The sequence below is a fragment of the Rhodanobacter ginsengiterrae genome (genome assembly GCF_050026815.1).
GTDB lineage: Bacteria > Pseudomonadota > Gammaproteobacteria > Xanthomonadales > Rhodanobacteraceae > Rhodanobacter > Rhodanobacter ginsengiterrae.
In genome coordinates this window covers 57,672-115,342 of record NZ_JALBWO010000049.1, presented here as the reverse complement: position 1 = coordinate 115,342, position 57,671 = coordinate 57,672, and the positions used below count along the sequence as shown (strand labels likewise).

Here is a 57,671-nt window from a genome sequence, read left to right as displayed (position 1 = left end):
GCACATCGACCTGGGAAAACAGCCGGCGCATCTTCAGCGTGGCCGCGTCCAGCACGCGATCGGCCGCGGCATAGTCCGCGGCGCTCTTGCCACCGGCATAGTCCAGCATGTGCCGAAAACGGTCCGACACCGGATATTCGGCATTCGCCAGATCCGCGGCGAAGGTGCCAAGCATTTCCGCCTCCATCAGCAGCAGCCCGGCGCGCCGGGTACGCGCGAAATTCCAGTCGTCGAAGTCGACCGTGCGCCGATCACCCAGCGCATGCGGCAATTTGGCCAAGGCCGACTCGAACACCTCGATCACCTCCGGCTCCACACCCACCGCCGCCAGGTCGGGCAACAGGCCCGTGCGCAGATTGCCCGGCTCCCAGTCCGGCAAGGCGAATGCGACGCGGCGCCGACGCGAACGCGCGTCATCGGCGTCGTAACCGGCAAGCACCTGCAACAGCACGGTGAGATCGTCGGCGCTGCGTGCGAGCAGGCCGACGGCATCGAGCCGACGCGCCGCCGGCACCAGGCCGCGGGCGGAGATTTCGCCATGCGTCGGCTTCAACGCATAGACACCGCAGTAGCTGGCCGGAATGCGGATCGAACCCAGGCTGTCCGAACCCACCGCGGCCACCGCCAGGCCGGCGGCGACGGCAGCCGCCGCCCCGCCGGAGGAACCGCCGGCGGTATAACCGTGTCGGTGCGGATTGTGGGTGGCGCCGAAGTGCGGGTTGTCGGTGGTCGCACCGAGCGCGCCCTCGTCCATGTTGGTCTTGCCCACCAGCAGCGCGCCGGAAGCGCGCAGACGCGCCACCACGTGCGCATCCTCCTGCACCGGCTTGCCGCGACCGGGCAACCCCACACGCGTGGGCCAGCCGGCGATGTCGAAATTGTCCTTCACCGCCAGCGGAATGCCATCCAGCCTTCCGATCACGCCATCACGGCGGCGCCGGTCGGCCAGTTCCGCCTGGTCCTGCAGCAAACCGGCGCGCTGATCGACATACGCATGCAGTTCCGGATCCAGCCGTTCGATCGCCTGCTGGTAGACGTCGGCCAGCGCCCGTGGCTGCACCCGCCCGATGGCCAGCCAGTGCAACAGCTGGCAAAGCGAGGCACGACGCAAGTCGAGATCGGCGATCGGCGGCATCGAATTCATGAAAACTCCCTGGCTCAATGCCCCGATTATCGCCGCCCCGGGTGAAGTGATTGCAAGCGGTGTCGCAGCACGCGTTGCCGCGCGGCAGCCGAACCCGGACAATGGTGCCTTGTCCATACCCCGACGCACGGCAGCTGCCTGCGCTTCCACCTCGCACCAGGGAGTCCGCCATGAGCGAACGCGAAACCATGGAATACGACGTCGTCGTCGTCGGCGCCGGTCCGGCCGGGCTGTCGTTCGCGATCCGCCTCAAGCAGTTGAAGCCTGAGGTGAGTGTGTGCGTGATCGAGAAGGCCTCGACCATCGGCGCGCAGATCCTGTCCGGCGCGGTGATCGAACCGCAGCCGCTGGATGCCCTGCTGCCGGGCTGGCGTGACAACCCGCCACCGATTTGCGTACCCGCGGCCGAGGACGAGTTCTGGCTCTTGAGCAAGGACGGCGGAACCAAACTGCCGGTCCCCCCGGGCATGCGCAACCACGGCAATTTCATCGTCTCGCTGGGGGCGATGTGCGCCTGGCTGGCGCCACAGGCCGAAGCACTGGGCGTGGATGTCTTCCCCGGCTTCGCCGCCGCCGAGAACATCTACAACGACGACGGCGCGGTCGCTGGCGTGCGCATCGGCGACATGGGCGTCGCCAAGGACGGCACGCACAAGCCCGGCTACACCGAAGGCATCGACATCAAGGCGAAGGTCACCGTGCTCGCCGAGGGCGCGCGCGGCAGCCTGACCAAGCAGCTGATCAAGCGCTTCAATCTCGACGCCGACAGCGATCCGCAGGGCTATTCCATCGGCATCAAGGAGCTGTGGCAGGTGCCTGCCGGCCGCGTGTCCCCCGGCAAGATCGTGCACAGCATCGGCTGGCCGGCCGACAGCCGCACCTACGGCGGCAGCTTTCTGTATCACCTGGACAAGGACCGCGTGGCGCTTGGCTACATCAGCGGACTGGATTACAGCGATCCCGAATACAAACCCTGGGAAGCGTTCCAGCAGTGGAAGAACCATCCCCACGTGAAACCGTTGCTGGAGGACGGCACCATTCTCTCGGCCGGCGCGCGCGCGATCGTCACCGGTGGCTGGCAATCCCTGCCGAAATGCGAAATGCCCGGCGCGCTGCTGATCGGCGACACCGCCGGCCTGCTCAACGTACCCAAGATCAAGGGCACCCATCAGGCGATCCGCAGCGGCATGCTGGCGGCCGAGCATCTGGCTGCAAACGAGCTGAGCGCAGCCGGCTTCGACGCGAAGCTGCGTGGTTCGGCGGCGATGGCCGAACTGAAGAAGGTGCGCAACATCAAACCCGGATTCAAGAAGGGCATGTGGCACGGCCTGCTCAACGCGGCATGGGAGACCGTCACCTTCGGCCTGTCGCCGTGGACGCTGAAGAACAAGGCCGACTGGTCCAGCCTGCACAAGCTCCGCGAAAGCGAAGAGCCGAAACGCGACTATGTACAACGCACGCTGGCACCACGCGATCGTCTGGCCGGCGTCTACTTCGCCGCCACCGAACACGACGAGGACCAGCCGATCCACCTGCACGTGGCCGACACAAATATCTGTGCGACCACCTGCGTCGAGGAATACGACAATCCCTGCACCCGCTTCTGTCCGGCCAACGTTTACGAGATGGTGGCAGATGCCGGCACCCCGCATGGCAAGCGCCTGCAGGTCAACGCGGCCAACTGCGTGCATTGCAAGACCTGCGACATCAAGGATCCGTACGAGATCATCACCTGGGTCACGCCGGAAGGCGGCTCGGGGCCGAATTACCAGAATCTCTGAACGACCGGGGGCAGTCCGCTGATCGGCAATCTGCACTGGCGTCTGAGACGCCTCGGCTACCTGTGGCAACGCACCCGCGGCAGCATCGCGCTGCGCGGCTGGCGCGGCACGCTGGCACGCATGCGGCAGGAATTCCAGTCGCGCCCCGCCCGCGATGACGCGCTCGACCTGCTGCCGCTGGATGCACCGTTTGCGCCATTCGCGCTGAGCGTCAGCGAGCAGCCGCAGGTCTCGCTGATCATTCCGATCCACGGCAAGCTGGCGTACACGCTGGCCTGCCTGCGCTCGCTGCAACGGCACGGCGCCCAGGCAGCGTTCGAAGTGATCGTGGTGGACGATGCCTCGCCCGATGACAGCGCCGCAAGGCTGGCCCAGGTCGGCGGCCTGCGCCTGCTGTGCAACCCCGGCAACCTCGGCTTCGTCGACAGCTGCAACGCCGGCGCGGCAGCGGCTCGCGGCGAGTTCCTGTTGTTCCTCAACAACGACACCCAGCTCACGGCGGGTTGGCTGGATGCGCTGCTGCGCTGCTTCGCCGACCACGCGGATTGCGGCATCGCGGGCAGCAGGTTGGTGTACCCCGATGGACGTCTGCAGGAAGCCGGCGCGCTGGTGTTTGCCGATGGCAGCTGCTGGAACACCGGCCGCTTCGAGCCACGCCAGGCTGCCGCATTCCGCTGGCGGCGCGAGGTCGATTATGTCTCCGGCGCGGCCTTGCTGATCCGCCAGGAAACGTTCCGGCGCATCGGCGGCTTCGACAGGCGTTATGCTCCGGCGTACTACGAAGATGTGGATCTCGCGTTCGCCGTGCGCCAGCTCGGCCTGCGCGCGTATTACGAACCGGCGAGCACGGTGATCCACTGCGAGGGCATCAGCGCCGGCACCGATCTCGAACGCGGCATGAAGCGCCACCAGCGGCCCAACCAGGCGAAGTTCGTCGACAAATGGACAGCGGAGCTGGCGGCCCAGCCGCCCGTGGGCACGCCGATCGGGCAGGCGATCCGCTGGCGCCGACGCGGCCGCGTGCTGGTCGTGGACGCGATGACGCCGGAGCCGGCGCGCGATTCCGGCTCGCTGCGGCTGTGCGCCATCCTCGGCCTGCTCGACGAGCAGGGCTGGAGCACCGCCTTCCTGCCCGATGACGGCCGCGCCAGCCCCGCAGAGATCGACGCACTGGGCGCACTCGGCTGCGAGGTGTTGTGCAAGCCCGAAGTGGCGGATCTGCCGCAGTGGCTGCGCCAGCAGGGCCACGAACTGCACGCGGTGATCCTGTGCCGGCATACCGTGGCCGGCCAGTACGCCGCTGCCGTGCGCCGCCACGCGCCGCAGGCGCGGCTGATCTTCGACACCGTCGACCTGCATTTCCTGCGCGAGGGTCGCGCCGCCGAACTGGGTGGCAGCGCCGCCCTGGCTCGCCAGTCGGAAGCCGCGCGTCGCAGCGAACTGGCGCTGATCGAACAAGCCGACGTGAGCCTGGTGGTCAGTCCGCACGAACAGGACCTGCTGGCGCAACTGCTGCCGCAGGCGCGGGTGGAACTGCTGTCGAATATCCACACGGTGCACGGCTGCCAGCGTCCGCACGGCCAGCGTCGCGACCTGGTCTTCATCGGTGGCCACGGCCACCCGCCGAACAGCGACGCGTTGCGCTGGATCGCCACGGAGATCCTGCCACGGCTGCGCGACGCCCTGCCCGACATTCGCGTGCACGTGCTTGGCGACATGTCCGATGCCGCGCGGCGCGAACTGGCCGTGCCCGGCATGGAGCTCCACGGCCGGGTCGCCGATCTGGCGCCGTGGCTGGACGCCTGTCTGGCGTCACTCGCCCCGCTGCGTTTCGGTGCCGGCGTCAAGGGCAAGATCAACATGGCGATGAGCCATGGCGTGCCGGTGATCGCCACGCCGATCGCGGTGGAAGGCATGCGCCTGACCGATGGTCGCGACGTACTGGTGGCCAGCGATGTCGCCGGCTTCGTCGACGCTGTACTGCTACTGCAGCGCAACGAAGCACTCTGGCAGCAGCTGTCGGCCGGTGGTCAGGACAACGTGCGGCAGCACTTCTCCCCGGCCGCCGCCGCGGCCACCCTGCATCGGGTACTGGATTGACCCTGCGCGCCGCAGCACCGATGCTGCGGCATCATCATTGACCCTCCGCCATGTTCGTTCGCCAACTCGCCAAGCGCTGTCTGTTCACCGTGCTGCGCACCGGTTTTCGCCTGACGCCGATGCCGGCGACCACGCGCGACCGGCTGCGCCAGCGCTTTCTTGACCGACACGCCGATCTGCTGCCGGCCAGTCCGCGTGGGCAGCAGGTAAGCGGCTGCCGCGTCGAACATCGCCTGCGGACCTGCGCGGGCGCACGTGCCATCGGTTTCGTGCCGCACCGTGGCGGCGACCTGCCGACGGCGCTGCCGGCGACCGTGGTGGCGTTCTACCTGCCGCAGTTCCATCCGATTCCCGAGAACGACGCCTGGTGGGGCGAGGGCTTCACCGAATGGCACAACGTGACCCGCGCACTGCCGCAATTCGAGGGACACGCACAGCCTTGCCTGCCCGGCGAACTGGGCTTCTACGACCTGCGCCAGCCCGACACGATGCGCCGGCAGATGACCCTCGCGCGGGAGTACGGCATCGGCGCGTTCTGCAGCTACTTCTATTGGTTCGCCGGCAAGACCCTGCTGGAACAGCCGCTGCAGCAATGGCTGGCAGACCCCACACTCGAGCTGCCGCTGTGCCTGTGCTGGGCCAACGAGAACTGGTCGCGCCGCTGGGACGGTCGCGCCGAGGACATCCTGATCGGCCAGCAGCACAGCGCCGCGGACGACCTCGCCTTCATCGCGCATGTCGCGCGCTATCTCGCCGATCCACGCTACCTGCGCATCGACGGCAAGCCGTTGCTGCTGGTCTATCGCCCCGGCCTGCTGCCGGATGCGAAGGCCACGGCCGAGCGCTGGCGCGCATGGTGCCGCAACAACGGCATCGGCGAGATCCAGCTGGGTTACGTGCAGAGCTTCGATCGCGCCGACCCGCGCACGATCGGCTTCGACGCCGCCATCGAATTCCCGCCGAACAACACCACGCTCGAACCGATCACGGCACGCCAGCAGCTGCTCAATCCGGCCTACCACGGCGACGTGCATGACTGGCGCGAGCTGGCACGGCAGGCCATCGCGCAGGCCGATCCCGCTTACCCGCGCTATCCCGGGGTCAACCCGGGCTGGGACAACGAGCCACGGCGCAGCGGCCGCGGCCGGGTGTTGGCCCATGCCTCGCCGCGCGGCTACCGCGACTGGTTGCGCCACGCCGTGACCGTCGCGCAGCGCCGCTTCCCGCAGCAGCCCCTGGTCTTCGTCAACGCCTGGAACGAATGGGCCGAGGGCGCGGTGCTGGAGCCGGACAGTCGGCTCGGCCATGCCTGGCTCGAAGCCACCCGCGCCGCGCTGCAGCCGGCACCGAGCCCGGACCCGCGACCGTGCGCGGTGATCCACATCTGGTATCCCGAATTGCTCGACGAACTGGTTGCCGCGCTGCGCCAGAGCGGCGTCGACTGGCGCGTGGTGATCACCACGGCCGATGAGCGTGAACATGCCGTACGCGCACAGGCACGGCAACTCGGCCTCGATGCGGAGATCGAGGTGTTCGAGAACCGTGGACGCGACATCCTGCCCTTCCTGCACGTTGCCAACCGCCTGCTCGATGAAGGCGTGACCACCGTGCTCAAGTTGCATGGCAAGCGCTCTTCCCATCGCCAGGATGGCGAGATCTGGCGCCGCGAGTTGCTCGACCGTCTGCTTGCCCCGGAGCGCGCCAGCCGCATCGTCGCGGCGTTCCGTGATGACGCGCGCCTGGGGCTGGTGCACGCCGAAGGGCATCTGCAGCCACTGGACTATTACTGGGGCGCCAACCAGGACAACCTCGACTACCTGACCCGCCGGCTCGGCATCGCCGCGCCACAGGTGCAAAGCGACAACTTCATCGCCGGAAGCATGTTCTGGCTGCGGCCAGCGGCCTTGCGTCCGCTGCTGGACGCGCATCTGGAGAGTGCCGGATTCGAAGCCGAAGCGGGTCAGCTGGACGGCACGCTGGCACACGCGGTCGAGCGGGTGTTCTGTCTGGCCGCCCGGCATGGCGGGTTTGTTGCGGCCAGCGCGACAAACCTGCTCGGAATGTCCGACCCGCCCGCCGGCACGTATCCCTTTGCGCGGCGCAGTAATTGACCGCTGCGGCTCCATGCCACTGGGCCCGGTTTCGTACATTTGTTTGATGACGGTTAGAATGCACGTTTCCGCGCCCTGACAAGGGCCAACGAGGCAAGGAAATCGCAGATGAAGATTCTGGTCGGCTACAAGCGCGTCGTTGACTACAACGTGCGTATCCAGGTCAAACCCGACGGCAGCGGCGTGGTCACCGATGGCGTGAAGCTGTCGGCCAACCCGTTCGACGACATCGCGCTGGAAGAGGCACTGCGCCTGCGCGAGAAAGGCGTCGCCGAAGAAGTGATCGTGGTCGGCATCGGCCCGGCCGACCTCACGGCGCACCTGCGCAATGGCCTGGCAATGGGTGCGAACCGCGCCATCCACGTGGTCACCGTCGATGCCGTGCAGCCGCTGACCGCTGCCCGCGTCTTCCTCAAGCTGATCGAAAGGGAGCAGCCGGGCCTGGTGATCCTGGGCAAGCAGGCGATCGACGACGACGCCAACCAGACCGGCCAGATGCTCGCCGCGCTGTGGGATCGCCCGCAGGCCACCTTTGCCAGCAAGGTGGAAATCGCCGACGGCAAGGCAACGGTGACCCGCGAAGTCGACGCCGGCCTGGAAGTGATCGAGGCGGAACTTCCGGTCGTGATCACCACCGACCTGCGCCTCAACGAGCCGCGCTTCATCAAGCTGCCCGACATCATGAAGGCGAAGTCCAAGCCGATCGACACGATCGAGTTCGGCTCGCTCGGCGTCGAGGCGCACGATCATCTCAAAACCACCCACTATGCCGCACCAGCCAAACGCAGCAAGGGCGTGATGGTGAAGGATGCCGCCGAGCTGGTTGCCGCCCTGAAGCAGAAAGGTCTGCTTTAACCCACATCCCCTGCAGGAGCCCACCCGGTGGGCGATGCCTTTCGCCAACCCCAGGAACATCGCCCACAAGCTGGGCTCCTGCAAAAAGCTTCGGAGACAACCATGAGCAAGATTCTCGTCATTGCCGAGCACCTCGGCGGCAAACTGAACTCTTCCACCGCCCGCGCCGTAAGCGCTGCCATCGCGGTAAAGGGCGAGACGATCGACGTGCTGGTGCTCGCCGACAACGTCGATGCGATCGCTGCGGAAGCGTCTAAGATCGATGGTGTGAGCCGTGTACTCACCGTCGCTCGCGCCGAGAATGCGCATCCGCTGGCCGCCGTGCTGGCCCCGCAGATTGCCCAGGCGGCCGGCGGCTACAGCCACGTGTTCGTGCCTTCCACCACCTTCGGCAAGGACGTGGCGCCGCGCGTTGCCGCCCTGCTCGGCGTGGCCCAGGTCAGCGACGTGATGAGCGTGGAGGCTGCGCACACCTTCAAGCGTCCGATCTATGCCGGCAATGCGATCATCACCGTCGAAGCCGACGCCGCCCACACCGTCGTGGCCACGATCCGCTCGGCCTCCTGGCCGACCGCCGCCACCGGCGTCAACAGCGCACCGGTCGAGGCATTGGGCATCGACGCCAGCCTGCCCACGCACACCCGCTTCATCGAACTGAAGCAGGGCAGCAGTGACCGACCCGACCTTCAGAGCGCCAGCAAGGTCGTCTCCGGCGGTCGCGGCGTCGGCTCGAAGGAAAACTTCGACATCATCTTCAAGTTCGCCGACAGGATCGGCGCGGCCGTGGGCGCCTCGCGCGCCGCCGTCGACGCCGGCTACGTGCCCAGCGACCTGCAGGTCGGCCAGACCGGCAAGATCATCGCCCCCGAGCTGTACATGGCGATCGGCATTTCCGGTGCGATCCAGCATCTCACCGGCATCAAGGACGCCGGCACCATCGTGGCGATCAACAAGGATGGCGAAGCGCCAATCTTCGAGATCGCCGATTTCGGTCTGGTGGGTGATCTGTTCAAGATCATTCCGGAGCTGCAAGCAGCGCTCGGTTGAAGTGCCGCGGCAGGCATCCCTTGCGCCTGCCGCATGGTCGATCGGACGGAAATCGGAATCAGGCCTCCGGTGCGGAGGCCTTGCGTCGGCAAACCACGATCCGCCGGCAACAGGGTCGGCGTCGGATCGGCCGTGAGCCGCGATGGGCTGGAGCCTAATGCCAGAATTTTTCCCACCACGAGCGTGGTTCCCTATCGACCTCCATCGAAGGGACGCTTACATAGAACCAGTCACAGCTGCTATTCCCGTCCTTCTCCACATCCAGACGAAGTCGGCTTACATCATCCAGATGGAAACTGAGCCGCTCGGCGGAGTCCGGCGTTACCGTCAACTTCCTTAGCGGCACGCCGTCGGCACTTACGGTGAATACAATTTTTCCGGCATCAGGAATGGCCTTGCAGGCGGCATCCATCGGCTGGATTCTCGCATCGAGCGTTATCGACACGACATCCGATGCGTCAAATTCCAGCCATGCCGAGGATTTTTCGGCGGAATGAATGAACAGGGCATCGCCATCGATGCGATGAATGGAGACCAGCCCATCCCGCCGACCGCGCTCATGGGCCATCACGTAATCGAGGTTCGCCCCGGGCGCCTCGCCGATCCTGGTTCTCCGTCCTTTGGCGAGGTTGCTCAACCCGCAACCGATCTCGCCGCACTGCATCTGGATCGCCCTCAGAATGAGCCTCTGGCCAGGGGTGTCCATTGATGTCGCAATGCTCAGCTGGCTAACTCCGGAAACGTCGAGCGTATCGACCTCCGTTGATGAGGACGCCACAAGCGTGTCAAGCAGCGTAATGCCGTCACCGCTGACCACGACATGAGCCGGATTGGCCTTCGCCGCGTCGGGCAGATCCTGCATGTAGAGCCGTGCGGTCAGTCTGGATACACGCTTTTCCAACGGCAGGACAACTACTGAGGTCTTCTGAGTTCCGTTCAGCAGCAGGATGCCAGCGGCATCCACGTGCACGGTTTCGGCATCCGGTGATTTCGCCATGTATTGCATCAGATACTTGGCGCTGTCGGAGACGTTCGCGATCCTCAGCTTCGAACTTTCTGTCTTTCCTGCGTCTGCGTATATGTTGCGCGCAGCGACATCCGCATAGTCCTCAAGCAGGGTCTGTTTCCGGTCGGAGGGCAGGGTCTGGTCTGTTGCAATCATCGAGGCCGCCTCGCGATTGTTCAGCGCATCGTCGCCTGCAAGAAGCGCGGCCTTGGCCACCCACCCACCGAGCAGATAGCTGGGTATCCGTCGCGGCAGCGCTGGAACCGGGAAGTTGGCCCAGACCTGCAGCGGCGGGAAATGGCTCTCTGGAGGCTTGCCATCCTTGAAACAAAGTTTGTCGTATATCGGCGTCAAGCCAGGCAGATGATCTCCGTAGATGACGGCAATAGTCGGCCGCTTGCGCTTTGACAGCGCATCCGTCAGCAGCTTCCAGCTGCGGTCGGCGTCGATGGATCTGGACAGATAATCTGCAAGCTGGGCGCGTGCCGGATCACGCAACTTCGCGGGAATCATGCTGAAAACATCAGGGCGATCGGGCTTGCTTCCTCCCCATGGCCCATGGTTTGCAATGGAGATGGCGAAAACGAAACCGGGGGTACGGGATGCATTCAATTCTGAAACAACCGACTGCATCAGGGCATCGTCGGTGACGAATCCGTGCGTGCCCTGATCGCCAGGCAGGTAGGCATCAATGTCCACGAACGTGTCGAAACCCAGCAGCGGCATGACCAGCCCCCTGCGCCAGAAGCCCCTCGACCCGGGGTGCATGACGATGGTGCGGTAGCCAAGCCGACTGAGCTGTCGCGGCCAGGCATTGATTGGATGGTTCACCAATTCATAGTAGGCAAACATCGATCCCTGAAAGAATTTGACTGGTGCTCCACTGAGCACCTCAAATTCGGTCTGAAGCGTGCGCCCCCCAAAAACGGGCACATCAAGTTCGCCAGAAGACGCACCTTCGCCATCGACATGATCGAGAAATGGCCGGGCCTGCATCCCGCAGAGTTGCGATGGCTCAAACAGGGACTCGCTCTGCACCACAACGATGTCCGGCAGCAAACGGGTGCTGGCATCGGCATGCACCCGCTGGAGCCGTGCAACTGTCTCGGGCGCCTGCCCGAAAGCGGCGACTGCTCGCGTATCCACCGGGGTTTTCACGTCGTCGGTGGAGCGCAAGCCAAGCAGAATATTGCCCATCACTCCTGCAATGCGAGCTCCGTAAGGCTGAACATATACCTCCCAGCCGATCGCCGGATTCACCTTGGTGCTCGTACCTGTCACCAACACCAACAACATCATCATCGCGAGGGTCAGCACCGGCAGACGCAGCCACCAAATGCGGCAACGCGCCCAGCCGACCCGATACAACAGCACCAGGACTGCCGGCAGGAAGACCAGCAGCAGAACGGCCTGCCAGAACTTGACGTGGACAAAGCCCAGTACGAGCTTCGGATCCAGTAGCAGCGACGACACGATCTTGAAGTCCGCGAACACCAGGTTCGTGTGCAGAAATCGCCACTTGACGTGGTCGACCAGAGCAAACAGCGCGAAAACCACAAGCGAGATAAAGGCCGAAAACAGTGGCCGGCCACTCAGCCCCCAGAGCACGGCGAACAGCAGGACAGGGACAACCGCATTGAGTGCCTGCGCAACCAGGGGAGAGCCGATGCCCAGATAGGGGTCGATCCAGGTGCAGCAGCCGGCTGTCACGACCAATGCCACCACGAAGCCGCATACGGGCCTCAGCCACTCATTCTTCAAGTCAAATCCCCTTGGCTTGATTGGCAACCGTCTGTAGCGGCTGCCCTTCCAGTTTTTCCCAAGGTATCACCGGCGCAGACCGGCATCCACGTTTGTGGGCCGGTCAAGCTCAGGCGTCAGTGAAAAATCTGCCTCAAATTGCGCAGCCAACGCGTCATTCGCCACGAGCTGGAGGCCTCAATGCCATTGATCAGGTATTCGAGATCCTTCACCGTCAGCAGCCATACTTTCGGGCTTGGCTCACGCCGATGCCCGCGGACAGTCTGCTTGAACCAGCGCAACGGGCCGGTAAGTCGCCATGAGGCCGAATTCACCAGCTCGTGATAACGCAATTGAAGCAGCTGGACATATTCACTGTCAGGGCCGAAGTCGTGTGCCAATCCTTCCGACGGCGGCTTATTCGCATCGCCCTCTCCGCCTCGCAAGCGTTTGAGTTCTTGGTACAGGTTGTTGATTCTTACTACCGAACCTGCAGGCATGAGCAGTGGAACCTTGTCCAGCTTGCGCAGTGTGTAGAAGTAGTTCGCACGCCATTCCAGATCACTGTGCGTGGTGAACGAGGTCTCCTGGGTCTTCCAGAGCCGATAGATGCAGCCGACGTTCGTCGACGTCGCAACGCCTGCCACAGGTGCAACCCGGATGATGAAGTCCCAGTCTTCCGCGGTGGTAAGTGCATTGTCGAAGCGGAACTTCAGATCGCTGAAGAGCGAACGTGGGAATGCGAGCGAATGAAGCGGGCTGCGGTTCTCGACGAGATGCGCCACCAGATCGAAATGTTCCGGATAAATGGCCTGCATGCCTCCCACCGCGCGGGAAGCCAGACCGCCATCGGGCATGTCCACCTTGTCCCAGTGTTGGGCCACCGCTACAAGCCTTAGCAGTTGCCCGCAGTTCTTCTTCGCAAGCTCGTGGAATGTTTCTACCCAGTGTCCAAAGACAAGATCGTCATCATCCAGCACGGCAACATATTGACCCAGGGCGTAGTCGAATCCCGTATTCAGGGGGGTGGCCCGGGTGCCTCCATCGACCCGCACCAGCCTCACCCTTTCGCGCATCGATGCATGCAGATCCGCAATGACGCGCTCCACCGCCAACTGTCTTTCGAGATCGAGGTCGTGACCGATCACGCAGACCTCGAAGTCCTGGCAAGTCTGCGCCGACAGGCAGAGGAGAACCTCCCGCAAGGTGTCTATGCGCGAGCCTTGCGTGCGAGTCACCACCGTCAGGAAGGGCTGCTTCTCCTCGCGTCTTTCCAGGTAGGGTACGGAATCGCGAGCGCCGGCCCGTGGCCCGGGGAGGTAGGCCCGGACGAATTGGTTGATCAGGCCGGCGCCATTCGCTCCCGAACGCAGATTCGTCAGCAACTGGTGCAACGGGGCAGCCTCGCTGAGCACCGCATGTGTCTGTGGAAAGTATTGATCGCTCTTCGTCATCAATACGTCTTTCTTGTGCACCTCATGCCAGCCTGCAGACATCATCATTTCTTCGAGTCGATGCTCGGAGAAATACTGGAGGTGGGTATAGTCGAGAAGCCCCGATTCGGTGTAGTCGAACATGCCCATGGCCAGCTTGAACCCGATATCCCGATGGGTCACGTTCGGCACCGAGACGATCAACGGCACGTTGTGTTGCTGTGCAAGCTTGCGAAGCATGAGCAAGGCCTTCAATGGCTCCGCCAGATGCTCAAGCGTGTCGATGATGCACAGGGCGCTGACCGATGCCTGCGCAGGAATTTCCTTCTCGATCAATGCCAATGCCTGGTCCGGATCATGCAGATCCAGAAACATGGTGTCGAAGCCACGCGCCTTGAGAGAAAGCAGTCCGGGTTCATTGATGTCCAGCCCGATATATCGCACGTCGTATCGATCGCGCAGCACTTCGGCCATGCGGCCATATCCGCAGCCAAAGTCCAGGAATGCCCCACCTTTCCTCAATCCGAAGCGAGAGGCCAGATCAACCACATGGCCATAGACGTTGTCGTCCACATACTCGTTGTCGTATTGCTCCGTCATAACACGAACCTGTGCGCGGAATACGCGCCATCCTTGAAAACGGCGACCTTGTGAGACGGATCGATCTGTTCGGGCAACCGACCTTCTTCGCGCCGGGCCTGGAACTCTGCTGCTGCGGCGAGGAGGGTTTCCTCACCCGATCCCAGGAAATATTTCAGCACATCCCTCACGATGTCATCGCGATGATATTTGTAGGCAAGCAGCAGAGCGGCCTCGGCGGAGTAATACTTTTCGGCACCGCCCGGGACCCATTTTCCCTGCCCGCCAAGACGCTTGTCGTGAAACGCCAGGGCGCTGGCCTGATAGATCACTTTCAGTCCGGCCAGACGTACCCGCCATGAAAAATCCACGTCGTCGCAATAGAGAAAGAACGTCTGGTAGTCGAATCCACCTATCTCGGCAAATACTTGTGCCGGGATCAACGTGCATGCCGTAGCCGCCCAGCATGTCTCGCCGGTACCGGCGACATACTCCTTGGGATGCTCGATGGGGATCTGCTTTGCCTCAACCATGCCGACCTTCGTGTTGGCAAACGGCTTGGCCAGTTCAAGCAGTGTATTCGGTGCCATCATGATGTCCGGATTCATGATCAGCACGTAGTCTTCCGCTAGATCCTCAAGCAGGCGATTGTGCCCGCGCGCCGATCCCAGATTCTCGTCGAAGTATCGATAGTCCACCTCGTGCAGTGCGCTTCCGCTGCGGGCATGCGCCTTCACGGTCTCGCTCAAGGCAGGCGTGGGCGAACAATCACCGTAGACCAGTGCGACTTCCTTGAACACGCCAGCGGCGATGGCGAAGTCTGCAGCACGCTCCAGGTGCTCTATCGCCTGGTCGATCCGGTTGGCTTCATTGCCATACAACACCGAGTGGACACGAAGCGTCCCAAGGAATGGCAGTTTTGCGGCAGGTGCCATCATGGTGTCTCCAGTTGCTGATCGATCCAGTCGCAAAGCTGGCGAATCCCGTCCGACAGCGCGACTTCGGGCTGCCAGCCGATCGCGGCGGCACGGCCAACCTCACACCCGGCGTGACGAACGTCGCCATTGCGGTACTTTCCGCACACATGCGGAGGTGGCGCGCCGTAGTGCGCGGCTATCAGATCCGCGATATCGCCAATGGTGGTCGGCTGTCCGTAGCCGATATCGTAGATTCGGCCATCGGCGAGTTCCTTGCGCATGGCCGCGATCAATGCACGAGCCACATCGGAGATGAATACGAAATCCCTCCGCATGAGTCCATCCTCGTAAAGAGGAATGCTCTTTCCCGCGCGTGCAAGGCGCGAGAAAAGCGAGACGATGCCGGTATATGGATTGTCCAGCGATTGACCGGGGCCATAGACGTTCTGCAGGCGCAGGATGGCCACCTCCGAGCCAAAGCTGAGCGCCCAAGACCGAATGATGTGCTCTTGCGCCAGCTTGGTTGCGCCGTAGATGCTGGTTGGAGCGGCTGGCGTGGCATCGGCCACGAAGGGCAACGCGTCGGCTCCGGCGAAATCCCACTGGCCCGCTTCCAGCATCGCCATCGAACGCTGTCCGGGAGACATCGTGGAGCCATCCTCACGGACCCATACCCCTTCCCCATAGACCGCACGACTGCTGCTCAGCACGAACCGCCGGGGCGCATGGCCCGCGGCAGCGAGGGCATCGAGCATGCGCGCCGTGCCTGTCACGTTGACGTGGGTGTGCCGGCTGGCTTCGCTCAGGGACTGGCCCGTCCCCGTTTCGGCTGCCAGATGAACAACCAGGCTTGGCCGCCATTCCGCCAGAAACGCTGTCCAGGTCTCGGGCTCACAGACATCCGCCACGATCAGCCGAACATCCTCATGGAGTTCGGCAGGACGGATACCCCTGGCATGTACCTGCGGATGCAGGGAATCGATCGCGACAATCGGCAAACTGTCGGAGGAAGCAATCAGGTGCGACAGCGCGCTACCGATGAAGCCGGCGCCGCCGGTGATCAAGATGCAGTCTTTCATAACTCGGATATTTCCTTGCGGGTCGGGCTGGCGACGGCCAACCTTTTGGCGGGCTTGAATGCCAACACTCTCTTTTCCAGTAGATGCCAGGAGGCGTAGCCCAGCATCAGTGCGATCACCGAAGCGATGAGAGCATTGTCCAGTGGTCCCATCGTCGGGCCGCACAAATGGAACAAAGCCTGCTGTACCGGGAAGCCATAGAGATAGATGCCGTAGGACGGGTCGCCAAACCGACCCGCCCTGCAAATCACGGGGGTCGGTTGTACGGCGAAAGACAGCACCGCATACGGCAGCACGATCATCAACCCGATCTGTTGCAATGTCGGATCCGGAGTCTGGAAAAGCGCCAGCACTCCCAGCAGCAGCAGCGAGACGGGCGCGCTGAGCCAGCGCTTCATGACCGTCAGCGAGTACAGGGCCCCGATGAAAAAATAGGGACCCACGTCTGCCACGGAGCGGGACCCGGTGCCCCAGAAAACGAGCTGATGATCCGAGGGCGCCCGCAGATAGACCAGCGAACAAACCGCCAGCGCGACGGTGACGAGAATCAACAGCCACCTGCTGCGGTCAACTATCGTCGTCAAGAAGACAACCGGCAGCACCAGATACATCAGGAACTCGGCCGGCAGGCTCCAGAGCGAACCATTGACCGCGTTGGGATACACGTTGTCAACGAATACACCGGGCAAGCTGTAGATCGGATACAGGAAGAAGTTGTAGACGAGATAACGCCAGGTACCGGAGTTCGCAAAATACTCTCCCGGAGGAAGCGTCGTGAACGCGGGTCCGAGCACGCCAATCGTCAGCACCAGCACCAGCGCGAGACCCGGAATCAGGCGCATGCAGCGTCGCAACAAGTAACGGTAGACGTGGGGATCGGACTCCCAGCTCCTGGCCACAAGAAAGCCACTGACGATGAAGAAAATCTTCACCGCCACGGACTGCACGGCATTGCCCACAATCACATCATCGGGATGAGCCGACAGCGGGTGTGCATGCCCGAAGATCACCACCAGGGCAGCAACGATGCGCACGGCATCGAAACTGTTCAATCGATGTGCTGTTGCCGTGTTCACAAGGGCTCTCCCCGGATCACGGTGGCCTCGATGCCGTGCATGGGGATGCCGATCAGTCCGGTGGACACGCTGCTTGATCGGCTGCTGATGATCAGGGCGTCATGTATCCATTGATGCATGTCATGGTCCTTCTGCGTGCCGTCGGCGACTGCGAGGCTGACCGCATAGTCACCCACCGGAAGAATCGGCATGCGAAATTCGAATGAGGCATCAATTCGGTCTCCACTGCCGGCAGCGAGTGGTTCGTGCATGTAGCGAAGGAACGTGTTGTCGCCAAACAGCGGTTGACCCTGCCTGTCCTTGACAACAAAACCGATGATCAGAGCACGCGCCGACCTGAGTGCGCGCAGTCGCAGTGCGATCTTCACGCGCTCCCCGCCTACCACCCATGCGAGCCTGCGCCCGGCTGTGTCGACAAACGCCGCGTGTTCGAACACGACGCCTGCCGTGCCGAAGTCATGACCCTGGCTGAACTTGAATATTTCGATGTCGTTGCGCAGATTGGAATCCTTCAGCAGCTCCACGCGCGGATCCATGCCATCGTCGTCATCGTGAACGTCGGCAAGATCCTCGGCCACGGAAATGTCATCGTGACACGAATCCACGCTGCCCTGAGCGGCCCGGTAGAGGTCCGCCAGATAGGCTCCGGCAACGGCTTTCGGTGTGTCATCCATGGCGATCACGCCGTCCTTCAGCCAGATCACCCGGTCGCAGAGCGCTGTGACCGAACCCATGTCATGGCTGACGAACACCAGAGTGCCGCCGTTGTCACGAAAGCGATGCAGGTAGCGCATGCACTTCTGCACGAAATAGGCATCGCCGACCGCCAACGCCTCGTCGACGATCAGGATATCGGCGTCCACATGTGCCACCACGGAAAAGCCCAGCCGGGTGAACATGCCGCTCGAGTAGGTCTTTACCGGTCGGTCGATATAGTCGCCGATGTCGGCGAATTCGATGATCGACTCACGCCGCAACTCCACCTCGTCTGCTGACAGGCCATAGATCTGGGCGCACAAGTCGATGTTCTCGCGCCCGGTAAGTTCCGGATTGAACCCTGCTCCCAACTCCAGCAGTGCGGCTACCTTGCCCTGCACGTCAACATGTCCTGACGTGGGCGTCAGCGTTCCGCAGAGGATGCTCAGCAGGGTCGACTTGCCTGCGCCATTGCGCCCCACGAGCCCGACTGTCTGCCCCCGCGCCACCTCGAAACTGATATTGCGAAGTACCTCATGCTCGTTGAAGAAGCGCACCTTTCCGCGAAAGACCATCTGCCACAGCCGATGCGACGGCTTTTCAAAAAGGAGATAGCTCTTGGAGATTCCCGAGACGGTTATGGCAGGACGGTCAGAGCACATCGGCAAAGCCCTTTCGCGTTCGGCAGAACCACCAGTAGCCTGCGTACATCACGATGGTCGAACACACGGTATAGACGAAGATCGCGAAAAAATCGGGAAGACTTCCCTCGATCGTCACCTTGCGAACCTGCAGGATGATGAGGGTCAGGGGATTGAGGTACATCAGATAACGATATCGCTCCGGCACAAGCTCCATCGGGAAGAATATCGGACTGAGGAACATCATCAGGGTCAGCAACAGCGGAATAACCTGTTGCACGTCGCGCAGGAAAGTGCCAATCGACGACAGAAACCACGACAAGCCGAGCAGCATGGGCAGCAGCGGCAGCAGGACAATGAAGACCAGCGGCCACGTCGGCGGAATATGCCCCGCAATCAGGAGCTGGCCGAGCAGCAGGATCAGGATATTCACCAGAAGGTGAAAAGCTGCAGTCGCCAGCACCATCCATTGAAGTGTGGCCAGCGGAAACACGACCTTCTTGACATAGGTTCCGTGCTCGATGATCAAACCGGGTGAACGCCCCAGGACGTCCGCGAAGAACAGATGAACGATCAATCCCGAGAACAGCACGACGGGATAGAGTTTGGATGGCGTCCCGCCCCATTTCGCCTGAAGCATCATGCCCAGAACGAACCAGTAGGCGAACAGCAGCAACAGCGGGGTACCCAGCGCCCAAAATGTTCCGAACGCCGAGCCCTGATAGCGCGCACGGATGTCGCGCACTACCAATCGCTTGAGCAGTGCCCAATTGCCCGTCAGTTCGGAGACGGGGCTGCGCTCCGGTGGCAGCTGATTCATCAGGCAGCCTGGCCCAGGGCGAACTCGAGCTCGGCCTTCAAGTCCTTTACATCCTCCACGCCCACCGACAATCGGATCAGCCCATCGCTGATGCCAAGCCGCTTGCGGTTGGCTGCCGGCACCGAGGCATGGGTCATGATCGCCGGATGCTCGATCAGGCTTTCGACGCCGCCCAGCGACTCGGCCAGGGCGAACAGTTCGCAACGCTCAAGCATCCGGCGCGCCTTCTTCAGGCCGCCTTTCACCTCGATCGTGATGATGCCGCCGAAACCCTGCATCTGGCGCTTGGCCAGGGCGTGCTGCGGATGGCTCTTCAGGCCCGGGTAGATCACTCGCTCCACCGCGGGATGCTTCTCCAGCCACTTCGCCAGCTCCATCGCACCGGCGCAATGCGCCTGCATGCGCAGGTGCAGCGTCTTGAGGCCGCGCATGGCGAGGAAGGCATCGAACGGGCCGGCCACCGCGCCCACCGAATTCTGCAGAAAGCCCATCTGTTCGGCCAGCTGCTTGTGGCCGGCGACCACAATGCCGCCCACCATGTCCGAGTGGCCATTGAGATATTTGGTCGCCGAATGCAGTACCAGATCCGCGCCGTATTCGAGCGGCCGCTGAATCATCGGCGAGCAGAAGGTGTTGTCGACCACCAGGATCAAACCGTGCTTCTTCGCAAATGCGGCCACCTTGGCCAGGTCGACCAGCTTAAGCATCGGATTGGTCGGCGTTTCTGCCCAGATCATCTTGGTGTTCGGCTTCAGCGCGGCCTTCATCGCCGCAGCGTCATTGAGGTCGATGAAGCTGAAGTCCAGTCCAGCCGAACGCCGGCGCACTTTCTCGAACAGCCGGTAGGTACCGCCGTAGAGGTCATCCATCGCGATCACGTGACTGCCCGAGTCGAGCAGGTCCAGCACGGTCGCCGCCGCCGCCAGCCCGGATGCGAACGCGAAACCGGCCACGCCACCTTCCAGATCGGCCACGCAGCGCTCGTAGGCCATGCGCGTCGGGTTCTGCGTGCGCGAGTACTCGTAACCCTTGTGTTTGCCGGGACTTTCCTGCACGTAGGTCGAGGTGGCGTAGATCGGCGTCATGATCGCGCCGGTGCTGGGGTCCGGGTGCTGGCCGGCGTGAATGGCGCGGGTGCCCAGACCTTGAGTGGCGTGCTTGCTGCGTTTGTTCATGGTGATCCGTGATATTCAGGGAACAGGAGCGTGCTGACAAAGCGCCTATCTTACTCGCCGCATGGCGCCCAGCCGAACCTTGACAGGATCGCCCATTCATCAAAGCTTACGGATGGGAACGTGATTTCTATTGCGTTGCATGCGCGTGCGTATTGCACATCACCCCGGGAAACGCGATCTTTGACGCTTTCCGGCATGGACCGTATGACTGCGCTCCCAAGGCCATTTGCCGACCCAGCGAGATCTTCATGATGACGAATGGCCAGACCCCCGCCCCACCTGTCCGTGAAGTGGAAGGGGTCGTGGACGGTTTCTCCGGCTACGTCGCAAGAGGTTGGGCACGCTGCATGGACGACCAGGCGGAGCCTCTGACCATCGAGATCCGCGCCGGCGATACCCTGCTCGGTAGCGGGCTGGCGAACCTGTACCGCGCAGACCTTGCTGCTGCGGGCAAGAAGGACGGCCATTGCGCCTTCGCCATTGCGCTGGACTGGCTGCCCGACGACGGCACCGAATTGGCGGTGATCGCGATCGGCCACGGGCGCATCCACCCGCTGGCCGGCAGCCCGCTGGTCGTCAGTCAGGTGAGTGTCGCCGCGCCACCCGCAGCTGTCGACATCCTGCCGCTGCCGCTCGGTACCGCCCAATGGCAGGGTTCGCTCGATCAATGTGGCCCGCGACTGATCCGCGGCTGGGTTCGCCGGCGCGATGGCAACGGCAGCTCGCCGATGCTTGCACTCCATGAAGGCGGTCGCGAGCTGTTGCGCTTCACCGCCAACCAGTGGCGGGCCGACGTTGCCGAACTGCAGCACGGCGATGGCTGCTGCGGCTTCGAGGTGGCACTTCCCGACACGCTGTGCGACGACCATCTGCACCGGCTCGATCTGCGTCTGGCCGATACCGGCGAGACCTTGCTGCAGGCGCCGTTCGTTGTGCGCATCGCGCGGGCAAGCCTCTCCTCGCGGGAGCGCTCGCGCTGGCCGGCGGCGCTGGCGCGCGAGCCCGTGGCCGAACCGGTGACGCTGTCGGTGATCGTCAACTTCTACAACATGCGGCGCGAAGCCGAACGTACGCTGACCTCGTTGCGCAGCGACTATCAGCTGGGTGCGGGCGATTTCAGCTATGAAGTGCTGTGCGTCGACAACGGCTCCTCGCCTCCGCTGGAGGAGGACTGGATCACGTCCTTCGGCCCGCAGTTTCGCCTGATCCGGCCACGCCAACAGGCTTCCTCGCCCTGCGCGGCGTTGAACGAGGCGGCACGGCTGGCGCGCGGCAAGTACCTTGCCGTGATGATCGATGGAGCCCACTTGCTCACCCCGGGCGTATTCGAGGAGGCGCGGCTGGCGTGGCGGCAGGATCCCGATGCCGTGGTTGCCCTGCGCCACTGGTTCGTGGGGGGGGATCAGCGCTGGCTGGCCATGAGCGGTTATACCCGTGAGCAGGAGGACGTGCTGTTCGACCGGATCCGCTGGCCGGCCAACGGTTATGAGCTGTTCCGCATTGGCGCGCCGATCGGCGAAAGCCCCGAACCCTGGTTCGACGGACTCAGCGAAAGCAACTGCCTGATGCTGCCCACCGCACTCTACGACCGCCTCGGCGGCTTCGACGAGGCATTCGACCAGGCCGGTGGCGGCTTCGCCAATCTTGACCTGTGGCGACGTGCCAGCGAAGCATCCGAAGGCGCGCTGGTTTGCCTCATTGGCGAGGCCAGCTTCCATCAGTTCCACGGCGGCACCACCACCAACGTGGACGATATCGAGAAGGACTTGCGCGTGCGCGGCTACGCCAACGCCTACCGTGCGCTGCGCGGCGAAGACTATCTCTGGGTCGAGCGCTCGCAGCTGAGTTTCCGCGGGCGATTGCGCTCGGAGTTTGCCACTGGCGTGCGTCAGCGCAGCCTGTTGCCGTTGCGTCTTGGCATCACCGATCAGATCCGCCCGGGACAGTTGGCGCTGCACTTCGACGAGGGCGCGCAAACCCACCTGCAATCGGTTTATGCCGAATGCGGCCTGCACAATGATGTGCGCTGGCTGGGTCAGCCGGTGGGCGTGGCGCCGGCAGATCTCATCAGCCTGCAGGAAATCATCCAGCAGGTCCGACCCGACGCGATCGTCGCGGTGGGTGTGACGACCGGCCTGGTCGGCTTCATCGACGACGTCCTGCTGGCCGCCGACCTGCCGGCGTCGCGTGTCTTGCATGTCGATGCACAAGCCTGCACCGCCGCATCGGGCCGGGTCACGTCACTGCGCGGCCTTCCGCTCGATCCAGCCATTCAGGCCGCCGTTCGCCACTGGCTGGGCAGCGCCGAGACCGTGCTGGTGCTGCACGCGGCCGGATCGGCGGAGGCGTTTTCGGTGGCGTCGCTGCAGGCCTATGCGCGCCTGGTCTCCCACCGCTCCTACCTGATCTGCACGGGAACGCTTTTCGGGCAGCCTTGGCTGGGCTATTCAAGCCACCAGCACGTGCAGACAATCCGCGAATTCACCCGCGGCGACTCGACCTTCGTGAGCGATCGGGGCTGGACGCGGCAACTGATCAGCACCTGTCCCGGAGGTTATCTGCGCAAGGTGGGTGGCTCTCTCACCGCCGCCCAATACGACGCCACGCTGGACACCTTCACGGCGGACGCCACGGCCTCCGCCCCGCCGCTTCCCGGGAACCCGCAATGAACCGCTTCTGGCACCGCTACCTCAAGCCGATGATCGAAACCGCACAGCCACGCCGGATCATGGAGATCGGCGCGGACCGCGGCTGGAATACCCGAAATATCCTGCAGTACTGTCGCGAGCACGCTGCCCATGCCGACATCATCGACCCGGCGCCGCAGCCCGGCCTGCATGAGGTGCTGGCCGATTTCAGTGCCGCCGAGTACCGCTACCTGCCACTGAAAAGCCTGGCCGCCATTCCGCAGCTGGATACCCCGGACATCGCCCTGATCGACGGTGACCACAACTGGGCCACCGTGCACAGCGAACTGAACCTGCTGCACGCACGCGCCGAACAGCTCGGCCTGCCGCCTCCGATCGTCTTCTCGCATGACGTGGCGTGGCCGTATGCACGACGCGACATGTACTACAACCCGGATGATCTGGACGCATGGCAGAAGCATCCCTACGGTTATCGCGGCATGTTGCCCGGGGTGGCCGAACTGGTCGAGCACGGCATGAATGGCGTGCTGGCCAATGCGCTGCACGAAGGCGGCCCGCGCAACGGCGTCCTCACTGCGATCGAGGATTACATCGCCAGCAGCGGCACCGAATTCATCTTCCGCAAGCTGCCCTTTTTCAACGGCCTTGGCATCCTGGTACCGGCCGCCCGGATGACCCAGGAATTGCAGTCCCTGATCGACAGCTTTTTCACCGCGGACGCCATGCTCGATGCCTGTCTGGCGCTGGAGGCGGACGGCATGCACCTGCGCGCCATCCTGACCTCGACCGAGACCTGCTTGACGCGTCGCACCGAGGCACTGGAGCGCGCGCGCGCCGTCATCGAGACGCAACGCCGCCACATCTCTCAACTGGAACAGCGCGTCAACATCACCCCGCGGGATTGAGCCGGCACCTCACAGCCACAGCGGCACCTGCTTTTCGGGGTACGCCGAAGGAGCGAAGAACCACGACTCGATCGCGTAACGCGGCTTGCTGATCCGCGGTGGCACACCGGTGCGATGCAGGAAGAAGTGGTCGAACAGCAGCGCATCGCCAGGGGCAAACACCGGACTGACCGTAGCCACGCCGGCCGCCGTCTGCTCGACCATGCCCGGCCCCACCGTCCAGTAGAAGTTCGCGCCATGGCTGCCGGTAGGCAATACGGCAGGCACGCGTCGCGGCAGGAACTCCAGGCCCGACGCATCCTCACCACAATGAGACAGACTCAACCACACGTTCACGCTGCGTATTTCGCTGCCCATGAATGACCCGTCCTGATGCCAGTCGGCCACGCCCTGGCTTGCCGGCACGCGGCGCAGGGTCGATTTGCCCACCGACAACATGGGCCGCTCGCCGAAGTAACCGGCGATAGTGTCGGACACGCCGTTGGCCTCGTACATTTCGGTCAGCTCATACAGCATGCGCGGTGAATCGGCCGCCCAGACACCGCCGATGCTTTCGCCGAAATCCCTGCCTTCCGCCAGGGCACAGCCCTCGACCAATGGCAGACGGGAATACCAGCCGGGATCGATCGCCTGGCCGTCGTCCCGGCGCCAGGCCTCGCAGGCCCGCAAAGCCTCATCGATGCCGGCAACCAGGCGGGCTGCCTGCGAATCGTGCAGCAAACCGCGCACAAGCAGGGCTCCATGATGGCGAATGCCCGCGGCCAAGGTCAGCGAATCGAGCCGATCGGCGGCAATCTCCGGCACACCCTCGACATCGGCGAACACATCGTTCACCTCCGGCGGCCACGCCGCCTTCACTGCAGACACCGGCGGCTGGGCGAGATACGCGAGATAACGACATTGCGCCAACAGCCTCTGGTACTCGCCGAGCGGCTGCTCAAGGCAGGCCCGGCGCAGATAGGCGATGGCCTCCACATGGTTCCCGTGTTGCATCAGCTCCTGCGCGTGGGCCAGCACCTCGTGCTGGTGCTGCGATTCGACCATCATTCTGCTCCGTTGCGCATGTCGCCGCCGCGCACGGCGGGATCCAGTTGCTGCTCATCGCACAGCGTATCAATTACGGCCTGACTGCGCCGCAGGAAGTCATCGTCTGCCGGAGCTGGCGCCGGCGCTTCGGGTGAATCGAACACGTGCCGGAAGAACAGCGTCATCACCCGCTCCACCATCGGCTCCAGAACCGAACGCCGGTCCGCCGCAAAACCTTCGTCTCCGGCGGCGCCAACGATCTCGAAGGCAGGAAAGTAATACACGCCGGGCAACTGCCGCAGCTGTTCGGCCGCTACGCGCAAAACGGACTTGGAGTACGCATTGGCGGCAAGCACATGGCGTGGCTCCGCCGTCGCGGCCAATGGCACCGGCGACACGGTAAGGATCACCTTCATGCGTGGATTGACTGTACTCAACTCCCCGACGAAAGCGCGCAGATCGGACACCACCTCGTCCACCGTCAGATTGAGAAACCGATGCCTCCCCGCATCGAAACGACCGGCCGCGACACCGGGGCACAACGGATAGACCGCACCGTCCTCACGCGAAGCCCAGCATTCGGTCAGACCCAGCGTGAAAACGAATACATCCATCTCCAAAAACGCCTTGCGCACGGCCGCGAAGTGCTGGCGACGGTCTTCCGCGTACTCCCGCGGCGAGCTGAAGCCCTCGGGTTGGATGGTCGGGCGGAACGGATCGAAGCAGGCGCCGTCCTGGTCCCAGCGATCATCCAATGGCACGAACGTGCCGGTGGCGCGTCGCCACAGTTGCAACAGCTGGCGCGCGGTGTAGATGTTTCCATAGCGCGCGCTGTACACGCCGTAGTTGAATGCCTTGGCCACCGCCGGCGGCAGCAGCGGGTGCGCCGGCTCGGTCTCGAAAAAGGCATGTCCGCGTTCGCGCAGGTGACGCGCCACGTGCTGGGCAAAGCAGCTCCCCGCCGTGACAATGCGGCTGTCCGCACCAATCCGGAAGGGCGGCGGCGCCACCGGATCGATATCCTCGACGGAGCGTCCGGCCATTGCCCGGCTCCAGCGCTGATCGTCGGGGATGTCGCGATAGGGGTGACTCATGCCAGCTCCCTCATCTGCGCCAGCACCAGTTCGCCGTAACGATCGCTGGCGTGCGCGCCATCGCCGTAGTACCGGTCGAGCAGAAAGCCATCCGCATCCATCGACGCCACCGGACACGCCACGAAAGTCACCCCGGCCGCCGCACACCAGTCCTGGACGATGTGCGAATGCATGCGCCAGAGCTTGTAGCGCGTCGCCGCCGGAGAAATCTCCCGGCACATGCCCGGATAGAGGTCCCACGGAATGTCGGCATCCATGCGCTTGGCGTCAGCGCAAGGCGGCGGCGACTCCAGATGGAACAACGGGCCATCATGCAGGCGCCGCAGCTGCGCCATCAGTGCCAGATATTCTTCCATCAACGCTTCCATCATGCCGCGCACGGCCAGCGCAGGCAGCACCTCGGCCAGCGAATCCAGCGGCAGATCCGGCTCCCACGGCAGCACGAAGTCGAATCGCCGCGGATGCACCAGCATGCCGACCACACCGTGCACGGCACCACCGATCAGCGAGAACATGGCACCGTCGTGCGCGCGCAACCGTTGCTCCAGCGCGGGCGAGAACACGGTCGCGTCGCCTCGGCGCACGAGAGCGCCAGGCATCTCCCAGAAATTCAGCACCTGCAGATCCGTGCCACCGGCTTCGGCGGCCCTTGCCACGCAGGACAGGTGACTGTGACCCAGGCACAATATCTTCCCGCCGGTGCCTGCATGCAGGTCCTGCGCCGCGGACATCAATGAACCCCCAGCCGTGCCGGCGGGCTCGGCACAAGCGAATCAAAGTCAGCGACCATCGAACGCACCGCGTCCTGGCGCCACTCCCGTGGTGGAAACGCCAGCGTGAACGGCTCGCCCGACAAGGTCAGATTGGGGTTGTAGGCAGGATCGCGCTCCAACTGGCTACCCCAGCGATGCTTCATGAAGCTCACCTCGCGGGAAAACCGACGACGCTTTTCCGGCGTGTCTTCATGACCGCGCGATGCCGACTCATGGTGATAGAGCTCGGCAAACGGCGTCCATACATTCCGGTAGCCCTGCTGACGCAGGCGCAGGCAGAAATCCACGTCGTTGAAGGCGACCTGCAATGAAGGATCGAGACCCTCGACCTGCTGGTATGCCGCACGCCGGACCATCAGGCAGGCGGCCGTCACCGCGCTCATCTGCTGGACCAGTCGTGCCCGCGCCATCTGACCGGCATGGCCTCGCGGCATGCCGCAATACGGGTGGGCGGCCACACCGTGCACGCCAGTCATCACGCCCGCGTGCTGGATCGTTTCGTTGGGGTAATAGAGCATCGCACCCACCGCCCCGACTTGCGGGCGCATGGCATGGCTGGCCAACTCTTCCAGCCAGCCCGGCGAGATCACTTCGATGTCGTTGTTGAGCAGGCAGATCAGCTCGCTGGAGCATTCGAGGACGGCCTGATTGTTGATCGCCGAATAATTGAACGGCTGGTCGTACCTCAGGACCCGCACCCGCGGCCGCTCGGCCAGTGCCGCGAGGTAGGTCAGCGAGTCCGGCTCCGACGACTGGTTGTCGACGACGACGATCTCGTAGTCGGGATAGGTGCTGCGATCGACGATCGATTCCACGCATCGGCGCAGGAGGTCGACGCGGTCGCGCGTGGGTATGACGATGCTGATCCGCGGCAGCGGCGCGGCCAGCGGATGACGCACACGGAACAGGCCCGGAAGACCGTCAATCTCGCAGACTTCCGCAGCCTCGTTGCGGCGCGCGAAGTGCTCGCGCAAGGCGCGCAATCCGGCATGGTGGGCATAGCCCTTTTGGTCCGCCGCAAGCGCCGTGGAGCCCGCCACGGCGCGCCAGTGATAGAGCACCGCGGGAATATGGCCGATCTGATTCGCTTGCAGATGTTCGCTGCAGCGCAGGGCCAGGTCCCAATCCTGGCTGCCTTCCAGCCCCTGCCGGAATCCACCCAGTGCAACTACCAGAGCACGTGAATAGATGCCCAGGTGACTGATGCAGTTTTGTCCGCACAACAGGTCGGGGTCCCAGTCCGGCTTGAAATACGGATCGTAACGGCGCCCCTCGGCATCGATCTTGTCTTCATCGGTATAGATCAACTGCCACTGCGGATGTTCGCGCAGCGACTCGACGATGTGGGCAACGGCGTGCGGATGTAGCTCGTCATCGTGATCGAGCAAGGCCACGAAATCGCCGCGCGCCATCGCCAGCGCGCTGTTGGACGCCGCCGAAATATGCCCGTTGTGCTCACGAAGACAGAGGCTCATTCGGGGCTCGCGCCCGGCGTATTCCTCGAGGACCGTCCGCACATGCGGTTCGATCGATGCATCGTCGGCGACGCACAATTCCCACTGCCCGCAGGACTGCGCCAGCACACTGTCGAGACAGCGGCGCAGCCAGCGTTCCGGTGTGTTGTAGACAGGCAGCAGGATCGATACGAGGTGCTCGCCGATCGTCGCCGCCCGGACAGGCAGCGCTGGCTCGTAAAGACGCAGCCAGCGCTCATACGTCGGAGCGTAGCTGTTTCGCCTGGTGTACTGGCCATGCAGCCAGCTGCCGAACGCGTGCAGTCCACCGCTGGAGCGCAGTTTTGCCCACGCCTCCCGCCGCAGAACCTGCTGGCTGGCTCCGAGGGAGGCCCGGGTGCGCGCAACCTGGCGCCACATGCGCCAGGTTGCGCCGGGACGGCCGATGCGTGACAGCACGAATCTGCCCAGGCGGAAGGTGCAAGGGGCGCTCGTGGGATCGAATCGCAGGCCATGCACGTCTTGTGTGAGCAGCACGACACCTTCATGAGCCGTGGCACCCGGCCGCACGAAGTTCAGATGCAGCGACCAAGCCTCGTGCATGCCGTTGCCATGGTCGAAGTACAGCACCGGCTCCAGCATGCCTGCTTCGATATCCTCCAGCTCGATCGACAGCCGATACCAGCCGGCCCGCAGTACTCGACCGCCGAGGTCGCAATGGAACTTGGGATCGTTGCCGTCGGCTCGCCACATTCCTGGCGCCCCGGCAAGCGCCGTGAGCTGGTCGGCGGGCTGCAGTTCGATCACGCCGCCGTAGGCACGCCGCCAGCGGCCCAGCATTTGTCGCAGACCGCTCCATCGCCTCAGCGCGGATCGTCGCATGTCGGCGGCGCTACTCATGGAGACCGTCCGAACCAGCGACGCAGACGCTCGCGCCACCCCCGACCGACCAGCAAGTCGACGTTGCGCCGCAGCAGCTGCAGCTCCTCGCGCAGCAGGGCGCCCTGCTCGTCGACATGTTGCAGACGGGCCAGTCCGGAAGCCGACAATTGCTGCAATCCCTCACCCTGCGCCGCCGTCGCTGCCAGCAGGGTCTGTTGCTGCTCCAGCACGGCCTGCTGTTGCGCAAGCGTGGCAGCCAGAGCCTGCAGTTGCTCACGCTGATGAACGAAACCGAGCGCCATGTTCTGCAATTCCAGCCGCTGCGCGGCGAGTGCCTGCGCCTGCTCGCCTTGCGCCTGCCGTTGCAATCCGAACTCGCGCGCGAGGTTGTGCGCGCCGATGCGTTCGCGCGACACCGCCACCAGCTCCTGCAGCGCCTGACCCTGCCGCGCCAGCAAGTCCTGCAGCGCGGGGTCGTCGATTACCACCTCGTACTCGACCCGCACCGAGACCTCCAGGCATGACCCCGCCGCCTCCACGAGAGCACCGGCAAGGCTGACTTCGAGGTGTGGGTCGTTGTCGAAGCAGGCCAGTCGAACGGCGTGCCTGCCGGTGACTGGGAGCAGGTCACCGTGCACATGGCCCAGTCGCTCGACCAATCGGTCGAGTTCGCGCCAGTCCCCCTCATTCCCCTGACGCAAGGCGATCCGGCTCAGACCGTAGACACCCGGAAGGTCCGCCGGATCGATCCGGAGGTAGTCGGGCGCCGTACCGGCAGGCAGCCGGAACTGCAGGTCGAGCACGCCGTCCACGGGGTCGGCCTCGACGGACAGCATGCGGCTCTCGTCGTAGCTCTGATCGTGGCGGCGATGAAAGAGATGGCAGGTCAGCGGCGGCTTGCCGACCAGCACATCGGCCACCGGGCGATCGTCACTGTCGACCAGATTGCCAGCCAGCGCGGCGAAGAAGTCCCGCATCTGCGCGGGCGCCTGCGTCGCCTTGCGCATGAAGGCCATGAACGGCTCGGGCACCTGGTTACCCACGGCGACCACGCCCAGACCATGGCTGTGTCGAAAGGCGAAGCAGGGATGGCGCGCCGCCAGCTCGTCGAAGAAGCGGCCAACCCCGAAACCGCGCTCGCGCACTTCGGTATCGTGTAGCAACACCACCGCACGTCCGCTCAACTTGGGCAGCCAGGTTTCGAAATCGTGGCGCACCGCCTCGTAGGTGTGCAGCCCATCGATGTGCAGCAGGTCGATGCTGCCATCATCGAACTGACCGACCGCCGTGTCGAAATCCGCGCGCAGCAGCCGCGAAAATTCGCCGTAGCGCGGATCATGCCGTGCCCGCAGCGCCTGGTAAACCTGCTCGCCGTAGTGGAGCGAGTGCGCGTCACCCTGCCATGCATCGACAGCCGTGCAGGCGCAGGCAAGGTCGAGCATGCGAACTGCCTGGCAAAAGGCCAGGTAGGAGTTGCCCGAATGCGTGCCCAGCTCGACCAGTCGGCGCGGTCGCAGCAGGTCGACTGCCAGGTAGGCAAAAGGTATGTGGCCGACCCAGCCGTAAGGTGGCACCGCGCGCGGCCGGGTCAGCACCAGCGGATGGCCTTCGAGTTGGAATTCAGGACTCATGGGCCACCTGTTCCAGCTTCACCTCGAGCATGGGAATGCCGATCATTCCCGCCGACAGCGTGCCGCCGGTGGCGGTGAAGTGCAATGCTTCGTGGAGCCAGTGCTGGATGACATGTTGCTCCTGGGTGCCCTCGGCCAGACCGGCGGTGATGAAGTAATCGCCGTTCAACAGACGTGGCATGACGAAGCGGAAGCTGGCACGGAAGAATTGTCCTCCTGCCACGGAAAAATCGCCGTCGTGACACAGCACGGTGTTGTCGCCGAACAGCAACTGTCCTCGTCGATCCTTGACGTAGAAGCCCACGATCACGTTATCCAGCGCGGCATCGGCCCGCAGCTCGACCTCCACGCGGACACACTCGCCAGCCATGACCACAGCCAGCGCGTGGCCCGCGTCGTTGCAGAACGCGACGTCGATGATCTGTGCCTTGCATTCGCCGAAACCCGCCGCGTCAGGCTGGAACGGAAAAATGTGCAGGTCGTTGCGCAGGACGGTCCGGTCCATCAGCTCCTGTCGCGGATCGACCAGGCGGGCGGGACTGCTGCGCACCGCCGTCGGAGTGCTGCCGCGTCGCGCGCCCGCGCCTCCCTGGCGTTCGATCATGGACGCCTCCAGGTAGGCATCCATGACCGTGCGGGCATCGCCGATGCGTTGCACCTGGCCCTGCTCCAGCCAGATCGCACGGTCGCACAGGCTGACGACGGAGGCGCCATCGTGGCTGACGAACAGCATGGTGCCGCGTTTGCGGAATTCGCGCAGGAAGCGCATGCACTTCTGCATGAAGAACGCGTCGCCCACGGCTAGCGCCTCATCGATGATGAGGATGTCAGCATCGACATGGGTCACCACCGCGAAGGCCAGTCGCATGACCATGCCGGTCGAATAGCTGCGTACCGGCTGGTCGACGAACTCGCCGATCTCGGCATACGTCAGAATGTCCTCGATGCGCGCATCGATCTCATCGCGACTCAGACCGAGAATCGAGGCGTTGAGATAGACGTTCTGACGACCGGTGAAATCGGGGTTGAAGCCACTGCCCAGTTCGAGCAATGCCGCCACCCGGCCATGGATTCTGGCACTGCCCTCAGTCGGCTTGAGCGTCCCGGCGATCAACTGCAACAAGGTGGACTTGCCGGCACCGTTGCGACCCACAATGCCCAGGGTCTCTCCACGATGAACCTCGAAGTCCACCTCACGCAGGGCCCAGAATTCGCGGTAGAAGCGTCGACTGCCGCCAAGCAGGCTCTGCCACATCCGATGCACCGGCTTGTCAAAGAGCTGATAGCACTTGCCCAGCGCATGCACCTCGATTGCCACATCGGCTGCGGCCTTCGGCGCGGAAACGTCAGAGGACATCGGCGAAGCCATCCCGCGTGCGCTGGAACCAGGCGTAGCCGAACAACAGCACGGCTAGCGCCACCAGGGTGTAGACACCCAGCGCGGACCAGTCGGGTGGCTGTCCGAACAGCACGATCTGGCGTGTCTGCTCGATCATCAGGGTCAGCGGATTGAAGGCGATCCAATCGCGATAGGGCTCATGCAGGTTCGACGCGGGGTAGAAGACCGGACTGAGGAACATCAGCATCGCCGAAAGCACGCCGGCGATCTGCGCAACATCGCGGATGAACACGCCCAGCGAGGCCATCAGCCAGCTCGCCCCGCAAAGCAGCAGGACGTACGGCGCATAGACCAGCGGCAGAAAAAGCACCACGGGATGGATCGTGTGTTGCGAAATAAGCACGAACAGCAGCAGGACCAGCAGGCTCAGCGCGGCATTGAACAGCGACGAAGCGACCATCACGCAAGGCAGGATCGACAGCGGGAACACCACCCTCTTCACCAGATTGCTCTGCGAGACGATCACCGAGGGCGCCCGCATCAGGCATTCCGCCAGCAGCGAGTGGATGATCATGCCGCAGAAAATCATCAGCGAGAAATCGACGCCGGATTTCATACCGGGCCAGCGCATGCCGAGAAAGACGCGGAATGCCAGCGTATAGACCGCCAGCATCAGCAACGGATTGATGAACGACCAGAGCAGTCCCAGGAAGGATCCGCTGTAACGCGCCTCCACGTCGCGCCGGGTAAGTTCCCAGAACACGTCCCTGCGTGCCCACAAGCGGAGCGGCAGGGACAGACTTGCCATTTCCATCTTCTCTCCAGATGCTGCACGGACGCTGCGCCATGCCTCGCGACATCAACCTTCAATGAACCCGTCTACCGGGCGGCGTCCATACTTGCCCGCATCAATGGCAAACTAGCGGGGCCGTCGCCTCGTTCCGCGCAGTGGCTCCGGGGCTCGCGTGCCACACTTTGCCGATCCACCATTCGCTTGCGGATGTATGCCCATATGACACCAAAGAAGGCCCGATGAACAGCCCATCCGATCATGTCCCCTTGCTTCTGGTCACCGGCGGAGCCGGTTTCATTGGCGCCAATTTTGTCCTGCAGGCCGTGAGCGACGGTCTGCGCGTGGTGAACCTGGACAAGCTCACCTACGCCGGCAACCCTGACACCCTGGCCTCACTGAACGGCAACGAGCGGCATGTGTTCGTGCATGGCGACATCGGCGACCGCGCCCTGGTGGCGCGTTTGCTGGCTGAACACCGGCCCGACGCGATCGTCAATTTCGCCGCCGAATCCCACGTGGACCGCTCCATCGACGGCCCGGCCGAGTTCGTGCAGACCAACGTGGTCGGCACGCTGGCGCTGCTCGAAGGCGCCCGCGACTATTGGCGCGGCCTGGACGGCGCCGCGCGCGACGGCTTCCGCTTCCTGCACGTGTCGACCGACGAGGTCTACGGCTCGCTGGGCGCCGAAGGCCAGTTCACCGAGACCACGCCGTACGCGCCAAACTCGCCCTACTCCGCGTCGAAGGCCGCCTCCGACCATCTGGTGCGGGCGTTCCACCACACCTACGGGCTGCCGGTGCTGACCACCAATTGCTCGAACAATTACGGTCCGTACCAGTTCCCGGAAAAACTCATTCCGCTGGTGATCCAGAAGGCGCTGGCCGGTGAGCCGTTGCCGGTCTACGGCGACGGACTGAATATCCGCGACTGGCTGTTCGTGGGCGACCACTGCAGCGCGATCCGCCGCGTGCTGGACGCCGGCCGCGTCGGCGAAACCTACAACGTGGGCGGCAATGCCGAGCGCGAGAACATCACCGTGGTGAGGGCGATCTGCGCGCTGCTCGACGCCCGTCAGCCGCTGGCGGACGGGCGCGCGCGCGAATCGCTGATCACCTATGTCAAGGATCGTCCCGGCCACGATCGGCGCTACGCGATCGATTCCCGCAAGCTGCAGAACGAACTGGGCTGGCAGCCGACCCACACCTTCGAGACCGGCATCGCACAGACGGTCGACTGGTATCTCGCCAACCAGGCGTGGAGCCAGCGCGTACTCGACGGCAGCTATCGCATGGAGCGCCTCGGCTCATAAAGCCGAAATCATCCAAGGACTCGATCATGAACACGACACAGAAAGGCATCATCCTGGCCGGCGGTTCCGGCACCCGGTTGCATCCGATCACCCGCGCGATCAGCAAGCAGCTGTTGCCGGTGTACGACAAGCCGATGATCTACTACCCGCTGGCCACGCTGATGCTGGCCGGCATCCGCGAGATCCTGATCATCAACACGCCGCACGAGCAGGCGATGTTCCAGCGCCTGCTGGGCGACGGTTCGCAATGGGGCCTGGACATCCGCTACGCGGTGCAGCCGTCGCCGGATGGCCTGGCGCAGGCCTTCACCATCGGGCGCGATTTCGTCGACGGCAAGCCGAGCTGCCTGGTGCTGGGCGACAACATCTTCTACGGCCACGGCTTCACCGAGCGACTCCGGCGTGCTGCCGCGCGCGAACACGGCGCCACCGTGTTCGGCTACTGGGTGAAGGATCCCGAGCGCTATGGCGTGGCCGAGTTCGACCCGGCCGGCAAGGTGATCGGGCTGGAGGAAAAGCCCGCCGCGCCGAAGTCCCACTACGCCGTCACCGGCCTGTATTTCTACGACGCGCGCGTCTGCGATTACGCCGCCGCGCTGCAACCCTCGCCGCGCGGCGAGCTGGAGATCACCGATCTCAACCGCTGCTACCTCGACGACAACTCGCTGCACCTGGAACAGCTCGGCCGCGGCTTCGCCTGGCTCGACACCGGCACCCACGAGTCGCTGATGGAAGCGGGCAACTACATCGAGACGATCGAGAACCGGCAAGGCCTGAAGGTGTGCTGTCCGGAGGAGATCGCCCACCTCCAGGGCTGGATCGACGACGAGCAACTGTTGAGTCTGGCCGCGCCCTTGGCCAAGACGGGCTACGGCCAATACCTGCAGAGCCTGGTACGCGAAGGACACGCCCGATGAAGGTGCTCGAAACGACCTTGCCCGGCACGCTGATCCTCGAACCGCAGGTGTTCGGCGACAGTCGCGGCTTCTTTTACGAAAGCTACAACGAGGCGAAATATCGCGAGGCCGGGGTCGACCATCGCTTCGTGCAATCGAACGTGTCACGTTCGGCGCGTGGCGTGCTGCGCGGCCTGCATTACCAGTGGCCGAACCCGCAGGGCAAGCTGGTCAGCGTGCTCGAAGGCGAGGTCTACGATGTGGCGGTGGACATCCGCCGTGGTTCGCCCAGCTTCGGGCAGTCCGTCGGCGTGATGCTGACCGCCGACAATCATCGGCACTTCTGGGTGCCGGAGGGTTTCGCGCACGGCTTCTGCGTGGTCTCCGAATTCGCCACCTTCAGCTACCAGTGCACCGCGCTGTACGACCCCAAGGCCGACGCCGGCATCCGCTGGAACGATGCCGCGCTGGGCATCGACTGGCCGATCAGCGCGCCGCTGCTGTCGGACAAGGACGGCAAGACGCCGCTGCTGGCGGATGTGCCGGCCGAGCGCTTGCCGGTTTACGCAGCGTGAGGATCCTGCTGCTGGGGGCCAATGGCCAGCTTGGCTGCAGCTTCCTGGAGCACGGCGGCCTGGCGGCACGCGGCGAGTTGCTCGCCGCCAGTCGGGACGGCGCACTGACCCATGGTGGCCATGGCGAGAGCGCCGATCTGTCGATCCCCGAATCGCTGCCCATCCTGCTCGATCGACTTCAGCCCGATGTGATCGTCAATGCCGCCGCCTACACCGCGGTCGATCGTGCCGAACAGGAGGAAGCGCTGGCCACCCGCGTCAACGGCGAGGCCGTCGGCGTGCTCGGCCATTGGGCCGCGGCGCACGGTGCGCTGGTGATCCACTACTCCACCGATTACGTGTTCGACGGCAACCAGGCGCAACCGTATGCGGTCGACGCGCCCACTGGCCCGCTCGGAGCCTATGGCCGCAGCAAGCTTGCCGGCGAACAGGCACTGCGCGACAGCGGCGCCGATCACCTGACGTTCCGTACCGCCTGGGTCTATGCGCCGCACGGCCACAACTTTCTGCGCACCATGCTGCGCCTGGGCGCCGAGCGCGACGAGCTGCGCGTGGTGGCTGACCAGCACGGCGCGCCCACCGACACCGCCTTGATCGTGCAAGGCACGCTTGCCGCGCTCGACCAATGGCTGGGCTCCGACCAGCTGCAGCGCCGCGCACTGATCGGCACCCATCACCTGGTCGCCAGCGGCGCGACGACCTGGCACGGCTTCGCCAGCGCGATCTTCGACGATGCCTTGCGCTTTGGCCTGCTCGATCGTGTCCCCCGCGTGCTCGCGATCGACAGCAGCCAATTCCCCACCCCGGCGGCGCGTCCGGCCTGGTCGCTGCTGGACAATGGCGGTTTCCAGCGGCATTTCAGCTTTGCGCTGCCCGACTGGAAGCAGGGTCTGCATGATGTAATACGCCAACTTGCCTCATCCGTGCATTGAACGAGAGCCCGCCACCATGTTGATCCCCCTCATCCTCAGCGGCGGCAGTGGCACCCGGCTCTGGCCGGTCTCGCGCAAGAACCTGCCCAAGCAATTCCTCGCACTGGCCGGCAAGGGCACGCTGTTCCAGCAGACCATTGCGCGCACGCTTCAGTTGCCCGACGTCGCGGCGCCGATCGTGGTGGCCAGCGAGGATCACCGTTTCCTTGCGGCGGACCAGCTGCAGGAAGCGGGCGTCGCACACGCCAGCATCGTGCTGGAACCGCTGGCCCGCAACACCGCGCCGGCGATTGCGCTGGGTGCGCTGCAGGCGTTGCAGCGTGATCCGGAGGCGGTGCTGCTGGTGCTGCCAGCCGACCACCTGATCGGCGACACGGCGGCCTTCGTCGAGGCCGTGCAACGGGCGCTGCCGCTGGCCGCACAGGATTGGCTGGTGACGTTCGGCATTCGCCCCGACCGCCCGGAGACCGGTTTCGGTTACATCCGCCGCGCCGAAGCGATCGACGGCCAGGGGTTCCGCGTTGCACAGTTCGTCGAGAAACCCGATCTGCCCACGGCCAGGTCCTATCTCGCCGATGGTGGCTACGACTGGAACTCCGGCATGTTCCTGTTCAAGGCGTCGCGTTACCTGGAGGAACTGGCCGCACACGCACCCACGATGCTGACCGCCGTGCGCGAGGCCCATGCCGCGGCCACGGTCGATCTGGACTTCGTGCGCATCGATCGCGACGCGTTCGCCAGGGTGCCCGACGACTCGATCGACTACGCCGTGATGGAGAAGACCCGGCGCGCCGCGGTGATCCCGGTCAGCTGTGCGTGGAGCGACATCGGCTCGTGGTCGGCGCTGTGGCTTACCGGCGACAAGGACGCCGACGGCAACCTGCGCGAAGGCGACACCCTCGCCGTGGATACGCGCAACTCGCTGCTGCGCTCGCACGAACGGCATCTGCTGGCCACCGTCGGCGTCGACGACCTGATCGTGGTGACCACGCCGGATGCCACCCTGGTGGCACATCGCGACGCCGCGCAGGACGTGAAGAAGATCGTCGAGCAACTGAAGGCCGCCGGCCGCAGCGAACACTCGCTGCACCGCGTGGTGCATCGCCCCTGGGGCAATTACGATTCACTGGAAGAAGGCGAGCGCTTCCAGGTCAAGCGGATCGTGGTCAAGCCCGGCGCCAGCCTGAGCCTGCAGAAGCACCACCATCGCGCGGAGCACTGGATCGTGGTGTCCGGTACCGCCGAAGTCACCTGCGACGACAAGGTGTTCCTGCTCGGCGAGAACCAGAGCACGTACATTCCGCTGGGCAGCAAGCATCGCCTGCGCAATCCGGGCAAGGTGGTGCTGGAACTGATCGAGGTGCAATCGGGCAGCTACCTGGGCGAAGACGACATCGTGCGCTACGACGATGTCTATGGCCGCACATGAGCTGGAACTGATCAGCTCCGGACGCATTCCGAAAATTCCCGGGCGGCTGCATTTTCGCCATGAATGGAAGGCTGCTTTGCCGCGCTGGCGATCGGCCCACGCAGCTCATGCCTTCGCAATGGATGCCGCGGGTCTGGAACACGGACGAGGGCCAGCCGCAACCATCGCCCGTCGATGCCGACCAGGCCAATGCCCTGTCGCAGCTGATCGCCCGCCAGTACAACGGCGTGCTGCGCGATTTCATGGAAGCACCTGAGTCGTCGCATCCGATCTGCGAGCAAAACCCGCCATGGCGTGTCTCGGCATGGTGACGCGCCCCGGGACCCAGCTTCGATGGCCGCCACTCTCCTCCGTCCTGTTTGTCTCATCAAAGATGGGCATCGGGATGCATTCGCTGCAGGAATTCGTGGCGCGCCGCGTCGTGGTCGACACGGGTATGCGTGGTCACGCCGATCACCTGGCGCAGCAGGCCGCCATCCTTGTCCGCGGCAGCCGGCCAGTGAGGCAGGCCCGGGCCGTTGGGGTCGGCGGTCTTGATGAAGTTGGCCCAGTAGCCTTCCATCGTGGCCGAGACCTGGCGGTCGTCAGTCGTCCACGCGTAGACCGGGTTGCCGGACAGGTTGCCCAGCGCATACTCGATCTCGCCGCTGTGCACCGCACCGGGGTCCGGGCCGGCGCTGCCATCGCGCCTGGCCGGGCGAGCCTGGGTGAAGTAGTAGTAGTACACCGGTGCCTGGCCGGTCTGGCGGTGCAGGCGCATCCAGCGACCGGTCGAAAACGCGATGAACTGGTCGCCGGCCAGTGCCGTGCCGGATGCCTCGACTTCGGCCTCGGTGTTGCCGGGATAGAGCTTCAATGCCTCAGCGGCGTGCGCACCGAACTGCTGTTGCACGACGGCGCGATAGTTGGCCGGGTCAGGTGTCGTGTCGTGAAACAAATTCGCGTAATAGCCTTCCTGCGAATTGGAGCCCACCAGCAGCGGGATATGCGCCTGCTCGCCTGCGCGGTAAATGGCCTCGGGCGAACGCGGCAGGAAGTAGCCGTCAACCGTGGGCGCGAACTCGGCCACATTCTTGTCGTCGCAGGCCCTGAGCAAGGCGCTCGCATCCATCGCGCGCAAATCCGCCAGCGAATGCGCGCCGACATGTTTTTCAAATGCCTCGCCTTGTTGCTCGGTCAGCACCAGCGGCGGTGGCTTCAGATTGCCGAGCACCGACCCGCTCTCACCAATCGCCCGTTGCATCAGGCCTTGCGAGAGTGGCGAAGCCATCTGCGCCGACACCGACATCGAACCCGCCGACTCGCCACCGATGGTGACTCGTGCCGGGTCGCCGCCAAAGGCAGCGATGTTGCGTCGAACCCAGCGCAGCGCGGCATTCTGGTCGAGCAGGCCGTAGTTGCCGCTGGCATGCTGCGGCGACTCGTCGGCCAGCGCCGGCAGCGCGAGGAAGCCGAGCACGTCCAGCCGATAGTTCACCGTCACCGTGACGATGCCGCGCCGGGCCAGGCTGGCACCGTCGTAGCGCGGCTCCGAACCATCGCCCGCCACAAAGCCACCGCCGTAGAAATACACCAGCACCGGCAGCTTCCGGCCAGGGCTGCGTGTGGGCGCCCACACATTGAGGTACAGGCAATCCTCGCTCATCCCGGCGGAACGGAACACCATGTCGCCAAACAAGGGGCGCTGCATGCAACGCGGACCGAAACGGTCGGCCTTGCGCACGCCGGTCCAGGCGCTCATCGGCTGCGGTGGCTTCCAGCGCCATGCGCCGAGCGGGGGCGCGGCATACGGAATGCCCTTGAACTCGTCGAGGCCTGTTCCGCTGTCGTGGCTGCCCGACAAGGTGCCGGTGTCAGTGCGCACCGTGGGTACCGCGTCGGCCGCGAACACCGGGCCGGCAGCGAGTGCGAAAGCCAGTCCCGTCAGAAAGAGGAAGTCACGGCGAATGAATACAGTAGGCATGGTCATGCATCTCATATCAGCGACAAGAGTTTTCATCTTACGAACTTCATCTGGTGACGGCACCGATGACCTGGAGCTCCGATCCCAACCGGCAGGGCCTCCCCGCGCTGGTTTGCAAGGTCACCACGTGGTTGCCGTAGTGCACCACACAGGGGCCACCGCGCACTGAACGCACGGTGGCTCGACCAGCTTGCCTGATGCCCAACGGATGTCCACCACGAAGTCACTGCGCGCGAACGCTCGCGATGCAGACTCCGCAGCACGCCCGGATCAAGGGCATAGGTCAGCGGAAGTCGCCGCCTTGCCCGATCCGGAAATAGTCAAAGTCCACACGGCCGCCGGCGGTCTTGGTCGAATAAAAGAAGAGGGCGAAGCGATAACCCATGAAGTGCGGCACGGTGTACGCAAGGTGCGAGGGACGACCGATGGGGGTCCAGGATCTGCCGTCGAGGCTGTAGGAGAAGCGCGCGATTTCAGGCGCGGGCTGAAATTCGCATTCGACCTTGAGGTGAACGGTTTTGCCGGAGAGGGGAACGGAGGCGACTTCCTCGGGATGATCGGAGTCGGCGCTCACCATGACGAGCGATCTGGTGCCGCCGCTCATCTTTACGCCAACAAAACCATAGCGCCTCTGAAAGACGGCGATGCCGGCATAGTCGCCGTCTTTCAGGCCACTCACGTCGATGCTGGTGGTGGCGGAACTGCGAGGGCCAAAGGTGCGCTGAGTGAGGGTATTCGGTGCCTCGGGCAGAGTGGAAACGACCCGGCTGGTAACGAGGCTCAGGTAGCCCGGGCGCGCGGCGAGCGACCAGTAACGAGGCTCGGGATTGTGATTCCATTGCCAGGCGAGGGGCAGGTCGGGGTCGCCGGGCCGGCGGTCGAATTCGTCGGAGGCGACGATGCCGGAGACGCCGGAGACGCCTTGTCCGCCGGCGGGGATGTCGAGCGTCATGGGCACCTTGTCGTTTTTGCCGAGAACGGGCCAGCCGTCCATCCAAGTCACGGGCACGAGGTAGGGGATGCGACCGACGGCGCCGTTGTCCTTGAAAAGATAGGCATACCATTTGCCTTCCGGGGTGTCGATGAGACCGCCCTGGGCGATGCCGCGATCATCGAGCGCGACGCGACTCTCGTAGGGACCGTCGATTGCGTCGGCGCGGCTGATGATGACGGTGCGGGCCCAGCGGCTTCCGGGCGAGGCGATGTTGAAGAGGTAGTAGCGGCCGTTGATCTTGAAAAGCTGCGAGCCCTCGCCCTTGAGCCCGCCCTGGTCGGTGCCGAAGACGGCGTTGACGTTTTCGACGATGACCTTGTTCACGCCACCGGGCTTGATTCCGGAGAGATCGGGTTGCAGCTCGGTGAGCATGATGCGACCGCTCCCGTGAACCATGTAGACGCGACCGTCGTCGGCGAAAAACAGGCTGTGGTCACCCAGCGGGGGCTTGAAACTCGTCGCTTTCCACGGGCCGCGCGCCGGATCGCGCGTGGCGTAGATGTGGGTGCGTCCCGTGGTGGCGGAGAACGTCGAGGCATAGAACACGCCGTTGTGGAAACGCAGGCTGCTGGCCCAGGATCCCTTGCCGTAGGCGTTTTGTCCGTTATCCAGATTCATGGCATCGTTGTCGACCAGCCGGTCGCAGGCGTAGCCGACCAGACGCCAATTCACCAGGTCCTTCGATTTCATGATCGGCACTCCCGGACTCATGTGCATCGTCGTGCTGCTCATGTAGTAGGTGTCGCCAACGCGAATCATGGACATGTCCGGCACATCGGCCCGGATCAAGGGATTGTGGGCAAGACGCATCGGTTCCGCCGCAAGGGGCTGGGACGCGGCGAAGGCGAAGACGAGGGCCCCCAGGAAGAAAAGGATCAGGCGGTACATGCGGCAGGCGGGAGAGACGGCGGAAGGGCGGCTCAGGCTGTCAGGGTTTTGATCCATGATCTTGTCCGTGAAGGCAATCTTTGCGAGTAACTGAGTACGTAGGCTGTTCCTGTTTCCTGATCAGCGCTGAAGCCAAGCCGCAATCGCAGCCCAGGTGGCAGGTTTGAGTCACGCTGCAGCCGATGAATCAGCATCAGGGGAGCAATCGGTCCAGGCGATCAAGTCAAGCCACGCGCGCACGCCATCGAACTCGGCTTCAAGGCGACCGGAATCCGGATGGAGAGACCAGGGTCTCTCCGAGGTGCCGCCTCGACGATCTTCAGCGATTCGCGGCGGCATCGCGACTGTCCAGCACCGCGATGCCATACGGCTCCAGCGACACCTCGTTGCTGGCAGTCCCTTTGGCGAGCACGGGCCACATGGACGATGGCAGACTCACTCGGCGCGCTGCGGCAGCATGGTTGATCAGGATCACCACCTGATGTCGGGCATCGCCGCGCACACAGACTTCCACATCCTGAGGAGCACCCGGCAGCGGCGGGTGGACGTCGGCCTGCTGCAGCCATGACGCGGTGAGGCGATCGAGCAGGCCATCGCCCAGCCACGCACCGACGTAGGTGATGCTGCCCTTGCTCAGTTGGCGGGTCAGTACCGCCGGCTGATCGTCCAGCCAGCCGTCGGATTTGCCGTAACGCAGGACCACTCGGGTCTGCGGCGACTGAACCTGCAGCTGTTCGGCCCAGATCGTCGCGCTGCCCTGCCCCACTTCGCCAACGACGGGCACCGCCTTGTCCAGCGCATAGAACTGCGCCACGCGCCCACCCAGCACACTCGCCAGCGGGCCGGGCTGACCTTGTGGCTGCAGGCCGTCGTCGGCGTTCTTCATGCCGCTGCGCGGGCCCAGCACGAGATCGCCGCCTTGCTCCACGTAGGCTTTCAACTGCGCCGCTTCCGCGTTGGTCAGCACGTTGAGCGCGGGCGCGATCACCAGCTTGTAGCCGTCCAGTGGGGCATGGGCGGAGATCACGTCCACCACCTGTGCCTGCGCGCGCAGCGGACGATAAAACGCCTTCAGCTCGACCACCGGATCAAAGTTGGTCGCATGGCGCTGGAAATTGATCGCCCAGCGGCTGTCGAAATCATTGATGACCGCGACCTCGGCGTGCGGCGTGGTGCCGGCCAGCACCGCACCGGCTTTCGCGAACTCCGCGCCCACCTGCTGAATTTCGCGGTACGCCGGCACCGGCGTGCCATCGGCGCCGAGCAACGTGCCGTGGTATTCCTCCTGGCCATTCGGTGCGGCGCGCCACTGCCAGTATTCGACGGCATCGGCGCCATGACCGACGGCCTGCCAGGCCATGTCGCGCACGACACCCTTGCGCAGTGCCACGTTCGTTTCGTGCCAGTTGACGAAACCGGGCTGGGTTTCCATGACCCAGAAATTGCGCTGCTTGTAGCCGCGGGCAAGATCGTGACGCGCGGCATTGTCGACCCAGTCGTAATCCTCGCCGGCATTCACGTAGTCGTCCCACGCCGCGATGTCGAGCACCTGATGCACGATGTACGCATCGAAGCCATCGAACCAGCCCATGGTGTTGGTGGTGATGAACTGGCGCGGATCGGCATGCGGGCGTATCGCGTCGATCTGGTTGACCGAGTAGCTGCGCCAGGTGTCGCTAACGAAGCGCTTCCAGTCCAGCAGCAAGGCAGGATTCTCGTGGTCCGCGCGTACCGGAATCTGCTCGAAATTGTCGTAGGTCTGGCTCCAGTACGCGGTGGCCCAGCGGCGGTTCAGCGCCTCGATGCTGCCATACCGGTGCTGCAGCCACGCATGGAACTGGGCCTTGGCGTCGGGATCGAACGAGTCCGCCGCGTATTCGTTGTCCAGCTGCCAGCCGACCACGTCTGGGTTATGACCAAAGCGCTTCGCCATCCGCTCGGCGATGTCGTGGGCGAACCGACGGTAGCGCGTGCTGGCGAAGGAGAACTGCTGGCGGTTGCCGTGCTCGTCGCGTACACCATCCTCACTGACACGCAAGGTATCGGGATACTTCTGCGTCAGCCACGCGGGCGGTGCCGCGGTGGGCGTGCCCAGCACCACCACGATATGGTGACGTGCGGCGGCGGCAATCGCGCGATCCATCCAGCCAAAGTCGTAGACGCCCTCGCGTGGCTCCATGCGGCTCCAGGCAAACTCGCCGATGCGCACCAGATGCACATGCGCGGCTTGCATCAACGTCAGGTCATGATCCCATTGCGCCTCGGGCCATTGCTCCGGATACCACGCCACGCCCAACAGCAGCGGTGGCGCATCGGCGTAACGGGTGGCCTGGGCATGCGTCGTGGTGACGAACGCGAGCATCAGCCCCATCGCACTCAGCAGTAGTGCAGCGCGCCTCAGGCGGGTGCTGATCGAGCGAAGACACGTCGTTCTGTCGCGCGGTGGAATGGAGCCTCGATGGCTTTCAACTTTCGCCAGCGCGGTTGTCTCGTCAAAGATGTGCATAAGGATTCTGATCCTGCCTCTGGTCCCCGGACACCCGGTCAAGCGGTTTGCTGCCGCATCACCGAGGTGAGAGAGAGATGGTTCGGACGGCTATTTCTTATCGATGGCGACGACCGCAACCGACTTGGGCGGCAGTTCGAAAGTCAACCGCCCGCGCTCGCTTCGCCCCGAATAGGCAGTGGGGTGGATCGTGTCAGGCGCAGCGAAAGTGTTGTGCGTGTCCATCTTCGGCCCGGTCAGGATCTGGCCGCTCGCCGTGCCGGTCATTCCGGTCACGACCTGCGCGGCGCGATCGGGATCGAGATTGACCAGCGCGAGGTAGAGCTTGCCGTCGGTGCTGCGCGCGGCCGAGGCATCCACCATCGGCAGGTCGTACTTGCCCTCCACATACCGGGGGCCGCTGATCGTTGCCGGGTAAGGCGTTGCGCCCTGGAACGGCACGTACATGTGGAAGACGTGATAGGTGGGCGTCAGCAACATCTTGTCGCCCTCGGTTAGCACCATGGCCTGCAGCACATTGACCATCTGCGCGATCGCCGCGAGTTTCACCCGGTTGGTATGGCGGAAGAAAATGTCCAGCGTCAGCGCCGCCACTTCGGCGTCGCGCAGCGTGTTCTGCTGGTAGAGGAAGCCGGGATGGCTACCGGGTTGCTGGTCGTACCAGGTGCCCCATTCGTCGACGTAGAGCGCGACCTTCTTGTCGGGATCGTATTTGTCCATGATCGCCGAATGCTTGACGATCAGCGTGTCCATGTAGCGCGCCTTGCCGAGCGTCGCGGCCCATTCGTCCTCGCTGAAACCGGTCGCCGACCCTTTGTGCTCCCAGGAGGAGCCCGGGAGGGTGTAATAGTGCAGGCTGATGGCACCCATCTGTTTGGCTGCATCTCGCATCATCATGTCGGTCCAGGCGTAGTCCGCGTCGCTGGGCCCCGAAGCGACCTTGACGAAGGCAGGCGCGCCCGGCGCTGGATTGACAAACGTGGCGTAACGATTGAACAGGTCGGCGGCGTAGTCGGCTTTCATGCTGCCGCCGCAGCCCCACAATTCGTTGCCGAAGCCGACATACTTCAGGTTGGCCCAAGTCTTGTCGCGGCCGTTGGCGCGCCGCTCCTGCGCGAGCGCGGAATCGCCGCTGGCGGTCATGTACTGCACCCATTGCCGTGCATCGTAGGCTGGCAGCGAGCCCAGGTTGAGCGAGACATAGGCTGCCGCGCCCAGATCTTCGCTGTAGTCCATGAACTCGTTGGTACCGAAGCTGTTGTCGTCGGTGACACCGCCCCAGTTGGTGTTGATCCCCTTGGGCCGCCTGGCGGCAGGACCAACGCCGTCGCGCCAGTCGTAGGTGTCGGCGAAGCAGCCACCGGGCCAGCGAATCACCGGCACGTGGAGCGCCTTCAGCGCACTCATCACATCGGTTCGATAGCCGTTCCGGTTGGGAATCGACGAATGCGGGCCGACCCAGATGCCGTCGTAGATGCCACGGCCGAGATTTTCGGCGAATTGCCCCTCGACCGCGGGTTCGATCACCGCGCCGGGATTGGCCAGGTCGACGGTCAGCGTGACTCGGGCCGGGGCGATCTGCGCGATCGCCGGTGCCGACAGGAGCATGGCTGCAACAGCGGCAACAAGCGTTCGTTTCATTTTTTGACTCCTGGCTTGAGTGGACACAGGCAGGGCATGTCGTCCATCTCCTCCCCCGCCGCCGTCTGGGTATGTTCCCAGGAAGCATGGCTGAGCCTGAGGCTTCCACGGGTCTCTAACGTTGGTACATCCCGTCGATTGACCAACGATGGGGCGACTGCTTCCGTGTGATTGAAATTGACCTGAGCGGCCGACCCCACCTGCCGTTCCCGAACACCTGTGAGGTGATGGCGGAGCACGATTTCACCGCGCCGCCGCGAGCGTCGGCCCCAAGCGTTCGGTGTCGAACGGATCAAGCGCGCAACGCATGGTCGGTATATGCCGCGTGCACGAACAGACGCCTGGCGATGCCTCACCGTGCCAGCCTCATGGACAGGAGCACGCATCCGTGCGCCGGCAAGTCGAGAGACAGGCGTGCGGATACCTTCCGCGGCTGGCCACTCCAAAGATCGCGGGCTTCGTAGTTGCCGGAAGCCAGGCCAAGCTCGCCCCATGGCGCCTGCAGCGAAACAGGCTTGTCGTCCAGATTGAAGATCGCCAGGTAGCGCTGGCCATCGCTCCGGCCCGACGCCACCCAGACGCGCACGTGATCGAATCCTTTCGGCAGGCGGGTGACTGGATGATTGTCGCGGCTGCTCTGGTTGACTGCGATCACGTCCTTGTTGGCGATCAGCGCGCGCGTGGCGTCGTCCAATTGGGTCAGGTTGGCACCGAGGATAAGCGGTGAGCGCGCGATCGCTTGCAAGGTCAGCAGTGTGCGCTGCTCGTCCATGGTCAGGCGCGAAGGGCGCGCCGGGCCGAAGCCGGGATGCGGCGCGAGCGTGCCGATCGGCAGCATGTCGGCATCCGGCCAGTGGCCGGCGCGAGCCTGGCCTGCCCATGGCGGCAGCCGATCGAAGAGGTTGCTGATGCCCGACGGGAAGGTATCGGTGGGGTGGTCATGCACGAACAACCAGCCGTCCCAGACATCGTTGGTAATGCGCCACATCTGACCGTACCGGCGAATCTCCGCGGCGTGCGACAACTGTGTCGGGCCCGGCGACAGGCTGAGCACGATCGGCCGGCCGGTCTTGCGGATCGCCGTGGCAATCTGACGGATCTCACTGATCTTGTAAGGGTGGTCGGCAATGCAATCGACCTTGAGGAAGTCCACGCCCCACCGCGCGTACATGGCGAGCATGGCGTCGTAGTAGGCCTGGCCGGCGGGCGTGTCGCGCACGCCGTAGTTGCTGTCGTCCCAGGGGCAGGTGTCCGCGGTGTCGGCGACCTCTTTTGCATCGAAGGCGGAACCGGCGACCGGCAGGTTCGCCGCCACCGCCTGTTTGGGAATGCCGCGCACGATATGGATGCCGAACTTCAATCCTTGCGCATGCACCCAATCTGCCAGCGGCTTGAAGCCTTGCCCATCGGCAGCGGAGGGAAAGCGGTTGAGCGCGGGAACCAGCAGACCGTGTGCATCGATGGCGTAGTCGCGGGCCTGCAACTTGTCGGCGAATGGATGGCGCATGTACCAGCCCTCGTCAATGACGACGTATGACCAGCCGTAACCGTGCAATCCGGCGAGAACGCGGGCGTTCGCCTTGAAATCGGCCTCGTCGATCGTGAACCCATACGAGTCCCAGCTGTTCCAGCCCATCGGTGGGGTGGGGCTGACTTGTTTCGCCGTCGCCATGCTGGCCATGGCCAGCATGAGCATCAGCAGCACAGCTCGCATGCGTTTGTGCATCGGGTTTGCTCCATGTAGGCACCTCGCTCCTTCACGTGCGCGAAGGAGCCAGGCGTTGCGGCATGACGCCCGGGCGTCAGTGGGTGGATGTTCCATAGATGATCCCGCGGCCGCTGTTCGTCCCCAGGTACACCGTGCCGAAGCTGCGCGGGTCGCCGGCCACGCGCGACACGCCGCCCCACCGGTGCTGCGCGTCGTTGATCTGCACCCAGGTGCCGCCGACGTCGGTACGCGCGCAGAAAGGTCCCTGCTGCCTGGCATGCGCAACGATGCCGTCGACGTAGCCGCCGGCAACGATCCGCACGTTGTGCAAAGTGCAAGGCAGCACCGCCGACTACGCGAACGCGGCCATCGAAGTTATCAACAACAGCGCACCCAACGCGCTCAGTTTCGCCCGCAGCGACAAGCCGCTCGCTTTGCGGTTGGCCGTACGTGATTTATGCAATGACATGATGGATATCCGAAAAGATGGCGGGCGTCGAACCCGATGATGGCGGTGATTGCGCCGGCGGCCAGTCACGACGAATCAGCATCAGGGAATGGCGGATTCAATGGTGAGGCGCAGCCCTCCGGCGAGCGGAATCGTTTCATGGCTGGCCCTCGCGGTTGGATTGAAGGCCGGGCACGTCGATCCGCAACACATAAGCCGCGGCGCCAGTCGGTCGTTCGGGCAGGCGCACATGCAGGCCGTCCGCTTGCTGGCTTGCCTCGATCGCCTTGCCATCGGCCAGCAACGTGACAGCGCCGACGTGATCGGACGACTTGATCGAGTGGATCACCGCCTCACCTCTGGCGGGCCAGCCCAGTTCGATCGCGTAAAGCACGCCAGGACGCGTGGTGAAACGGAAGTCCTCGGCGGCGTAGGGCCTGGTCTTGGTGTCCTGGAACGAGCCGGACACCACGGCAGTCGGCCCCTCGCCAGACACCCGCCACGGCGTGGTGTCGTAGATCGCCGCGCCGTTGAGTTTCAACCAATGGCCGACGGCAAGCAGCACGGCGCGCTCGGCATCCGGAATGGTGCCGTCCGAACGCGGGCCGATGTTGAGCATCAGGTTGCCGTTCTTGCTGACCACATCGGCGAGCAGGTGGATGACGGTGGTCGGCGTCTTGTACGTGTCACCCTTGACGTAGCCCCATGACTTGTCGCTGAGCGAGGTGTCGGTCTGCCAATGCCGCGCCTGGATTCCGGCCAGCTGCCCGCGTTCGATGTCGAGCGTGCCGGCGCCTTCGGGAAAGTCGCCGAGCTTGTAGTTGACCACCACGCCGTCGCGCCTGGTGCCCTGGTTGTAGTAGTAGGCCAGCATCTTCGGCAGGGTGTTGCGGAAGGTGGGATGGCCGATCCACCAGTCGAAATAGATCAGGTCCGGATGGTAGTCGTCGATCAGCTCGGCGGTGCGTGCCAGCCAGTCGTCCAGCCAGGCCTGCGAGACGTAGGTCCAGTCGCCCGCCAGGTCCTGGTCGTCCTTGCCGGGAATGCGCAGCTCGGCCGGACCGTAGAGGCCGGCGTAACGCGGGTCGTTGACGTCCGAATCGAAATGCCGGCCACCGTCGAAGAACCAGTCGTGCTCGGCACGATGCGACGAGACGCCGAAGTGCAGGCCCTGCGCGCGGATGGCCTTCGCGAGCAGGCCGATGATGTCCTTGTGCGGCCCCATCCTGGCAGCCGTCCATTCCGACAGCCGCGAGTCGTACATCGCGAAACCGTCGTGATGCTCGGCCACCGGCACCACGTAACGCGCGCCGGCCGCCTTGAACAGCTCCGCCCAGGCGTTCGGGTCGAAACGCTCGGCCTTGAACATCGGAATGAAGTCCTTGTAGCCGAACTTCGACTGCGGGCCGTAGGTGGCAACGTGATGGGCGAATTCCTTCGTTCCCTGCTGATACATCAGGCGCGAATACCACTCGCTGCCGAACGCAGGCACCGAGTACACGCCCCAGTGGATGAAGATGCCGAACTTCGCGTTGTCGTACCAGGCAGGCGAGCGGTAGCGCATCAGCGACGTCCAGTCGGGGCGAAAAGGTCCGTGATTCATGCCCTTGGCCACCCTGGCCAACAGGGCGTTCCGCGCCGGTTCGAATTTCGCCGTGGCTTGCTGCCACGCCAAATCGGCGGCTTCCGGCGACAGCGTGGCAGCAGTAGGTGCCGTCGAAGATGGCGCCTGTGCGGCATGCCCAGGCACCAGGATTGCGGCGAGCAACACGCCGCAGAAAATCAGCGATCGCTTCATGGTCAACCTCCTTCGATTCGCAACGACTGCGTACGTTGCGTAGTTGAGCAACCATGACGCCCATGCGCCCGTTGCCCAGCGGCAGGGCCTCGTTGAAAGAGGTCGCCGGAGCGACATGGCGCAGCTGCAATTCGCATCGTCGTGCCGAGCATGGCCGGCCCCTATCGCCCGATATCGCGCAATGGCTTGCCTGCCATCAGGTTGCGCTCGATCTGTTCCAGGGTGACGTTGCGGGTTTCCGGGATCAGCCAGAAGGTGATCAGCAGGAACAGCAGGTTGAGTCCGGCGTACAGCCAGAATGTGGCGGCGTTGCCGATGCCGTTGAGCAGGGTCAGGAAGGTGGCGCCGACGATCATGTTGGCGATCCAGTTGGTGAAGGTCGAACAGCCAATGCCGAAGTCGCGCCCCTTCAACGGCTGCACTTCCGAGCACAACGTCCAGATCAGCGGGCCGGCCGACATCGCAAAGCCGACGATGAACAACAGCAGCATCGCCACCGTGAAGATCTGCTCGGCATGACCGGTGATGCCCAGGTGCATCATCGTGCCGACTATGCCCAGCCCGAGCGCCATCACCGTGAAACCGATGTACAGGATCGGCTTGCGGCCAAGGCGGTCGACCAGGCCGATGGCGATGAAGGTGGCCAGCACGTTGGTCAGGCCGACGATCGCGGTGAACCACATCTGCGCCGTGGTGGCGTAGCCCATGTCCCGGAAAATGCGCGGCGCGTAATACATCACCACATTCATGCCGGTGAACTGCTGCATCACCTGCAGCAGTACGCCCAGCCCGACCGAACGGCGGAAGTTGCGGTTCTGCAGGAACAGCTGCCAGCCGTGTTGCGGCGTTTTCAGCTGCTCCTCGATATCGGCCACCTCGCGCGCGACATGGCCGGCATCACCGCGCAGCTTGTGCAGCACGGCGGTGGCTTCCTGCCGGCGCCCGCGCATCATCAACCAGCGCGGGCTGTCCGGCAGCAGGAACAGGCCCAGCAGGAACAGCATGCCGGGCAGCGCGATGATGCCGAGCATCCAGCGCCAGTTGCCGCTGTAGCTGAACGCGGTATCGGACAGGAACGCGAGCAGGATGCCGATGGTGATCATCAGCTGGTACAGCGAGATCATCGCGCCACGAATGTCTTCCGGCGCCACCTCGGCCAGGTACAGGGGCGCAGTGAAGGTGGCGATGCCGATTGCCAGGCCGAGAATCAGCCGCGCGGCGATCAGCGTCTCCGGCGACCATGCCGCGCCGCTCAGCAGCGAGCCGAACACGAACAGCACGCCACCGAGAATCAGCGAGCGCTTGCGACCCAGGGTGGCGGCCATCCAGCCCGCACCGAGTGCACCGATGGCCGCACCCAGCATCATCGCGCTGACGATCCACTCGATCACGTGATCGGAGATGCCGAACTCGTGCTGGATGAACTGGGTGGCGCCGGAGATCACGCCGATGTCCAGGCCGAACATCAACCCGGCCAGCGCGGCCAGCACGCAGGTGAACACCGCGGTGGACTTGTGGCGTATCGCAATGGGATTTTCAGCGACGGCGTTCATGGTGCTTCCCCGCAAGAGATGATGGATGATGCTGGCCAGCCAGGTCAGCTCGCCGACCCGGTGACGCGGAGCCGCGATGCGCTCGGCACCCCGGCAAAACGTGGTTCGTGAATGCCGCGAATGCCCGCGTCAACGGCAAACAAGGCGCCGGCCAGCGGCTCTTGCTGCAGCTGCCGTGCAGACAGACCTTCGCGTGCGCTGGTGATGTACAGCACGTCCAGCCCAGCGCCGCCGAAGGCGACGCGGGTGGGCTGGCACGTCGGCACCTGCACCACGCCATCGATCCGGCCATCGGCGCGATAGCGCACCACCCGCGACATGCCCCATTGCGCATTCCACAGCGCACCGTCGGCGTCCACCGTCGAGCCGTCCGGCTCGCCGTCGATGTCGCCCAGCTCGACGAAGCTGCGCGCCGGGCCGAGCCGGCCGTCGGCGTGGTAGTCGCGGGACTGGATGCATCGCGTCGGCGAATCGCAGTAGTACATCGTGCCGCCGTCGGGACTGAAGGCGAGACTGTTGCTGATCGCCACCGGTTCGATCGGCAACCGCTCCAGCGTGAGGTCGGCGTTCAATCGATGGAAGCCGCCGATGCGGCGTCTCGCCGAGCCCGGCGCATTCTCGTGCAGGGTGCCGAACACGAAGCGGCCCTGGCGATCGCACACGCCATCGTTGAGCCGGGTCGGCAGGTCCGGCTCCACCTCGACGATCGGCAGCAACTGCCCGCTGTCCAGCTCGAAGAACGCCAGTTGCGACGCCAGCCCCAGCAACAGCCAGCCGTCCAACTCGCACAACGCGAACGAAGCCAGTCGTTCAGGCAGCTGCCACTGTCGCATGCTGCCGTCGCCGGGTGTGTGGCGCCACAGGATGGCGGCGTGGATGTCGGTCCAGTACAGCGCCTGCGCGCGCGGACACCACAGCACACCTTCGCCGAGGCGGTTGCCCACTTCCAGCACGGCGCGCGCGTGCAGTGCCGCGCCCCTCACACCCGGCCACCATCGACGATGAAGTCCTTGCCGGTGATCATCCGGCTGTCGTCCGCGGCGAGGAACAGCGCCATGCGCGCCACGTCGTCCGCCATCACGTGGCCGGCCAGGCATTGCGCACGCGCGAGCTCGGCTTCGCCGTCGGCGTCCAGCCACAGCCGCCGCTGCTTTTCGGTGATCACCCAGCCGGGCACCAGACAATTTATGCGGATCCGCTGCCGGCCCAGCTCGCGCGCCAGCCCGGCGACCAGGCCGTGGATCGCGGCCTTGGCCATGGTGTACAGCGGATAGCCGGCGTTCTTGATCATCCAGCTGGTGGAGCCCAGGCAGATCACCGAGCCGCCACCGAGCGACTTCATGTCGTCGAGCACCGCTTGCGTGGCGAAGTACTGGTGGCGCAGGTTCACCGCCACGTTGCGCTCGAACTCGTCCGCCGTGGTGCTCGAAAAATCATGCCGCACGTCGTTTGCGGCGTTGTTGATCAGCACCGAGATCGGGCCGAGCGCGGCACGCGCGGTAGCGATCGCGTGGTCCAGCGCGGCGAGGTCGGTGAGATCGCAGGCGATGAACAGCGGCGGCTGCGCCACCTCGGTGAGGCCGTCGAGAAACGCCTGCGCCGCGGCGACATCCACATCGAGGAAGGCCACTTTCGCACCCTGCCGGGCGAAGTGTTCGACGAAAGCTGCGCCGATGCCGCTGGCACCGCCGGTGACCAGCACCGTGCGACCGGCGAGGCTGGGATAGCTGGCGTACATCGTCATCGCGCTCACCACTCCGCCACGCTGCCGTCGTCGTGCCGCCACAGCGGATTGCGCCAGCGATGGCCGACGGCAGCCCGCTCGTCGACGTAAGCCTGGTTCACCGTGATGCCCAGGCCCGGGCCATCCGGAATGCGCACGAAACCTTCCTCGTAGGCGAACACGCTGCGGTCGCTGACGTAATCAAGCAGGTCGTTGGCGGCGTTGTAATGGATGCCCAGACTCTGCTCCTGGATGAACGCGTTGTGGCAGACCGCGTCCAGTTGCAGGTTGGCCGCCAGTGCGATCGGGCCGAGCGGGCAATGCAGCGCCAGCGCCACGTCGTACGCCTCGGCCATCGCCGCGATCTTGCGTGTCTCGGTGATGCCGCCGGCGTGCGAGGGATCGGGCTGGATGATGTCGACACCGCCGATCTGCAGCACGCGCTTGAAGTCGTAGCGCGAATACAGGCGCTCGCCCAGCGCAATCGGTGCCGGCGAGATCGCGGCCAGTTCGGGCAGGCATTCCAGGTGCTCGGACAGCACCGGCTCCTCGATGAACATCAACTTGTACGGGGCCAGCTCGCGCATCAGCACCTTGGCCATTGGCTTGTGCACGCGACCATGGAAATCCAGACCCAGGCCGATGTGCTGACCGACCGCATCGCGCACCGCCTGCACGTTCTCCAGCACGCGCTCGACCTTCGCGTGACTGTCGACGTACTGCAGTTCCTCGCTGGCATTCATCTTGATCGCGGTGAAGCCGCGCGCCACCGCGTCGCTGGCGGCCTGCGCGGTATCCGCCGGGCGATCACCGCCGATCCACGAATAGATGCGGATGCGCTCGCGCACCGGCCCACCCAGCAGCGCGTGCACCGGCACGTTCAAATCTTTGCCCTTGATGTCCCACAGCGCCTGGTCGATGCCGGCGATCGCGCTCATCAGGATCGGACCGCCGCGGTAGAAGGCGCCGCGATACATCACGTTCCAATGGTCCTCGATGTGGCGCGGGTCCTTGCCGACCAGATAATCGGCCAGTTCATCGACGGCGGCGGCCACCGTATGCGCGTGGCCCTCGATCACCGGCTCGCCCCAGCCGCTGACGCCGGCGTCGGTGTCGATGCGCAGGAACAGCCAGCGCGGTGGCAACAGGAAGGTGGTCAGTGCGGTGATCTTCATGGCGTGCCTCGCGCCTGCAACGCCGCCCACGCCTGCGCGAACGCGCGCGCGCGGCTGGCCACTTCGGCGACCGCGCGACCGGGCGCGTACAGCGCCGAGCCAATGCCGAAGCCGCTGGCACCGGCCGTCACGTACGGCCCCATGTTGTCCGGCGTGACGCCGCCCACCGGCAGCAATGCCAGTCCCGGCGGCAGCACCGCGCACCAGGCCTTGATCACGGCCGGGCCCAACTGCTCGGCGGGAAACATCTTCAGCGCATCGGCGCCAGCCGCCAGCGCGGCGAACGCCTCGGTCGGCGTGGCCACGCCGGGTGTGCACAGCAGGCCGGCACGCCTGGCGGCGGCGATCACCGCAGTGTCGGCGTGCGGCATCACGATCAGGCGGCCACCGGCGGCGGCGACCTCGTCGACCTGCACGGGGGTCATCACGGTGCCGGCACCGATCAGGCAGCGCTCGCCCAGGTGCTGCTGCAACAGGCGGATGCTGGCCAGCGGATCGGGCGAATTGAGCGGTACCTCCAGGATGCGGAAGCCGGCGTCGGCGATCGCCGTGCCGATGGCGACCGCCTCGCCCGGTGTCAGCCCGCGCAGGATCGCGATGAGCGGCAACGGTTGCAGCCACCGATCGATCACGAGTTGGCTCCATTCACGCGTGGATGCGGCAACGCAGCTGCGGTGATTCCGGCGCTGCGCGCGATCTGCCACAGGCCCAGCGCGGCAGCGCCCGGCGGCGGCAGCGCCATCCCCAGTTCGAAGCAGCTTGCCGCGGCAGCGTAACGACGGCACAGCGGCGCGTTGCCGATCAGCTGCAGCGGTGTGGCGGAATCGATCCAGCCGGCCGCGAGCGCCGCACGCAACTCCTCGCCGATCAGCAGACCGGACAGATAGTCGGGCACCGCCAGTTGCGCGAGCCGTCCGGCCAGCATCAACGCACGGGCGGAGAACAACCGGCTCAACGCCCCGGCTGCGCCGCTGTCGCGTGCAGCCACCACGCCGCGCAGGAACGCCTCGTGGTCGACCGGCGGATCTTCCGCACCGAGGCCGGCACCGAGGATGGTGTGGTGACGCACCGCCGCGTACAGCTCGCCGGTCATGCTGGTGGCGAAATCCACCACGCGGCCGTTGCGTACGCTGACCCACTTGCTGTGGGTACCCGGCAGCAGCAGCGCCGAGCGCGCCGCCAGTGCCGGCTGCAAGGCGAGCGCGCCGAAAATCTCGGTCTCTTCGCCACGCATCACGTCGGCGCTGGCGCGGTGGCGCAGCCCCGGAATCAGGTGCACTCGCCGGCCGCTGGCGCTGTCGACATGACTCAACGCACGCGCCACCGCGTCGAGGCTGGCAGGCAGGTCGACGTATGGAACCTCGCGCCACCCATCGCGGCTGCCGACCATGCCCGAAGCCAGCAGCGGGCACACCGGCCAACCGGCCAGCACATCATCCAATGCTGTATTGAAGCCGGCCGTATTGACGCCGGCCGCATCGGAACCGCCCGGCGGCAGGCGGCGGATACCCCAGCCGCGCGCACGCGTTTCCAGCATGCCGCCCTGCTCGTCGAGCAGGTAGGCGCGCAGGCTGGTTGTACCCCAGTCCAGGCCGATCAATTCCGGTTGTGCTGCGCTGTCGTTCATCGAACCGGCTTGTCCCTGTGCACGGTAATCGCCGCGCCGCTGTAGTCGACGCTTTGCGCGGGTGCGGCGTCGAAATCGGTGGCGGTCGGCGTGGGCCCGGAGATCCAGCGGATGTCGAAGCGACGGTGCGCCGGCATGCCCGGATAGCTGCCCTCGCGCGGGCCGATGGTCAGCGTGCCGCTGGCATCGTTGTAGCCGAGCGGGATGCGCGCATACGCGCCGTGTTCGTAGTCGTAGGTGGTGCCCTGGTCGTCATACAGCGAGAACTTGCCATCGGCACCGGTGTAGATGATCAGGGTGATTGGCGCATCGGGCTTTTCGTTGCTGTACTGGATCGCCGGACCGGTGGGCACGATCGCACCGGCGCGCACGAACAGCGGCATTCGCGCCAGCGGTGCGTCGGCCTGGATCGTGTTGCCGCCGTCGTGGCGCTGGCCGGTGTAGAAGTCGTACCAGGCGGTGCCAGCCGGCAGGTAGACCGCGCGGCTGCGTGCCTGGTAGGTGGTCACCGGCGCCACCAGGAAGGCCGGGCCGAACAGGTACTCGTCGTCGATCTCGCGCACCTTCGCGTCGTTCGGGAAGTCCATCACCAGGCCGCGCATGATCGTGCCGTCCTTGAAGTACGTGTTGGACGCCAGCGTGTAGATGTAGGGCAGCAGGCGATAGCGCAACTTGTCGTACCACGCCAGCGCGTTGTAGACCTCCGAATCGACCGGAGCGAGGTTGTAGATCTCGCGATTGACGCCCTGCCCGTGCGAGCGGAACAACGGCATGAAGCTGCCGAACTGGAACCAGCGCAGGTTGAGTTCGCGCCACTCCTTCAGGTCTTTCGCGGCCGGTTTCATGTAGCGGTCTTCGAGGGCGTAACCACCAATATCGGTGGTCCAGTTCGGCACGCCGGACAGCGAGAAATTGATGCCGGCGGAGATCTGGTCGCGCAGGTTGCTCCAGCGCGCCACCACGTCGCCGCTCCAGCCCGCTGCCGCGTTGCGCTGCTCGCCGGCGAACATCGAGCGGGTGAGAATGAACACGCGCTTGTCCGGGTAACTCTGGCGGCTGCCCTGGTAGACCGCGCCGGTGGTCATCAGCGAATAGGAGTTGAAGAACGCCGCGCCGGGGCCCATCGCGGTCGGCCCCATCAGCAGCTTGCGCTCGGCGATGCTGGTGTTGGAGGTGATGTCCGGCTCGGTGGCGTCCATCCACCATGCATCGATGCCGAGGTCAGCCAGGTTCTCGCGGATCTGCCGCCAGTAGATCTGGCGCCCGGCTTCGGAATACGGGTCGTAGAACGAATTGAGGTAGCCCGGGCCGACCCAGTCCCTGGTGCCGAGCTCGACATTGCGCCGGTACATCGCGCCCTTCGCATCGAGCTCCTGGTAATTCTTCGTGGTCGGGTAGAACTTCGGCCACACCGAGATCATCAGGTTCGCGTGCTCGGCATGCACCTGGTCGATCATCGCCTTCGGGTCGGGATAGCGCGATTTGTCGAACCGGTGCGAGCCCCAGGCGTCGTCCTTCCAGTAGCGCCAGTCCTGCACGATGTTGTCCAGCGGCAGCTTGAGCTCGCGATAGCGCTTCAGCACGCCGAGCAGCTGCGCCTGGGTTTCATAGTGATCACGGCTCTGCCAGAACCCGTAGGCCCAGCGCGGCAGCAGCACCGCCTTGCCGGTGACCTCGCGATAGCCGGCGATGACGTCGTCCAGATGGGTGCCGTCGATGAAGTAGTAGTCGACGGCGTGGCCCAGCTCGGATGACAGCGA

At 64.5% G+C, this 57,671-nt stretch carries 43 protein-coding genes (2 of these 43 cut by a window edge); 13 read left to right on the top strand and 30 right to left on the bottom strand.

The genetic code is table 11. The features are described 5' to 3' along the window. Window positions 1-1,144, bottom strand: the 5' portion of a protein-coding gene (locus tag ACQGNJ_RS06190; RefSeq protein WP_426688365.1) for an amidase. Its footprint begins 254 nt before the window's first position; only the first 1,144 of its 1,398 coding nucleotides appear in the window; it begins with the start codon at window positions 1,142-1,144; the stop codon falls past the left edge of the window. A gap of 170 nt (window positions 1,145-1,314) precedes the next feature. Here ACQGNJ_RS06190 and ACQGNJ_RS06185 point away from each other — a divergent pair, with 170 nt between their 5' ends. From ACQGNJ_RS06185 to ACQGNJ_RS06165, 5 genes are all read left to right on the top strand, one after another. Beyond that, window positions 1,315-2,925, top strand: a complete 1,611-nt coding sequence (locus tag ACQGNJ_RS06185; protein WP_426688364.1) for an electron transfer flavoprotein-ubiquinone oxidoreductase — start codon at window positions 1,315-1,317, stop codon at window positions 2,923-2,925. A 120-nt stretch (window positions 2,926-3,045) separates the two neighbouring features. Beyond that, on the top strand, window positions 3,046-5,025 hold the full coding sequence (locus ACQGNJ_RS06180) for a glycosyltransferase (RefSeq protein WP_426688363.1): 1,980 nt from the start codon (window positions 3,046-3,048) through the stop codon (window positions 5,023-5,025). Between the two features lie 50 nt (window positions 5,026-5,075). After that, the gene (locus tag ACQGNJ_RS06175) at window positions 5,076-7,136 is read left to right on the top strand and encodes a glycoside hydrolase family 99-like domain-containing protein (protein WP_426688362.1); all 2,061 of its coding nucleotides are present in this window, start codon (window positions 5,076-5,078) and stop codon (window positions 7,134-7,136) included. 108 nt (window positions 7,137-7,244) lie between these two features. After that, on the top strand, window positions 7,245-7,991 hold the full coding sequence (locus tag ACQGNJ_RS06170) for an electron transfer flavoprotein subunit beta/FixA family protein (protein WP_426688361.1): 747 nt from the start codon (window positions 7,245-7,247) through the stop codon (window positions 7,989-7,991). Between the two features lie 102 nt (window positions 7,992-8,093). After that, the gene (locus ACQGNJ_RS06165) at window positions 8,094-9,038 is read left to right on the top strand and encodes an electron transfer flavoprotein subunit alpha/FixB family protein (protein ID WP_426688360.1); all 945 of its coding nucleotides are present in this window, start codon (window positions 8,094-8,096) and stop codon (window positions 9,036-9,038) included. A gap of 154 nt (window positions 9,039-9,192) precedes the next feature. Here the strand turns inward: ACQGNJ_RS06165 and ACQGNJ_RS06160 are convergent, their stop codons facing one another. The 8 genes from ACQGNJ_RS06160 to ACQGNJ_RS06125 all read right to left on the bottom strand — a co-directional run bounded on the left by ACQGNJ_RS06160 (window position 9,193) and on the right by ACQGNJ_RS06125 (window position 20,200). Beyond that, complete coding sequence (locus ACQGNJ_RS06160; protein WP_426688359.1) at window positions 9,193-11,805, bottom strand: LTA synthase family protein; 2,613 nt, start codon at window positions 11,803-11,805, stop codon at window positions 9,193-9,195. A 116-nt stretch (window positions 11,806-11,921) separates the two neighbouring features. Next, a complete protein-coding gene (locus tag ACQGNJ_RS06155; RefSeq protein WP_426688358.1) occupies window positions 11,922-13,817 on the bottom strand; it encodes a methyltransferase domain-containing protein in 1,896 nt (631 codons plus the stop codon). Then, window positions 13,814-14,734: a glycosyltransferase family 2 protein gene (locus ACQGNJ_RS06150; protein ID WP_426688357.1), complete on the bottom strand. Its 921-nt coding sequence runs from the start codon at window positions 14,732-14,734 to the stop codon at window positions 13,814-13,816. Before ACQGNJ_RS06150 ends, ACQGNJ_RS06155 begins: the two co-directional genes overlap by 4 nt. Then, complete coding sequence (locus tag ACQGNJ_RS06145) at window positions 14,731-15,792, bottom strand: NAD-dependent epimerase/dehydratase family protein (RefSeq protein WP_426688356.1); 1,062 nt, start codon at window positions 15,790-15,792, stop codon at window positions 14,731-14,733. Before ACQGNJ_RS06145 ends, ACQGNJ_RS06150 begins: the two co-directional genes overlap by 4 nt. Then, on the bottom strand, window positions 15,789-16,868 hold the full coding sequence (locus ACQGNJ_RS06140) for an acyltransferase family protein (protein WP_426688355.1): 1,080 nt from the start codon (window positions 16,866-16,868) through the stop codon (window positions 15,789-15,791). The genes ACQGNJ_RS06145 and ACQGNJ_RS06140 overlap by 4 nt, the downstream gene beginning before the upstream one ends. Further along, entirely contained in the window at window positions 16,865-18,226 is a 1,362-nt protein-coding gene (locus ACQGNJ_RS06135; RefSeq protein WP_426688354.1) for an ABC transporter ATP-binding protein, read from the bottom strand. The genes ACQGNJ_RS06140 and ACQGNJ_RS06135 overlap by 4 nt, the downstream gene beginning before the upstream one ends. Then, entirely contained in the window at window positions 18,216-19,025 is an 810-nt protein-coding gene (locus ACQGNJ_RS06130) for an ABC transporter permease (RefSeq protein ID WP_426688353.1), read from the bottom strand. Before ACQGNJ_RS06130 ends, ACQGNJ_RS06135 begins: the two co-directional genes overlap by 11 nt. Continuing rightward, window positions 19,025-20,200: a cystathionine gamma-synthase gene (locus tag ACQGNJ_RS06125; RefSeq protein WP_426688352.1), complete on the bottom strand. Its 1,176-nt coding sequence runs from the start codon at window positions 20,198-20,200 to the stop codon at window positions 19,025-19,027. The genes ACQGNJ_RS06130 and ACQGNJ_RS06125 overlap by 1 nt, the downstream gene beginning before the upstream one ends. 248 nt (window positions 20,201-20,448) lie before the next feature. Here ACQGNJ_RS06125 and ACQGNJ_RS06120 point away from each other — a divergent pair, with 248 nt between their 5' ends. Together ACQGNJ_RS06120 and ACQGNJ_RS06115 are read left to right on the top strand one after the other, a co-directional pair. Further along, window positions 20,449-22,869: a CmcI family methyltransferase gene (locus ACQGNJ_RS06120; RefSeq protein ID WP_426688351.1), complete on the top strand. Its 2,421-nt coding sequence runs from the start codon at window positions 20,449-20,451 to the stop codon at window positions 22,867-22,869. After that, the gene (locus tag ACQGNJ_RS06115) at window positions 22,866-23,753 is read left to right on the top strand and encodes a class I SAM-dependent methyltransferase (RefSeq protein ID WP_426688350.1); all 888 of its coding nucleotides are present in this window, start codon (window positions 22,866-22,868) and stop codon (window positions 23,751-23,753) included. The genes ACQGNJ_RS06120 and ACQGNJ_RS06115 overlap by 4 nt, the downstream gene beginning before the upstream one ends. A 9-nt stretch (window positions 23,754-23,762) precedes the next feature. Here the strand turns inward: ACQGNJ_RS06115 and ACQGNJ_RS06110 are convergent, their stop codons facing one another. Genes ACQGNJ_RS06110 through ACQGNJ_RS06080 form a run of 7 tightly spaced genes read right to left on the bottom strand, consistent with a single transcriptional unit; the run spans window position 23,763 to window position 32,760 of the window. Continuing rightward, complete coding sequence (locus ACQGNJ_RS06110; RefSeq protein ID WP_426688349.1) at window positions 23,763-24,797, bottom strand: phytanoyl-CoA dioxygenase family protein; 1,035 nt, start codon at window positions 24,795-24,797, stop codon at window positions 23,763-23,765. Next, on the bottom strand, window positions 24,797-25,822 hold the full coding sequence (locus ACQGNJ_RS06105; RefSeq protein ID WP_426688348.1) for a GSCFA domain-containing protein: 1,026 nt from the start codon (window positions 25,820-25,822) through the stop codon (window positions 24,797-24,799). Before ACQGNJ_RS06105 ends, ACQGNJ_RS06110 begins: the two co-directional genes overlap by 1 nt. Window positions 25,823-25,869: 47 nt before the next feature. Further along, complete coding sequence (locus ACQGNJ_RS06100) at window positions 25,870-26,604, bottom strand: hypothetical protein (protein WP_426688347.1); 735 nt, start codon at window positions 26,602-26,604, stop codon at window positions 25,870-25,872. Further along, complete coding sequence (locus tag ACQGNJ_RS06095) at window positions 26,604-29,000, bottom strand: glycosyltransferase family 2 protein (RefSeq protein WP_426688346.1); 2,397 nt, start codon at window positions 28,998-29,000, stop codon at window positions 26,604-26,606. Before ACQGNJ_RS06095 ends, ACQGNJ_RS06100 begins: the two co-directional genes overlap by 1 nt. Further along, complete coding sequence (locus tag ACQGNJ_RS06090; RefSeq protein WP_426688345.1) at window positions 28,997-30,613, bottom strand: class I SAM-dependent methyltransferase; 1,617 nt, start codon at window positions 30,611-30,613, stop codon at window positions 28,997-28,999. Before ACQGNJ_RS06090 ends, ACQGNJ_RS06095 begins: the two co-directional genes overlap by 4 nt. After that, window positions 30,603-31,970, bottom strand: coding sequence for an ABC transporter ATP-binding protein (locus ACQGNJ_RS06085; protein WP_426688344.1), 1,368 nt, complete (start codon window positions 31,968-31,970; stop codon window positions 30,603-30,605). Before ACQGNJ_RS06085 ends, ACQGNJ_RS06090 begins: the two co-directional genes overlap by 11 nt. After that, the gene (locus ACQGNJ_RS06080) at window positions 31,960-32,760 is read right to left on the bottom strand and encodes an ABC transporter permease (protein ID WP_426688343.1); all 801 of its coding nucleotides are present in this window, start codon (window positions 32,758-32,760) and stop codon (window positions 31,960-31,962) included. The genes ACQGNJ_RS06085 and ACQGNJ_RS06080 overlap by 11 nt, the downstream gene beginning before the upstream one ends. 224 nt (window positions 32,761-32,984) lie before the next feature. Between ACQGNJ_RS06080 and rfbB the strand changes: the two genes are divergently transcribed. From rfbB to ACQGNJ_RS06050, 6 genes are all read left to right on the top strand, one after another. Further along, window positions 32,985-34,055 (top strand): dTDP-glucose 4,6-dehydratase, encoded by a 1,071-nt coding sequence (rfbB, locus tag ACQGNJ_RS06075; protein WP_426688342.1) that lies wholly within the window; start codon window positions 32,985-32,987, stop codon window positions 34,053-34,055. A 26-nt stretch (window positions 34,056-34,081) separates the two neighbouring features. Beyond that, a complete protein-coding gene (rfbA, locus tag ACQGNJ_RS06070) occupies window positions 34,082-34,972 on the top strand; it encodes a glucose-1-phosphate thymidylyltransferase RfbA (RefSeq protein ID WP_426688341.1) in 891 nt (296 codons plus the stop codon). Then, a complete protein-coding gene (gene rfbC, locus ACQGNJ_RS06065; protein WP_426688340.1) occupies window positions 34,969-35,526 on the top strand; it encodes a dTDP-4-dehydrorhamnose 3,5-epimerase in 558 nt (185 codons plus the stop codon). The genes rfbA and rfbC overlap by 4 nt, the downstream gene beginning before the upstream one ends. Beyond that, complete coding sequence (gene rfbD, locus ACQGNJ_RS06060) at window positions 35,523-36,458, top strand: dTDP-4-dehydrorhamnose reductase (RefSeq protein ID WP_426688339.1); 936 nt, start codon at window positions 35,523-35,525, stop codon at window positions 36,456-36,458. The genes rfbC and rfbD overlap by 4 nt, the downstream gene beginning before the upstream one ends. Window positions 36,459-36,474: 16 nt before the next feature. Continuing rightward, the gene (locus ACQGNJ_RS06055; RefSeq protein WP_426688338.1) at window positions 36,475-37,887 is read left to right on the top strand and encodes a mannose-1-phosphate guanylyltransferase/mannose-6-phosphate isomerase; all 1,413 of its coding nucleotides are present in this window, start codon (window positions 36,475-36,477) and stop codon (window positions 37,885-37,887) included. A gap of 107 nt (window positions 37,888-37,994) precedes the next feature. After that, the gene (locus tag ACQGNJ_RS06050; protein ID WP_426688337.1) at window positions 37,995-38,198 is read left to right on the top strand and encodes a YecA/YgfB family protein; all 204 of its coding nucleotides are present in this window, start codon (window positions 37,995-37,997) and stop codon (window positions 38,196-38,198) included. A 56-nt stretch (window positions 38,199-38,254) separates the two neighbouring features. Here ACQGNJ_RS06050 and ACQGNJ_RS06045 read toward each other — a convergent pair whose 3' ends face one another. The 14 genes from ACQGNJ_RS06045 to ACQGNJ_RS05980 all read right to left on the bottom strand — a co-directional run. Then, window positions 38,255-39,856, bottom strand: a complete 1,602-nt coding sequence (locus ACQGNJ_RS06045) for a carboxylesterase/lipase family protein (protein WP_426688336.1) — start codon at window positions 39,854-39,856, stop codon at window positions 38,255-38,257. 277 nt (window positions 39,857-40,133) lie between these two features. Further along, complete coding sequence (locus ACQGNJ_RS06040) at window positions 40,134-41,789, bottom strand: glycoside hydrolase family 43 protein (RefSeq protein WP_426688335.1); 1,656 nt, start codon at window positions 41,787-41,789, stop codon at window positions 40,134-40,136. 262 nt (window positions 41,790-42,051) lie between these two features. Next, window positions 42,052-44,103: a beta-galactosidase gene (locus tag ACQGNJ_RS06035; RefSeq protein WP_426688334.1), complete on the bottom strand. Its 2,052-nt coding sequence runs from the start codon at window positions 44,101-44,103 to the stop codon at window positions 42,052-42,054. Between the two features lie 225 nt (window positions 44,104-44,328). Further along, entirely contained in the window at window positions 44,329-45,879 is a 1,551-nt protein-coding gene (locus ACQGNJ_RS06030) for an alpha-N-arabinofuranosidase (RefSeq protein ID WP_426688396.1), read from the bottom strand. A 352-nt stretch (window positions 45,880-46,231) separates the two neighbouring features. Further along, a complete protein-coding gene (locus ACQGNJ_RS06025; RefSeq protein ID WP_426688333.1) occupies window positions 46,232-47,605 on the bottom strand; it encodes a glycoside hydrolase family 27 protein in 1,374 nt (457 codons plus the stop codon). A 76-nt stretch (window positions 47,606-47,681) separates the two neighbouring features. Then, window positions 47,682-47,933, bottom strand: a complete 252-nt coding sequence (locus ACQGNJ_RS06020; protein ID WP_426688332.1) for a hypothetical protein — start codon at window positions 47,931-47,933, stop codon at window positions 47,682-47,684. Between the two features lie 259 nt (window positions 47,934-48,192). Beyond that, the gene (locus ACQGNJ_RS06015) at window positions 48,193-49,833 is read right to left on the bottom strand and encodes an alpha-L-fucosidase (protein ID WP_426688331.1); all 1,641 of its coding nucleotides are present in this window, start codon (window positions 49,831-49,833) and stop codon (window positions 48,193-48,195) included. 161 nt (window positions 49,834-49,994) lie between these two features. Further along, window positions 49,995-51,386, bottom strand: coding sequence for a sugar porter family MFS transporter (locus tag ACQGNJ_RS06010; RefSeq protein ID WP_426688330.1), 1,392 nt, complete (start codon window positions 51,384-51,386; stop codon window positions 49,995-49,997). 44 nt (window positions 51,387-51,430) lie between these two features. Further along, entirely contained in the window at window positions 51,431-52,369 is a 939-nt protein-coding gene (locus tag ACQGNJ_RS06005) for an SMP-30/gluconolactonase/LRE family protein (RefSeq protein WP_426688329.1), read from the bottom strand. Then, window positions 52,366-53,130: an SDR family NAD(P)-dependent oxidoreductase gene (locus tag ACQGNJ_RS06000; protein ID WP_426688328.1), complete on the bottom strand. Its 765-nt coding sequence runs from the start codon at window positions 53,128-53,130 to the stop codon at window positions 52,366-52,368. The genes ACQGNJ_RS06005 and ACQGNJ_RS06000 overlap by 4 nt, the downstream gene beginning before the upstream one ends. Before the next feature lie 5 nt (window positions 53,131-53,135). Then, window positions 53,136-54,284, bottom strand: coding sequence for a galactonate dehydratase (gene dgoD / locus ACQGNJ_RS05995; protein ID WP_426688327.1), 1,149 nt, complete (start codon window positions 54,282-54,284; stop codon window positions 53,136-53,138). Beyond that, entirely contained in the window at window positions 54,281-54,916 is a 636-nt protein-coding gene (locus ACQGNJ_RS05990; RefSeq protein WP_426688326.1) for a 2-dehydro-3-deoxy-6-phosphogalactonate aldolase, read from the bottom strand. The genes dgoD and ACQGNJ_RS05990 overlap by 4 nt, the downstream gene beginning before the upstream one ends. Then, complete coding sequence (locus tag ACQGNJ_RS05985) at window positions 54,913-55,911, bottom strand: 2-dehydro-3-deoxygalactonokinase (protein WP_426688325.1); 999 nt, start codon at window positions 55,909-55,911, stop codon at window positions 54,913-54,915. The genes ACQGNJ_RS05990 and ACQGNJ_RS05985 overlap by 4 nt, the downstream gene beginning before the upstream one ends. Then, window positions 55,908-57,671, bottom strand: the 3' portion of a protein-coding gene (locus ACQGNJ_RS05980; protein ID WP_426688324.1) for a TIM-barrel domain-containing protein. 3,678 nt of this gene lie beyond the right edge of the window; the window shows 1,764 of its 5,442 coding nt (coding positions 3,679-5,442); its start codon lies beyond the right edge, outside the window — the gene reads right to left on this strand; the stop codon is at window positions 55,908-55,910. The genes ACQGNJ_RS05985 and ACQGNJ_RS05980 overlap by 4 nt, the downstream gene beginning before the upstream one ends.

Excerpts from the sequence above, each read along its gene's own strand:
- ACQGNJ_RS06185 (WP_426688364.1), top strand. The coding sequence starts at position 1,315 with ATGAGCGAACGCGAAACCATGGAATACGACGTCGTCGTCGTCGGCGCC.
- ACQGNJ_RS06180 (WP_426688363.1), top strand. The coding sequence starts at position 3,046 with ATGCGGCAGGAATTCCAGTCGCGCCCCGCCCGCGATGACGCGCTCGAC.
- ACQGNJ_RS06175 (WP_426688362.1), top strand. The coding sequence starts at position 5,076 with ATGTTCGTTCGCCAACTCGCCAAGCGCTGTCTGTTCACCGTGCTGCGC.
- ACQGNJ_RS06170 (WP_426688361.1), top strand. The coding sequence starts at position 7,245 with ATGAAGATTCTGGTCGGCTACAAGCGCGTCGTTGACTACAACGTGCGT.
- ACQGNJ_RS06165 (WP_426688360.1), top strand. The coding sequence starts at position 8,094 with ATGAGCAAGATTCTCGTCATTGCCGAGCACCTCGGCGGCAAACTGAAC.
- ACQGNJ_RS06155 (WP_426688358.1), bottom strand. The coding sequence starts at position 13,817 with ATGACGGAGCAATACGACAACGAGTATGTGGACGACAACGTCTATGGC.
- ACQGNJ_RS06150 (WP_426688357.1), bottom strand. The coding sequence starts at position 14,734 with ATGATGGCACCTGCCGCAAAACTGCCATTCCTTGGGACGCTTCGTGTC.
- ACQGNJ_RS06145 (WP_426688356.1), bottom strand. The coding sequence starts at position 15,792 with ATGAAAGACTGCATCTTGATCACCGGCGGCGCCGGCTTCATCGGTAGC.
- ACQGNJ_RS06135 (WP_426688354.1), bottom strand. The coding sequence starts at position 18,226 with ATGTGCTCTGACCGTCCTGCCATAACCGTCTCGGGAATCTCCAAGAGC.
- ACQGNJ_RS06130 (WP_426688353.1), bottom strand. The coding sequence starts at position 19,025 with ATGAATCAGCTGCCACCGGAGCGCAGCCCCGTCTCCGAACTGACGGGC.
- ACQGNJ_RS06125 (WP_426688352.1), bottom strand. The coding sequence starts at position 20,200 with ATGAACAAACGCAGCAAGCACGCCACTCAAGGTCTGGGCACCCGCGCC.
- ACQGNJ_RS06120 (WP_426688351.1), top strand. The coding sequence starts at position 20,449 with ATGATGACGAATGGCCAGACCCCCGCCCCACCTGTCCGTGAAGTGGAA.
- ACQGNJ_RS06115 (WP_426688350.1), top strand. The coding sequence starts at position 22,866 with ATGAACCGCTTCTGGCACCGCTACCTCAAGCCGATGATCGAAACCGCA.
- ACQGNJ_RS06110 (WP_426688349.1), bottom strand. The coding sequence starts at position 24,797 with ATGGTCGAATCGCAGCACCAGCACGAGGTGCTGGCCCACGCGCAGGAG.
- ACQGNJ_RS06105 (WP_426688348.1), bottom strand. The coding sequence starts at position 25,822 with ATGGCCGGACGCTCCGTCGAGGATATCGATCCGGTGGCGCCGCCGCCC.
- ACQGNJ_RS06100 (WP_426688347.1), bottom strand. The coding sequence starts at position 26,604 with ATGTCCGCGGCGCAGGACCTGCATGCAGGCACCGGCGGGAAGATATTG.
- ACQGNJ_RS06095 (WP_426688346.1), bottom strand. The coding sequence starts at position 29,000 with ATGAGTAGCGCCGCCGACATGCGACGATCCGCGCTGAGGCGATGGAGC.
- ACQGNJ_RS06090 (WP_426688345.1), bottom strand. The coding sequence starts at position 30,613 with ATGAGTCCTGAATTCCAACTCGAAGGCCATCCGCTGGTGCTGACCCGG.
- ACQGNJ_RS06085 (WP_426688344.1), bottom strand. The coding sequence starts at position 31,970 with ATGTCCTCTGACGTTTCCGCGCCGAAGGCCGCAGCCGATGTGGCAATC.
- ACQGNJ_RS06080 (WP_426688343.1), bottom strand. The coding sequence starts at position 32,760 with ATGGCAAGTCTGTCCCTGCCGCTCCGCTTGTGGGCACGCAGGGACGTG.
- rfbB (WP_426688342.1), top strand. The coding sequence starts at position 32,985 with ATGAACAGCCCATCCGATCATGTCCCCTTGCTTCTGGTCACCGGCGGA.
- rfbA (WP_426688341.1), top strand. The coding sequence starts at position 34,082 with ATGAACACGACACAGAAAGGCATCATCCTGGCCGGCGGTTCCGGCACC.
- rfbC (WP_426688340.1), top strand. The coding sequence starts at position 34,969 with ATGAAGGTGCTCGAAACGACCTTGCCCGGCACGCTGATCCTCGAACCG.
- ACQGNJ_RS06055 (WP_426688338.1), top strand. The coding sequence starts at position 36,475 with ATGTTGATCCCCCTCATCCTCAGCGGCGGCAGTGGCACCCGGCTCTGG.
- ACQGNJ_RS06050 (WP_426688337.1), top strand. The coding sequence starts at position 37,995 with ATGCCTTCGCAATGGATGCCGCGGGTCTGGAACACGGACGAGGGCCAG.
- ACQGNJ_RS06045 (WP_426688336.1), bottom strand. The coding sequence starts at position 39,856 with ATGACCATGCCTACTGTATTCATTCGCCGTGACTTCCTCTTTCTGACG.
- ACQGNJ_RS06040 (WP_426688335.1), bottom strand. The coding sequence starts at position 41,789 with ATGGATCAAAACCCTGACAGCCTGAGCCGCCCTTCCGCCGTCTCTCCC.
- ACQGNJ_RS06035 (WP_426688334.1), bottom strand. The coding sequence starts at position 44,103 with ATGGGGCTGATGCTCGCGTTCGTCACCACGACGCATGCCCAGGCCACC.
- ACQGNJ_RS06030 (WP_426688396.1), bottom strand. The coding sequence starts at position 45,879 with ATGAAACGAACGCTTGTTGCCGCTGTTGCAGCCATGCTCCTGTCGGCA.
- ACQGNJ_RS06025 (WP_426688333.1), bottom strand. The coding sequence starts at position 47,605 with ATGCACAAACGCATGCGAGCTGTGCTGCTGATGCTCATGCTGGCCATG.
- ACQGNJ_RS06015 (WP_426688331.1), bottom strand. The coding sequence starts at position 49,833 with ATGAAGCGATCGCTGATTTTCTGCGGCGTGTTGCTCGCCGCAATCCTG.
- ACQGNJ_RS06010 (WP_426688330.1), bottom strand. The coding sequence starts at position 51,386 with ATGAACGCCGTCGCTGAAAATCCCATTGCGATACGCCACAAGTCCACC.
- ACQGNJ_RS06000 (WP_426688328.1), bottom strand. The coding sequence starts at position 53,130 with ATGACGATGTACGCCAGCTATCCCAGCCTCGCCGGTCGCACGGTGCTG.
- dgoD (WP_426688327.1), bottom strand. The coding sequence starts at position 54,284 with ATGAAGATCACCGCACTGACCACCTTCCTGTTGCCACCGCGCTGGCTG.
- ACQGNJ_RS05985 (WP_426688325.1), bottom strand. The coding sequence starts at position 55,911 with ATGAACGACAGCGCAGCACAACCGGAATTGATCGGCCTGGACTGGGGT.